The sequence below is a fragment of the Pseudomonas sp. UBA6753 genome, from assembly GCF_002453565.1.
GTDB classification, from domain to species: domain Bacteria; phylum Pseudomonadota; class Gammaproteobacteria; order Pseudomonadales; family Pseudomonadaceae; genus Aquipseudomonas; species Aquipseudomonas putida_Z.
In genome coordinates this window covers 57,485-112,202 of record NZ_DKHD01000045.1, presented here as the reverse complement: position 1 = coordinate 112,202, position 54,718 = coordinate 57,485, and the positions used below count along the sequence as shown (strand labels likewise).

Genomic DNA, 54,718 nt, shown 5'->3' with positions numbered 1-54,718 from the left:
TTGCCGGCGATGAGGCCAGTACAGGCAGCATCAGCCGGGCGGTTGTTACAAGTCGAGCACCAAGCGGGCAGTACGAGCACGCGAGACGCACAGCATAATGCTCCCACAGGGTACGCGGGCCGCTTGCGAATTCAGTTCTCTACGAGAAAAGGGCTGGGCAATCGTTATCGTCTTGCTACAGCATGCTGCACGCACTGCTCGTAATAGGTCTGCTTGATCGCTGCAGGCTTGAGCCGCGAGCGGCTGTTGTAGGTTTGTTCGGTAATGCCGAAGGCGGTCATGCGCATCCACGGTTTGGGGAATTTGCGCGCCTGCAGCTTCTTGCGCGTGGCATACAGGGTTACCCCGGAAAGCTTGGCCTGCTGCGCCTCGGCGGCTATCTGCGCGCCCCAGCCGCAAGTGTGGCGATCGTTCTGGCTCAGCGCCCGTGCCTGGGCGCCGAAAGCGAGCGTGGCCAGCAGGCAGCCGGCCATCGTTGCTAGAAGTACTCGCATGTTGCTGTCCTAAGCATCTGAAGGAAAACGAAGTTTGCCTTCACAAGCAGGCGCTGGGGGCCAGCAATTTGCCGTCAGACCATGGTCGCTCGCAATCGACTGGTGGCGTGCAAACCAGCGAATAAATACCGCACTGCGTGTATGTGATCGTACAACTGCTTGCGCTATGATGAGCGCTGTCTTTCAAGGTGAAATACAGGGCAATGACAGAGCAGCAGGTACAGGCAAAGACCCGGCGCAAGCCGCGCAGTCTGGCCCAGGAACTGGTCACGGTGCTGACCGAGCGCATTCGCAGCGGCCAGCTCAAGCGCGGCGACAAGTTGCCGACCGAATCGCAGATCATGGCCGAAGAGGGTGTCAGCCGCACAGTGGTGCGTGAAGCGATCTCGCGGCTGCAGGCCGCCGGGCAGGTCGAGACCCGCCACGGCATTGGCACCTTCGTGCTGGACGCGCCAGCCACGGGTGGTTTCCGTATCGACCCGGCGACCGTGGTCACCCTGCGCGAAGTATTGGCGGTGCTGGAGTTGCGCATTGCCCTGGAGATCGAATCGGCGGGCCTGGCGGCGCAGCGGCGCAGCGACGAAGAGCTGACCGGCATGCGTGCGGCGCTGGACGAACTCAACGAAGGGGCTGCCCACGCCACGGATGCGGTGTCGGCGGATTTCCAGTTCCACCTGCGCATTGCCCAGGCCAGCGGCAACCACTACTTCGCCGACATCATCAACCACCTGGGCACCAGTATCATCCCGCGTACCCGGTTGAATTCGGCGCGGCTGGCCCACGATGACCAGGCGCACTACATGAGCCGGCTGATGCACGAGCACGAGGCGATCTACGAAGCCATCGCCCGGCGTGATAGCGAAGGGGCGAAGATGGCCATGCGCATGCACCTGAGCAACAGCCGCGAGCGCTTGCGCCAGGCGCATGCAGAGGCCGAGGCGCAGGGGGCCTGAGGCGTTCGTCGCTTGTGCCGGCCTCTTCGCGGGCGCGCCCGCTCCCACAGGGATTACCTTATCTTGAGGGTACAGCGATACTTGTGGGAGCGGGCGCGCCCGCGAAGAGGCCGGTACAGCCAAAAGAAAAGCCCCGCCATGCGCGGGGCTTTCTGGTTTCAAGGGGCGATCAGATCGCGCCCTCACTCCACTGGCCATTCACCAGCCGGCGCAGCCCCAGCGGGTTGCCGTCGCGCAGTGCCTCCGGCAACAGCGCCTGCGGGTAGTTCTGGTAGCACACCGGGCGCAGGAAGCGGTCGATGGCCAGGGTGCCGACCGACGTGCCGCGCGCATCCGACGTGGCCGGGTAAGGCCCGCCGTGCACCATCGCATCACATACCTCGACACCGGTCGGGTAGCCGTTGACCAGGATCCGCCCGACTTTCTCTTCCAGCAGCGGCACCAGCCAGGCGAAGGCCTGCAGGTCTTCCGGCTCGCCAATCAGGGTCGCGGTCAGCTGGCCGCGCAGGCCGAGCAGGGCGGCGCGCAACTGGTCGCTGTCCTGCACTTCCACGGCAACAGTGGTCGGGCCGAACACTTCTTCCTGCAGCAGCGGGTCAGATTCCACCAGCAGGCGGGCATCGGCCTTGAACAGCTGGGCGCGCGCCTGGCTGCCTGCCTGCGCCTGGCCGGCCAGGTGCTCGATACCGGCATGGGCGTGCAGGTGCTCCAGGCCACCGACGTAGCTGCGCAGGCCACCGGCGTTGAGCATGGTCTGGCCGGCCTGCTGGCTCAGGTGCTGACCAAGCTCGGCCAGCAGTTGGCTGTACTGCGGCGACTGCAGGCCGATCACCAGGCCCGGGTTGGTGCAGAACTGGCCTGCGCCCAGGCACACCGAACCGGCCAGTTCTCGGGCGATGGCTTCGCCACGCTTGGCCAGGGCGCCCGGCAGGATGATGACCGGGTTGATGCTGGACATCTCGGCGAACACCGGGATCGGCTGCGGGCGCTCGGCGGCCATGCGGCATAGGGCGTCACCGCCTTTCAGCGAGCCGGTGAAGCCGACGGCCTGGATGGCCGGGTGCTTGACCAGCCACTCGCCGACGCCGCCACCGAACACCATGTTGAACACGCCCTTGGGCATGCCGGTGCGCTCGGCGGCGCGCTGGATGGCGCAGCCGACCAGGTCGGCGGTGGCCATGTGGCCGCTGTGGGCCTTGAACACCACCGGGCAACCGGCGGCCAGGGCCGCAGCGGTATCGCCACCGGCGGTGGAGAAGGCCAGCGGGAAGTTGCTGGCGCCGAACACGGCGACCGGGCCGACGCCGATGCGCATCTGGCGCAGGTCCACGCGTGGCAGGGGCTGGCGCTCGGGCAGGGCCAGGTCGATGCGCGCACCGAGGAAGTCACCACGGCGCAGCACCTGGGCGAACAGGCGCATCTGGCCGCTGGTGCGGCCGCGCTCGCCCTGGATACGGGCGGGGGGCAGGGCGGTTTCACGGCAGACGATGGCGACGAAGGTGTCGTCCAGTTCGTCCAGCTCGGCGGCGATGGCGTCGAGGAATTCGGCGCGCCGTGCCGGGGCCAGCTGGCGGAATTCGGCGAAGGCGGCGGCGGCGGCCTTGGCGGCCTGGTCCACTTCGCTTTCGGTGGCCTGGGCGAAGCTGTAGGGCAGGGCCTCGCCGGTGCTGGCGTCCAGGCTCTGCAGGCGCTGCTGGCCAGCGGCGCTGCGCTGGCCGGCGATGAAGTTGTGGCCGAGGATTTCAGGCATGGGGTGCTCCTGTAGGTTGAGAGAAAATCTGGCAGGTTGTCGCATGACCTGTGGGAGCGGGCGAGCCCGCGAAGCAGGCAACCCGGTGTATGGCACCGGCTGCGCCGGTGTTCGCGGGCGCGCCCGCTCCCACAGGGATCGCGACACTGTCGAGAAGCCGGGTCATCAGGTAATCGGTGCCGGGTTGAACAGGGTGATGTCGTTGTGCAGGCGATGCTGTTCGGCCCAGGTCTGCTTGCGGCCGCTGGCCACGTCCAGGTAGTAGTGGAACAGCTCCCAGCCCAGCTCCTCGATGGTCGAGCGGCCGCTGGCGATGCGCCCGGCGTCGATGTCGATCAGGTCGGGCCAGCGCTGGGCCAGCTCGCTGCGGGTGCATACCTTTACCACTGGCGCCATGGCCAGGCCGTACGGGGTGCCGCGGCCGGTGGTGAACACATGCAGGTTCATGCCGGCAGCCAGTTGCAGGGTGCCGCAGACAAAGTCGCTGGCCGGGGTGGCGCAGAAGATCAGGCCTTTGCGGTTGACCCGCTCGCCCGGGCCGAGCACGCCCTGGATGGCGCCGCTACCGGACTTGACGATCGACCCCAGGGACTTCTCGACGATATTCGACAAGCCACCTTTCTTGTTGCCCGGCGTGGTGTTGGCGCTGCGGTCGGCGGCGCCTTGCTGCAGGTAGCGGTCGTACCAGTCCATTTCGCGCACCAGGGCGTCTGCGACCTCCTGGCTTTCCGCCCGCGAGGTGAGCATGTAGATGGCGTCGCGCACTTCGGTCACTTCCGAGAACAGCACGGTGGCGCCGGCGCGTACCAGCAGGTCGGCAGCGTAGCCCAGCGCCGGGTTGGCGGTGATGCCCGAGAAGGCATCGCTGCCCCCGCACTGCATGCCCAGGATCAGTTCGCTGGCCGGCACGCTTTCGCGACGGCGCTGGTCGAGTTTCTTCAGGCGGGTCTCGGCCAGTTGCATGATCTGTTCGATCATTTCCACAAAGCCCAGGCTGGCGTCCTGCAGGCGGTACAGCCACGGGTCGCTGAGGTCCACCGACGGGTCGTTGTCGTGCATCACCTGGCCGGCCTGCAGCTTTTCGCAGCCCAGGCTGATGACCAGGGCCTCGCCGCCCAGGTTGGGGTTGCGCGCCAGGTTGCGCACCGTGCGGATCGGGATGTAGGCATCGCGCGCGTTGATCGCCACGCCGCAGCCATAGCTGTGGGTGATGGCCATCACGTCATCGACATTGGGGTACTTGGGCAGCAACTCGCTGCGAATGCGCTTGACCGCATGCTCCAGCACGCCGGCCACGCACTGCACGGTGGTGGTGATGCCGAGGATGTTGCGGGTGCCGACGGTGCCGTCGGCGTTGCGGTAGCCTTCGAAGGTGAAGCCTTCGAGCGGCGGCAGCGGCTGCGGGACGGCGTCGCAGCGTGGCAGGCTGTCCAGCTCCGGCGCGGCCGGCATGGCCAGCTGGCTCTCCTGCACCCAGCTGCCCTGGCGCAGGTCTTCCAGCGCGTAGCCGATGATCTGCCCGTAGCGGCGCACCGGCTCGCCCTTGGCGATGGCCACGGTGGCTACCTTGTGGCTCTGTGGCACGCCCTCGACCAGGGTCAGGCCGTCGGCGAAGCGGGCGCCTTCGCCCAGGCCGCCATCATTGACCACCACCACGACATTGTCGTCGTCGTGCAGGCGGACGTAGCGGGGCGAGTCGGAATGTTCGATCAACTGCATGTTCGGGCCCTACTTGTCAGGTTCTCAGGCTTTTGTACATCCGCCCGCGGCGGGGTGGCCGACGCGGGCGTGTTCACTCAGTGGCGCGAGCCGGCCAGTTCGCTGCCGGCCGCTGGCTCGGCGTCAGGCTTTGGGCTTTCACGCAGCTCGATGCGCTTGATCGGGCCGACGATCACCAGGTAGCTGAACACCGCCACCAGGGCGTTGGCGCCGACATACACCAGGGCCCACTTGAACGAGCCAGTGGCGCTGATGATGTAGCCGATCACGATCGGCGTGGTGATCGAGGCGATGTTGCCGAAGGTGTTGAACAGCCCGCCCGACAGCCCGGCGATCTGTTTCGGCGAGGTGTCGGCGACCACCGCCCAGCCCAGCGCGCCGATGCCTTTGCCGAAGAACGCCAGGGTCATGAAACCGACCACCATCCACTCGGCGTCGACGTAGTTGCAGAACACCATGGTGGTCGACAGCAGCAGGCCGCAGACGATCGGCAGCTTGCGCGAGAAGGTCAGCGAGTTGCCGCGGCGCAGCAGCCAGTCGGAGATCACCCCGCCCAGCACACCACCGATGAAGCCGCAGACCGCCGGCAGCGAGGCGATGAAGCCGGCCTTGAGGATGGTCATGCCGCGCTCCTGCACCAGGTACACCGGGAACCAGGTGAGGAAGAAGTAGGTGATGGCGTTGATGCAGTATTGGCCCAGGTACACGCCCAGCAGCATGCGGCTGGTCAGCAGCTGCTTGATGTAGCCCCATTTAGGGCCGTCGTTGCCGCGCTTCTGGTCCATGTCCACCAGGCCGCCGTTCTGCTCGATGTGCTCGAGTTCACCCGGGCTGATGCGTGGGTGTTGGCGCGGGTTGTAGATGGTCTTCAGCCACACCATGGAGAACACGATGCCCAGTGCGCCCATGACCACGAACACGTGCTCCCAGCCGAAGCTGAACACGATCCAGCCCATGATCGGTGCGAACAGTGCGGTGGCGAAGTACTGCGCCGAGTTGAAGATGGCCGAGGCGGTGCCGCGTTCCTGGGTCGGGAACCAGGCCGCGACGATGCGTGCATTGCCCGGGAACGACGGGGCTTCGGCAAAACCGACCAGAAAGCGCAGGGTGAACAGCGTCACCACCGCCCAGGCCACCGGCAGGCCACCGACAAAGCCCTGCAGCAGGGTGAACAGCGACCAGGTGAAGATGCTGAAGGCGTAGACGTTCTTGGAACCGAAGCGGTCGAGCAGCCAGCCACCAGGAATCTGGCCAGCCACGTATGCCCATCCGAAGGCGGAGAAGATGTAGCCGAGGGTCACGGCATCGATGCCGAGGTCTTTCTGCAGGCTGGAGCCCGCGATTGCAATGGTGGCGCGGTCAGCGTAGTTGATCGTGGTCACCAGGAACAGCATGAACAGGATCAGGTAGCGCACATGCGTCTTCTTCGTCGCTTGCATGCTGGTAGTACTCCCACTAGTTATTTTTGTGCGGGCTCACGAATTGTAACCGGAGTGGGGCTGGCCCACTCCGGGCGCGGCATCTGGCAGGCCGCGGGCGGCGCTTATTGCGGGCCCATCTTGTCCATCAGCGCGGCGAGTTTTTCGTACTCGTCGGCGGTGAGGTCGGTAAGCGGAGTACGCACAGGGCCGGCGTCGTAACCGGCGATCCTGGCGCCGGCCTTGACGATGCTCACGGCGTAGCCGGCCTTGCGGTTGCGGATGTCCAGGTACGGCAGGAAGAAGTCGTCGATCAGCTTGGCCACGGTGGCGTGGTCGTCACGGGCGATGGCGTTGTAGAAGTCCATGGCGGTCTTCGGCACGAAGTTGAACACGGCGGAGGAGTACACCGGCACGCCCAGGGCCTTGTAGGCAGCAGCATACACCTCGGCGGTCGGCAGGCCGCCCAGGTAGCTGAAGCGGTCGCCCAGGCGGCGACGGATCGACACCATCAGCTCGATGTCACCCAGGCCGTCCTTGTAGCCGATCAGGTTCGGGCAGCGCTCGGCCAGTTTTTCCAGCAGGTCGGCGTTCAGGCGGCAGACGTTGCGGTTGTAGACGACTACGCCGATGTTTACCGATTTGCACACTGCTTCGACGTGGGCGGCGACGCCTTCCTGGCTGGCTTCGGTCAGGTAGTGCGGCAGCAGCAGCAGGCCCTTGGCACCCAGGCGCTCGGCTTCTTGCGCGTATTCGATGGCCTGGCGGGTGGAGCCTCCGACGCCGGCGAGGATTGGGACCGATGTGGCGCAGGTGTCGACGGCGGTCTTGATCACCTGGCTGTATTCGCTGGCAGCCAGGGAGAAGAACTCACCGGTGCCGCCGGCGGCGAACAGGGCGCTGGCGCCATACGGGGCCAGCCATTCCAGGCGCTTGACGTAGCCAGCCGGGTTGAAGTCGCCCTGGGCGTTGAAGTCGGTGACCGGGAAAGACAGCAGGCCGTGGGAGAGGATGGATTTGAGTTCTTGTGGAGTCATTGTTGTTGGCATCCTGTGGCGCTTGGGTGAAGGGTGTTGTTTTGCGTTGGAGGTAAGTTATCGTACAACTAGTATGATGACTAGTCCCTTTGGGAGATTTTTTTGCGGAGGGGCGGAAGGAATGGTATTGCCTGTGCCGGCCTCTTCGCGGGCATGCCCGCTCCCACAGGGACCGCGGCGCGCTTGTAGGAGCGGGCGCGCCCGCGAAGAGGCCGGCACAGGCGACAACAAGAGATGTATAAGACACAGATGGCAGACTAGCCGCGATCAGTCATCGTATCTCTGAAGGGGCAGGAAAAAACGATCGCGGAGACAGGCACAAGCCCGCCGCCCGTTTCCACGGGAAGTGTTCTGGGACCAGCAGAGGGTGACCGGGGAAAACGGGGGCGGCCTTGCGCCGCCCCGCGATCAAAGCAGAGGAAACTGGGGTCAGGCAGCGTGCTGGCGCTTGATCTGCGCCTTGCGTACCTGGGCCCGGCAAGCGTCGCCGAAAGCCTGGAAGATCTTGATCGAATCCGGGTTCTTCGCCGCTTGCCACTCCGGGTGCCACTGCACGGCGAACAGGAACGGCGAGATGCTTGGGGCATGGATCGCCTCGACCAGGCCGTCTTCGGCGTGGGCGATGGCCTCGATGCCGGCGCCGAGCTTGTGCAGGCCTTGGCCATGCAGCGAGTTGACGCGAATCTCGTCGGTACCCAGGGTGTCGCGCAGCCAGCTGTCCGGCTTGATCTTCACGCCGTGCACCTGGGCGTATTGCACCTCGACCGGGTCTTCCGGGTTTTCCCGGTGGTCGTTGAAGCCAGGCTCGGCGTACACCTTCTGGTAGATGTCGCCACCCAGGGCCACGTTGATTTCCTGCATGCCACGGCAGATGCCGAAGATCGGCAGGCCACGCTTGATCGCGGCCTTGACCAGCGGGATGTCGAACAGGTCGCGGTTCTGGTCTTGGCCTTTGCCGGGGGTCTCGTTTTCCTGGCCGTACAGGGCCGGGTCGATGTTGCTGCCGGCGCCGGTCAGGTACACGCCGTCGGCCATGTCCAGATAGGTCTCGAGGTCTTCGATGCCGCAGCAGGTGGGCACCAGCACCGGGACGCAATCGGAAAACTCGACCAGCGGGGTGATGTATTTGTGGGTCATGACCTGGTAGTCATGGCCTTTGCGCTCTTGGCTGCCCATGGTCATCAGGACGACGGGTTTGCGCAGGGAGGGTTGCTTGTTGCCAATGTTGCTGTTGGACATATGTCACCTTGGGACAGGTTCGGCCTGTCGTTGTTGTGCAGGTGCACGGCGCGGGGCCATGGGTGCAACCTGTAGCCCCGAGCACTGCCGGCTCGTCGGAGGCGACGATTCCGGTCGGGGCTTGTAGATAGCTTGCCAGAGCCGTTCGATATGTCAAACGACGGAGAAGGGCTTGATGGCAGGTAATGCGCCGGTTTTTGGGGGCTGAAACCGATGCGGGCCTGTGGTGGCGTGGGTTTGGCGGGGGTTAAGGTCAATAATATTTAACGATGCAGTTGGGTCTTTGCAGCGGTGCAATGAAGGTGTCGCCTGTTCCGGCCTCTTCGCGGGCATGCCCGCTCCCACAGGTTGATCACAGGTCCCGAAGGCCGAGGTGATCCTGTGGGAGCGGGCGAGCCCGCGAAAAGGCCGGAACAGGTGTCAGTGCAGTATCTGCGCCAGGAACCCCTTGGCCCGCTCGGTACGCGGCTGGTTGAAGAACACCTGCGGCGGGCTGTCTTCGATGATCTGCCCACCCTCGAGGAACAGCACCCGCTCGGCCACCTGGCGGGCAAAGCCCATTTCATGGGTGACGCAAAGCATGGTCATGCCAGTGCCAGCCAGCTGCACCAGCACATCCAGCACCTCGGCGACCATCTCCGGGTCCAGCGCCGAGGTGGGCTCGTCGAATAGCATGATCCGCGGCTTCATGCACAGCGCCCGGGCAATCGCCACGCGCTGCTGCTGGCCGCCGGACAGCTGGCTGGGGTACTTGTGCGCCTGGCTTTCGATGCCGACCTTGCTCAGGTACATGCGCGCCCGCTCCTCGGCGTCCTTGCGCGACAACCCGCGCACGCTGGTGGGGGCCAGCAGGCAGTTGTCGAGCACGCTCATGTGCGGGAACAGGTTGAAGTGCTGGAACACCATGCCGATGTCGCTGCGCACCTGCGCCGCTTCGCGGGTGGTGGCCGCCAGGTCGATGCCATCCACCTTGATGCTGCCCTGCTGGGCCACTTCCAGGCGGTTGATGCAGCGGATCAGGGTCGATTTGCCCGAGCCGGACGGCCCGCACAGCACGATGCGTTCGCCTTCGCGCACCTGCAGGTCGATGTCGCGCAGCACGTGGAACGCGCCGTAGTGCTTGTTCAGGCCTTCGATGCGGATCAGCACCGGGCGTGGGTCGGGTTCGGGTGCAAGGGTGGCAAGGCTCAGTGGTGCGGTCATCTTGTTGTTCTCCCGCAGGGGTTCAGTCGAAACGAGTCGCGCTGTAGGGCGCGGGGTCGGTGAAGGGGCGTTCGCCGGTGACCAGTTCGGCCACCAGCCGGCCGCTGACCGGGCCCAGGGTGAGGCCGTGGTGGGCGTGGCCGAAGTTGAACCACAGCCCCGGGTGGCGCGGCGCCGGGCCGATCACCGGGCGCATGTCGGGCAGGCAGGGGCGGCGGCCCAGCCAGGGGGTGTCGTCCAGGCGCTCGCCAAGGGCCGGGAACAGCTTGCGCGCCAGGGCTTCGCAGCGGCCCAGCTGGATCTGATTGCCCGGCGCGCTGCTGGCGTCGAACTCGATACCGGTGGTCAGGCGCACGCCGCGGGCCATTGGCGCCAGCACGTAGCCGCCCTGGGTGTCGCAGATGGAATGCTCCAGTTGCGCGCCGTCACGGGTGCTGTAGTGCATGTGGTAGCCACGCTTGATCGCCAGCGGGATCTGGTAGCCCAGGCCGCTGAACAGGTCGGCCGACTGCGGGCCGAGGCAGGCCACCACCTCGTTGGCGGTGATCGGGCCGCGGCGGCTGTCGACCCGCCATTGGCCGTCGACCTGGCGCAGGCTGCGCGCATCTCCATGCAGGAACTGCCCGCCGCGCTGCGTGAACAGGGTGGCGTAGCCGCGGGTGAGGGCGCCGGGGTTGTTCACGGTCTTGGGGTCGAGCCAGTGGATGCCGCCAACCACGCTGGCGTCCAGCTGGTGCTCGCGGGCCTGCAACTGCCCGCATTCGAGGATTTCGAACTGCAGGCCATAGCGGCTCAGGCCCTTGGCGTCGGCCTTGGCCTGCTCGAACAGCGCCGGGTCACGGAACACTTCGATCCAGCCTTTGGCCTGCACCAGCCCTTCCAGGCCGGCGGCAGCAATGAGTGCGTCGTGCTCCTCGACGCAGCGCTGCACCAGCGGCAGCATGTCGGCGGCGGCCCCGGCCAGGCGCCCGGGGGCCGACTGGCGCCAGTAGCGCCACAGCCAGGGGGCGGCCTTGGGCAGGTGCAGCAGGCTGTAGCGCACATCGGGCTGGCGATTCAGGCCATAGCGCAGCAGCGCGCCCAGTTGCCGCGGGAAGGCATAGGGGATCACGCTGGAGCGCTCGATCAGCCCGGCATTGCCGTGGCTGGTGCCGCTGCCCGGTTCGTCGCGGTCGATCAGGATCACCTGGCGCCCGCGGGCCTGCAGGTGCAGGGCGGTGCTGACGCCGACGATGCCGGCGCCGAGGACAAGGGTCTGGCAATGCATGGAACGTATCCTTCGGTCAGTTCAGGTGGCGGCCCAGGCGGGCTTCCAGGTGTTTCAGCAGGCGCCGCACCAGTTCGACGATCAGCAGGTAGAGCACGGCGGCCCACAGGTAGATCTGGAAGTCGAAACTGCGCGAGAAGGCCAGTTTGGTCACGCCCATCAGGTCGTAGATGGTCACCAGCGAGGCGATCGCGCTGGCCTTGATCATCAGGATCAATTCGTTGCCCAGCGGGCCTATGGCCACCAGCAGCGACTGCGGCAGGATCACCTTGAAGAAGGTGGTCGAGCGCTTCAGGTTCAGCGCCCGCGCCGCCTCATGCTGGCCGGGGGCGACGGCCATCAGGCTGCCGCGGAAGATTTCGGCCTGGTAGGCCGCGGTGTTCAGGGTGAACGCCAGTAGCGTGCAGAACCACGCCTCGCGGAAGAACCACCACAGGCCTACGTCCTGCCAGAAGCCCTTGAGCGAGCCCAGGCCGTAGTACAGCAGGAACAGCTGGGCCAGCAGCGGCGAGCCGCGGAAGAAGTACACGTAGCCGGCGGCCATGCGCTGCAGCAGCAGGCTGCGCGACATGCGCGCCAGGGCCAGCAACAGGCCGAGCACGGCACCCAGGCTGAAGGAAATCGCCACCAGCTTGGCCGTTACCAGCAGGCCATCGAGGAAGCGCGGGCCGTAGCGGTCCAGCAGGTCGGGGTCGAGGACCAGCGCCAGCAGTTGTTCGAAGCTCATGCGCGTGCTCCTTGCAGGTGGCGGTTGCTGCGCCGTTCGATGAAGGCGAACACGCGCCCGGAAATGGCGGCGAACAGCAGGTAGCCCAGGCAGGCCACGCCATAGAAGAACATCGGCTCCTTGGTCACGCTGACAGCCAGGTTGGTCTGGCGCATCAGGTCGACCAGCGAGATGGTGGATACCAGCGAGGTGTCCTTGAGCAGCGACAGCCAGTTGTTGGACAGGCCGGGCAGGGCGATGCGGGTCAGTTGTGGCAGCAGCACCTTGAAGAAGCCGGTGCGCTTGCTCAGGCCCAGCGCCGAGCAGGCTTCCAGCTGGCCCTTGGGCAGGGTCTTGAAGGCTGCCAGCCAGATCTCGCTGGAGAACGCGGCGAACACCAGGCTGAAGGCGATCATCGCGGCGAGGAAGGTATTGATCAGGAACTCACCCTGGTAGCCCATGGCTGCGAGGATCTTCTGTGCGGCGATCTGGCAGCCGTAATAGATGATCAGCAGCGTCAGCAGTTCGGGCAGGCCACGGAACACGGTGGAGAAGGTGGTGGCCCATGCGCGCGGCAAGCGCTTGCGCGAGCGTGCTGCAAGGGCGACCACCAGGCCCAGCGGCAGGCCGATGGGCAGGCAGGCCAGGGCCAGGGAAACGGTGACCAGCGCGCCGGCCAGCAGCGCCTGGCCCCAGCCTCCACTGGCGAAGGACAGCAAGGACAATTGATCGAGCATGACGAACACCTTGTGTTGACCTTACCGGCCTCATCGCCGGCAAGCCGGCTCCCACAGGTACACCGCTGTTCTTCAGGTCAGTGAGCAACCTGTGGGAGCTGGCTTGCCGGCGATAGGGTCCGGTCAGGCAATGAGGCCTTGAAGGTCAGTTGTAGATATCGAAAGCGAAGTACTTGCTGGCGATCTTCTGGTAGGTGCCGTTGGCGACGATCTGCTGCAGCGCGGTGTTCAGGCGCTGGCGCAGGGCTTCGTCGTCCTTGCGCACGGCAATGGCGGCATCGGCCTTGGTGTCGGCCACGTCACCGAGGATCTTGCAGCAGTCCCCGCCGTTCTTGGTCATCCACTCATGCAGCGGGAATTTGTCGGCAATCACGCCATCCAGGCGGCCCGCGGCCAGGTCGGCGTTGGCTTCGTCCATGGTCGGGTACAGTTTCACGTCGGCACCGGCCTTGGCGTAGACGTCTTCGGCGTAGATGGCCTGGGTGGACGATGACTGGGCGCCAACGGTGTAGCCGTCGAAGTTGGTCTGGGCGTCGCTGATCTTGCTGTCCTTGGCCACGGCAACGGTCAGCGGGGTGCGGTAGTAGTGGTCGGTGAAGGCGATCTTCTTGCGCCGCTCTTCGGTGTTGATCATCGACGCGACCACTGCGTCGTACTTGCGTGCCATCAGCGCCGGGATGATGCCTTCCCAGTCCTGGGCCACCAGCGTGCACTCGACTTTCATCTGCTCGCACAGGGCGTGGGTGATGTCGACGTCGAAGCCGTGCAACTGGTTATTGGCGTCGACATAGTTGAAGGGCGGGTAGGCGCCCTCGGTGGCGAAGCGCAGGGTTTCGGCACTGGCGGCACCCGACAGCAGCAGGGCGCACGCACCCACCAAGGCCATGGTCTTGTTCATCTCGCACCTCATTGCACTCTTGCTATTGTTGTTTTCCCGTCGACCACGAGGTGTAGCCGACGAATTCGTTATGTAGAGCGGCAGTTGCTTCCAAGCGTTTTTCAACATCCGGCCCGAGCTTCTTGCAGACCTCGTTGACCATCAGGTGCACCCACGACAGCATGGTCGAGGTGGACTCCCAGAACAGGTTGAACTCGGTGGGAATGCGGAACACCTCGTCGGCGTTGGCATCGGCCCAGTCACAGAAGGGGTCGGTCACCAGGGTGACCGCAATGCCAGCCTCGCGTGCCTTCTGGCACAACAGCAGGGCATGGCGGGAATAACGGCGGGCTTCGAACACCACCAGGGCGCTGTCTTCGGCGCGGCCCAGCAATACTTCGCCAAAGTGCCCGGCACTCATATCCACCAGCTGCACGCCATCGCGCAGGTACTGCAGCAGGTGGCTCATGCACATGGCGATGCCGCGCTCGGTCTGGAAGCCGGCGATGAACACCCGCTGCTTGCTTGCCAGGCGCTGGGCGACGCTGTGCCAGGCGCTGCTCTGGCGATACTCGTGCACGCGCACCAGGGCAGCGATTTCCAGCTCCAGGCTGCCGGCGTTGTCGCTGGCGTCCTGGTTCTGGCGGTAATCTTGCAGGCGGTCGCCCACCAGCCACGGGCCATCGCCCAGGTCGTTCTGCAGGTCTTGCTTCAACGCCTTGAGATGGGCATAACCCAATGAGCGGCAGAAACGGCCGACGCTGGATTCGCTGACGCCCAGCTTGACGGCAATGCTGGCCGAGGTCTGAAACGGCAGTTCATGCAGGTTGGCGAGCATGTAGCTGGCGATCTTGCGGCCCGAAGCAGCGGCCCCTTCGAGGCTGTTTTCCAGGCGTTGCTTGATCAGTTGGCTCATGCTGCGGCTCCAGGGGTAAGGCTTGCGAAAGAAAATGGCTGTTTTCTGTCATCAAGTCAACATTTGACAGATAGCTGTCACATGCAGGAAAGTTTTTGTCGTTGCAACGCTGTAGCCATTCCAATTCCAACAAGGAGCTTCAGATGTCCGCACCTTCCACCAGCACCGTCGTGCGTGTGCCTTTTACCGAGCTGCAGGGCCTGTTGCAGAGCATCTTCCAGCGCCATGGCTGCAGCGAAAGCGTGGCCCGGGTGCTGGCCCACAACTGCGCCAGCGCCCAGCGCGATGGTGCCCATAGCCATGGGGTGTTCCGCATGCCTGGCTATGTTTCGACATTGGCCAGCGGCTGGGTCGATGGCCAGGCCACGCCGAAGGTCAGCGACGTGGCGCCCGGTTATGTGCGCGTCGATGCCGCAGGCGGCTTCGCCCAGCCGGCGCTGGCGGCGGCCCGTGAACTTCTGGTGGCGAAGGCACGCAACGCTGGCATCGCCGTGCTGGCGATCCACAACTCGCACCACTTCGCCGCGCTGTGGCCGGATGTGGAGCCATTCGCCGACGAAGGCCTGGTAGCGCTGAGCGTGGTCAACAGCATGACCTGCGTCGTGCCGCACGGCGCGCGCAAGCCGCTGTTCGGCACCAACCCCATCGCCTTTGCCGCACCTTGCGCCGAACATGACCCGATCGTCTTCGACATGGCCACCAGCGCCATGGCCCATGGCGACGTGCAGATTGCCGCGCGCGCTGGCCAGCAATTGCCGCAGGGCATGGGGGTGGATGCCAATGGCGAGCCGACCACCGACCCCAAGGCGATTCTGGAAGGCGGCGCCTTGCTGCCATTTGGCGGGCACAAGGGCTCGGCCTTGTCGATGATGGTCGAGTTGCTGGCGGCGGCGCTGACCGGCGGGCATTTCTCCTGGGAGTTCGACTGGTCGGGGCACCCGGGGGCGAAGACGCCGTGGACCGGGCAGCTGATCATCGTCATCGACCCGAACAAGGCCGAGGGCGAGCGGTTTGCCCAGCGCAGCCGCGAACTGGTCGAGCAGATGCAGGCGGCAGGGCTGACGCGCGTGCCGGGCGAGCGGCGTTACCGCGAGCGCGAGGTGGCCGAGGAGGAGGGGGTGGCGGTGACCGAGCAGGAGTTGCAAGGCCTGAAAGAGCTGCTTGGCTGACCCGGCCTCTTCGCGGGCGCGCCCGCTCCCACAGTGGTATCACCGCCCTTGAGACCTGTGCAGTACCTGTGGGAGCGGGCATGCCCGCGAAGAATCCAGCGCCAATCCTCAGCCATGCAATGTTGCATAGACAACCTTGCACAATAGTTGATGTTCCTGAGCCCGCACTCCGGGTATGCTCAGGGCTGCCTTTTCGAACTGTCCTGATCCAAGGAGCTGCACGCTGTGTTCAAACATGTCGATGCCTATGCCGGCGACCCGATCCTCTCGTTGATGGAAACCTTCAAGGCCGACCCGCGCGCCGACAAGGTCAACCTGAGTATCGGCCTGTACTACGATGAGGCCGGCGTGGTGCCGCAACTGGCGGCTGTGGATGCGGTGGAAAAACGCATCGCCGGCCAGGACCACGAAGCCTCGCTGTACCTGCCGATGGAAGGCCTGGCCAGCTACCGCCAGGCGATCCAGGCACTGCTGTTCGGTGCCGATCACCCAGCCGTGACCGGCGGGCGCGTGGCCACCGTGCAGACCGTGGGCGGTTCCGGCGCCCTCAAAGTCGGTGCCGACTTCCTCAAGCGCTACTTCCCGCAGTCCGAAGTCTGGGTCAGCAACCCAACCTGGGACAACCACCGCGCCATCTTCGAAGGCGCCGGCTTCAAGGTGCACACCTACCCGTACTTCGACCAGGCCACCCGTGGCGTGGACTTCGACGGCATGCTGGCCACCCTGCAGACCCTGCCGGCCAACAGCGTGGTGCTGCTGCACCCGTGCTGCCACAACCCCACCGGCGCCGACCTGGAACAGCACCAGTGGCAACAGGTGGTTGAAGTGGTCAAGGCACGCCAGCTGATCCCGTTCCTCGACATCGCCTACCAGGGCTTCGCCGAAGGCCTGGTGGAAGACGCCTACGCCATCCGTGAAATGGCCCGCGCCGGCGTGCCGTGCCTGGTCAGCAACTCGTTCTCGAAGATCTTCTCGCTGTACGGCGAGCGTGTCGGCGGCCTGTCGGTGGTCTGCGACGATGACGCCACTGCCCAGAGCGTGCTCGGCCAGCTCAAGGCTACCGTGCGCCGCAACTACTCCAGCCCGCCCAACTTCGGCGCCCAGCTGGTTGCTGGCGTGCTCAGCGATGCCGCCCTCAATGCCCAGTGGGCCGAGGAAGTCGAAGTGATGCGCAAACGTATCCTCGACATGCGCCAGGCGCTGGTCGATGCCCTGGCCGTGCTGCTGCCAGGCCAGGACTTCCAGTTCTTCCTGCGCCAGCGCGGCATGTTCAGCTACACCGGCTTCAGCGTCGAGCAGGTGCGCCGCCTGCGTGACGAGTTTGGCGTGTACCTGATCGACAGCGGCCGCGTATGCATGTCCGGCCTGCGCCCGGCCAACCTGCAACGGGTTGCCGAAGCCTTCGCCGCCGTCCAGAAGTAACACCGCAAGGGGCCGCTTTGCGGTCCTTTCGCCGGCAAGCCGGCTCCCACAGAGATAGCGCAAGGCTCAAGCACTGCGCGGTCGGTGTGGGAGCCGGCTTGCCGGCGATCAGGCTGCATGCAGCCTCTGGTTGCAATCCGCTTGTAAAGACAAGTGCAACCGCTCCTCGGAAAAGGGCTTCGCAAGTGCAACCTTTCCGTGCACAATCGCGCTCCCTTTTTCGGTTGAGTTGGGCGAAACGTCTATTTCGCCATTCTCAGCCTGTTGCAGTCTTGCGAGTGGAGCTTCACCCGGAATGAATGAGCAGGCCCCAAGCGTTGAACAACGCTTTGCAGAATCGACCCCCGCCACCCTCGGCAGCTGGTCGCGTCACGACACCACCTGGATGCTGGGCCTGTTCGGCACAGCGATCGGCGCCGGAACCCTGTTCCTGCCGATCAACGCCGGCCTTGGCGGCTTCTGGCCGTTGCTGATCCTGGCCATACTGGCCTTCCCGATGACCTATTTCGCTCACCGCGGGCTGACCCGTTTCGTCCTTTCCGGGCGCAATGACGGCGATATCACCGAAGTGGTCAAGGAGCACTTCGGCATTACCGCCGGCGCCTCGATCACCGTGCTGTACTTCTTCGCGATCTTCCCGATCCTGCTTATCTATAGCGTGGCGCTGACCAACACCGTGTCCAGCTTCATGGAGCACCAGCTGCACATGCAGCCGCCGCCACGGGCCATCCTGTCGTTCGTGCTGATCCTCGGCCTGCTGGCCATCGTGCGCTGCGGCGAGCAGGCCACGGTCAAGGTCATGAGCCTGCTGGTCTACCCGTTCATCGTCGCCCTGGCATTGCTGGGCCTGTACCTGGTGCCGCACTGGACCGGTGGCATTCTCGACAGCGCCACCCAGGTGCCACCAGCTTCGGCCTTCCTGCACACCCTGTGGCTGGCGATTCCGGTGATGGTGTTCTCGTTCAACCACTCGCCGATCATCTCCGCCTTTGCCGTCGACCAGAAGCGCCGCTACGGCGAGCATGCCGATGAGCGTAGCGGCCAGATCCTGCGCCGTGCCCACCTGCTGATGGTGGTGATGGTGCTGTTCTTCGTGTTCAGCTGCGTGCTCACCCTGAGCAGCGCCCAGCTGGCCGAGGCCAAGGCGCAGAACCTGTCGATCCTGTCGTACCTGGCCAACCACTTCAGCAACCCGACCATCGCGTTCGCTGCACCGCTGATCGCCTTCGTGGCCATCGCCAAGTCGTTCCTCGGCCACTACATCGGCGCCAGCGAAGGCCTGAAGGGCATCATCACCAAGGCCGGTGCTCGCCCGAGCGCCAAGGCCCTGGACCGCGTGGTCGCCGCGCTGATGCTGGTGGTGTGCTGGATCGTCGCCACCCTCAACCCAAGCATCCTCGGCATGATCGAGTCGCTCGGTGGCCCGATCCTCGCGGTGCTGCTGTTCCTGATGCCGATGTACGCCATTCGCCGCGTGCCATCCATGCGCAAGTACAGCGGTGCTGCCTCCAACGTGTTCGTGGTGGTAGTCGGCCTGGTTGCGCTGACCTCGGTGGTATACGGCCTGCTGGGCTGATTCGCCATCTGCAACAGTAATGCCCGGGTCGCTTGTTGCCACCCGGGCATTTTTTTGTCCACAAGAATTGTCCGGCAACAGAACAATTTCACCTGCCCCCATAGGCACCCGGCCGCCTTCATGCTTAACTCAGTGTCCTTTTCAAACCCCGCATAAGGATTTCGTCATGGCTCAAGTGACTCTCAAAGGCAACCCGGTTCAGGTCAACGGCGAACTGCCGAAAACCGGCGCCCAGGCTCCGGCTTTCTCCCTGGTAGGTGAAGGCCTGGCTGACAAGTCGCTGAAAGACTACGCCGGCAAGCGCAAGGTGCTGAACATCTTCCCGAGCGTCGACACCCCGACCTGCGCTACCTCCGTGCGCAAGTTCAACGCCCAGGCCAACGATGTGGCCAACACTGTGGTGCTGTGCATCTCCGCCGACCTGCCGTTCGCCCAGGCACGCTTCTGCGGCGCCGAAGGCCTGGACAACGTGAAGAACCTGTCGACCCTGCGTGGCCGCGAGTTCCTCGAAAACTACGGCGTGGCCATCGCCGATGGCCCGCTGGCCGGCCTGGCTGCCCGTGCCGTGGTGGTACTGGACGAAAACGACAAGGTGCTGCACAGCGAGCTGGTTGGCGAAATCGCTGATGAGCCGAACTACGATGCAGCGCTGGCTGTGCTGAAGTAAGAGTTGTGTGGGGCAGGGCGGGCTTGCCTGTACCGGCCCCTTCGCGGGCTTGCCCGCTCCCACAGGGATGTCACAGCCTTTGAAACCTGTGCAGTACCTGTGGGAGCGGGCAAGCCCGCGAAGAGGCCGGCACAGGCAACCGAAACCTTTCAGCCCGCCACTGCTCCAAGCAACACCCTGTAAACGGCCCGGAACGCGTTCCGGGCCGTTTTCATTTAAAGTTCAACCCCTTGGCAACGTCAGGCAAAGGTAAACCTCTGGTAAAGGCGCTTTGCTAAAACGATGCCAGTGCTTATCGTTCATCCTCCCCAAGTCGTCATTCCGAACAAGGTTCGTTCAACCCATGCAAGCGTCCAATTCCCGTTCCCCTCGTCGCTGGCTCGTAGGCCTGCTGATCCTGCTGCTGGTGGCTGCACTGGCCTGGTGGCTGTGGCCCGCAGCGGCGCCTGCGCCTAAAGAAGCCGGTGGCGGGCGCGGTGGCAAGGGCATGGGCATGATGGGCGGTCGCCCGGGCTTCGGCGGCTCCAGCGACCCGGTGCCGGTGCGCGTCGAGCCGGTGCGGGTGGGCGACTTCCCGCTGTACTACAAGGCCCTGGGCACCGTCACCGCGACCAACACCGTCAACGTGCGCAGCCGCGTGGCTGGCGAGCTGGTCAAGATCCACTTCAAGGAAGGCCAGCAGGTCAAGGCCGGCGACCTGCTCGCCGAGATCGACCCGCGCCCGTATCGCATCGCCCTGCAACAGGCCGAAGGCACCCTGGCGCAGAACCAGGCGCAGTTGAAGAACGCCCAGGTCGACCTGGCCCGCTATAAAGGCCTGTACGCCGAAGACAGCATCGCCAAGCAAACCCTCGACACCGCCGAAGCGCAGGTGGCGCAGTTCCAGGGGCTGGTGAAGACCAACCAAGCGCAGGTCAACGACGCCCGCCTGAACCTCGATTTCACCCAGATCCGCGCGCCGATCAATGGCCGCGTGGGCCTGCGCCAGCTCGACCTGGGCAACCTGGTGGCGGCCAACGACACCACCGCGCTGGTGGTGATCACCCAGACCGAGCCGATCAGCGTTGCCTTCACCCTGCCGGAAACCGAGCTGAGCACCGTGCTGGAACGCTACCGCAGCGGCGCCAGCCTGCCGGTCGAGGCCTGGGACCGCAGTGACAGCAAGCTGCAGTCCACCGGCGTGCTGGGCAGCATCGACAACCAGATCGACACCACCACCGGCACCCTAAAGTTCAAGGGCCGCTTCGAGAACAAGGACCTTGCCCTGTTCCCCAACCAGTTCGTCAACGTGCGCCTGCTGGCCGACACCCTCAAGCAGGTGACCATGGCCCCGGCGGCGGCCATCCAGTTCGGCAATGACGGCTCCTTCGCCTACGTGGTCAATGACCAGAACACGGTCAACATCCGCAAGCTCAAGGTCGGCGCCAGCGATGGCGAGAACAGCGTCATCCTCGAAGGCCTGAAGGCCGGCGACCGCCTGGTGCTGGAAGGCACCGACCGCCTGCGCGAAGGCACCAAGGTGGAAGTGGTCGAAGACAGCTCGCAGGTGCCGACCACCCCGGGCCAGCACCTGCAAGGCCAGGAAGCCAAGGGTTCGGCAAGCACTGGTGATGTGCAGCCCGGTAAAGCACAGCCTGGTAGCGCAGCAGGCAAGGCGGGCGCATGAACCTCTCGCGTCTGTTCATCCTGCGGCCGGTTGCCACCACGCTGAGCATGCTGGCCATCGTCCTGGCCGGCCTGATCGCCTACAAGTTGCTGCCGGTTTCCGCCTTGCCGCAGGTGGATTACCCGACCATCCGGGTCATGACCCTGTACCCCGGTGCCAGCCCGCAGGTCATGACCAGCGCCGTTACCGCACCGCTGGAACGCCAGTTCGGGCAGATGCCGGGCCTGGAGCAGATGGCGTCGACCAGCTCCGGTGGCGCCTCGGTGCTGACCCTGCGCTTCAACCTCGACATGAACATGGACGTTGCCGAGCAACAGGTGCAGGCCGCGATCAACGCCGCCAGCAACCTGCTGCCCAGCGACCTGCCTGCGCCGCCGGTGTACAACAAGGTCAACCCGGCCGACACCCCGGTGCTGACCCTGGCCATCTCCAGCAAGACCATGCCGCTGCCCAAGCTCAACGACCTGGTCGATACCCGCGTGGCCCAGAAGCTCGCGCAGATCAGCGGTGTGGGCATGGTCAGCATCGCCGGCGGCCAGCGCCAGGCGGTGCGGATCAAGGTCAACGTCGATGCCCTGGCCGCCAACGGCCTGAACCTGGAGGACGTACGCACCCTGATCGGCGCCTCCAACGTCAACCAGCCCAAGGGCAACTTCGACGGCCCGACCCGGGTGTCGATGCTCGATGCCAACGACCAGCTGCGCTCCCCTGAGGAGTACGCAAACCTGATCCTGGCCTACAACAACGGTGCACCATTGCGTCTCAAGGACGTGGCCGAAATCGTCGACGGCGCGGAGAACGAGCGCCTGGCTGCCTGGGCCAATGAAAACCATGCGGTGCTGCTGAACATCCAGCGCCAGCCGGGCGCCAACGTCATCGAAGTGGTCGACCGTATCAAGGCCCTGTTGCCTTCGATCACCGACAACCTGCCGGCCGGCCTGGATGTTTCGGTGCTCACCGACCGCACCCAGACCATCCGCGCCGCGGTCAAGGACGTGCAGCACGAACTGCTGATTGCCATCGCCCTGGTGGTAATGGTCACGTTCGTGTTCCTGCGCCGTTTCAGTGCCACCCTCATTCCGTCGATCGCCGTGCCATTGTCGCTGATCGGCACCTTCGGCGTGATGTACCTGGCCGGCTTCTCGGTCAACAACCTGACGCTGATGGCCCTGACCGTCGCCACCGGTTTCGTGGTCGACGACGCCATCGTCATGCTGGAGAACATCTCCCGGCACATCGAGGAGGGCGAGACGCCCATGCAGGCTGCGCTCAAGGGCGCCCGGCAAATCGGCTTCACCCTGATCTCGCTGACCTTCTCGCTGATTGCTGTACTGATCCCGCTGCTGTTCATGGCCGATGTGGTCGGCCGCCTGTTCCGCGAGTTCGCCATTACCCTGGCGGTGGCCATCCTGATTTCCCTGGTGGTATCGCTGACCCTCACGCCGATGATGTGCGCGCGCCTGCTCAAGCGCGAGCCCAAGGAAGAGGAACAGGGCCGGTTCTACCGCGCCAGTGGCGCCTGGATCGACTGGCTGATCAGGCACTACGGCAGCGCCCTGCAGTGGGTACTCAAGCGCCAGCCGCTGACGCTGCTGGTGGCCGTAGCCAGCCTGGCGCTCACCGTATTCCTGTACATGGTGGTGCCCAAGGGCTTCTTCCCGGTGCAGGACACCGGGGTGATCCAGGGCATTTCCGAAGCGCCGCAGTCCACCTCGTTCGCCGCCATGAGCGAACGCCAGCAAGCCCTGAGCAAGGTGATCCTGCAGGACCCGGCGGTACAGAGCCTGTCGTCCTACATCGGTGTCGATGGCGACAACGCCACGCTCAACAGCGGCCGCCTGCTGATCAACCTCAAGCCTCATGGCGAGCGTGATGTCACTGCCAGCGAAGTGATCAACCGCCTGCAGCCGCAAGTCGACCGGCTGGTGGGCATCCGCCTGTTCATGCAGCCGGTGCAGGACCTGAGCATCGAAGACCGGGTCAGTCGTACCCAGTACCAGTTCAGCCTGTCGTCGCCGGACGCCGACCTGCTGGCGCAGTGGAGCGGCAAGCTGGTGCAGGCGCTGCAGCAGCGCCCGGAACTGGCCGACGTGGCCAGCGACCTGCAGGACAAGGGCCTGCAGGTGTACCTGGTGATCGACCGCGACATGGCCAGCCGCCTGGGCATCAGCGTGTCGCAGATCACCAACGCCCTGTACGACGCCTTCGGCCAGCGCCAGATCTCGACCATCTACACCCAGGCCAGCCAGTACCGCGTGGTGCTGCAGTCGCAGGATGCGGCGGTGATCGGCCCGCAGGCGCTGGAGTCGATCCACGTCAAGGCCACCGATGGCGGCCAGGTGCGCCTGTCGGCGCTGGCGCGCATCGAACAGCGCCAGGCCCAGCTGGCCATTTCCCACATCGGCCAGTTCCCGGCGGTGACCCTGTCGTTCAACCTGGCCCACGGCGCTTCGCTGGGCGAGGCGGTGCAGGTGATCGAGCAGGTGCAAAAGGACATCGGCATGCCGCTGGGCGTGCAAACCCGCTTCCAGGGCGCGGCGGAAGCCTTCCAGGCATCGCTGTCGAGCACCTTGCTGTTGATCCTGGCGGCGGTGGTGACCATGTACATCGTGCTGGGCGTGCTGTACGAGAGCTACATCCACCCAGTGACCATTCTTTCGACCCTGCCGTCGGCAGCGGTCGGCGCCTTGCTGGCCTTGCTCATCAGCGGCAACGACCTGGGCATGATCGCCATCATCGGCATCATCCTGCTGATCGGCATCGTCAAGAAGAACGCGATCATGATGATCGACTTCGCCCTCGAGGCCGAGCGCCAGCAGGGCATGAGCCCGCGCGATGCCATCTACCAGGCGGCGCTGCTGCGCTTCCGGCCGATCCTGATGACCACCCTGGCCGCGCTGTTCGGCGCCGTGCCGCTGATGCTCGCCACCGGTTCCGGCGCCGAGCTGCGCCAGCCGCTGGGCCTGGTGATGGTCGGCGGGTTGCTGGTCAGTCAGGTGCTGACGTTGTTCACCACCCCGGTCATCTACCTGTACTTCGACCGCCTGGCCCGCCGCTGGCGCCCGGCCACTGACGTGAAGCAGGCCGAGGCATGAACCTGTCCGGTCCTTTCATCCGTCGCCCGGTGGCGACCATGCTGTTGAGCCTGGCGATCATGCTTTTGGGCGGGGTCAGCTTCGGCCTGCTGCCGGTGGCGCCGCTGCCACAGATGGACTTCCCGGTGATCGTGGTGTCGGCCAACCTGTCCGGCGCCAGCCCGGAGGTGATGGCCTCCACCGTGGCCACGCCGCTGGAGCGCAAGCTGGGCAGCATTGCCGGCGTGACCACCCTGACCAGCAGCTCCAACCAGGGCTCCACACGGGTGATCATCGGCTTCGAGATGGGCCGCGACATCGACGGTGCGGCGCGCGAGGTGCAGGCGGCGATCAACGCCACCCGCAACCTGCTGCCCAGCGGTATGCGCAGCATGCCCACCTACAAGAAGATCAACCCGTCGCAGGCACCGATCATGGTGCTGTCGCTGACTTCGGACGTGCTGCAGAAGGGCCAGCTGTACGACCTGGCCGACACCATCCTGTCGCAGAGCCTGGCCCAAGTGCCCGGGGTAGGGGAGGTGCAGATCGGCGGCAGTTCGTTGCCGGCGGTGCGCATTGCCGTGGAGCCGCAATTGCTCAACCAGTACGGCCTGTCGCTGGATGAAGTGCGCACTGCCGTGTCCAACGCCAACCAGCGCCGGCCGATGGGCTTTGTCGAGGACGCCGAGCGCAACTGGCAGGTGCGTGCCAACGACCAGCTGGAAAGCGCCAAGGACTACGAGCCCGTGGTGATCCGCCAGCAGAACGGCACCATCCTGCGCCTGTCCGACGTGGCGACCATCACCGACGGTGTCGAGAACCGCTACAACAGCGGCTTCTTCAATGACCAGAGCGCGGTGCTGCTGGTGGTCAACCGCCAGACCGGCGCCAACATCATCGAAACGGTCGACCAGATCAAGGCGCAGCTGCCGGCCCTGCAGTCGCTGCTGCCGGCCAGCGTGCAACTGAACGTGGCCATGGACCGCTCGCCAGTGATCAAGGCAACCCTCAAGGAAGCCGAGCACACCCTGCTGATCGCCGTGGTGCTGGTGATCCTGGTGGTCTACCTGTTCCTCGGCAGCCTGCGGGCCTCGCTGATCCCCAGCCTGGCGGTACCGGTGTCGCTGGTGGGCACCTTCGCGGTCATGTACCTGTGCGGGTTCTCGCTCAACAACCTGTCGCTGATGGCGCTTATTCTTGCCACCGGCCTGGTGGTGGACGACGCCATCGTGGTGCTGGAGAACATCTCCCGGCACATCGAGGACGGCCAGCCGCCGATGAAGGCGGCCTTCCTGGGTGCCAAGGAAGTGGGTTTCACCTTGCTGTCGATGAACGTGTCGCTGGTGGCGGTGTTCGTCTCCATCCTGTTCATGGGCGGCATCGTGCGCAACCTGTTCCAGGAGTTCTCCATCACCCTGGCGGCGGCGATCATCGTGTCGTTGGTGGTGTCGCTGACCCTCACGCCGATGCTGTGCGCCCGCTGGCTCAAGCCCCACCAGGCCGAGCAGAACCGCCTGCAGCGCTGGAGCGAACAGTTGCACCAGCGCATGGTCGATGCCTATGACCGCAGCCTGGGCTGGGCCTTGCGCCACAAGCGCCTGACGCTGATCAGCCTGCTGGCCACCATCGGCATCAACATCGCCCTGTACGTGGTGGTGCCCAAGACGCTGATGCCGCAGCAGGACACCGGCCAGCTGATGGGCTTCATCCGTGGCGACGACGGCCTGTCGTTCAGCGTGATGCAGCCGAAAATGGAAATCTACCGCCGCGCCTTGCTGGCCGACCCGGCGGTGCAGAGCGTTGCCGGCTTCATCGGCGGCAACAGTGGCACCAACAACGCCATGGTGCTGGTGCGCCTGAAACCGATCAACGAGCGCAAGATCGACGCGCAGAAGGTGATCGAGCGCCTGCGCAAGGAAATGCCCAAGGTACCTGGCGGGCGCCTGTTCCTGATGGCCGACCAGGACCTGCAACTGGGCGGCGGGGGCCGCGACCAGACCTCCTCGCAGTACCTGTATTCCCTGCAGAGCGGTGACCTGACGGCGTTGCGCGAATGGTTCCCGAAAGTGGTGGCGGCGCTGCGTGCACTGCCGCAACTGACGGCCATCGACGCCCGCGACGGTGCCGGCACCCAGCAGGTGACCCTGGTGGTCGACCGCGACCAGGCCAAGCGCCTGGGCATCGACATGGACATGGTCACCACGGTGCTGAACAACGCCTACAGCCAGCGCCAGATCTCCACCATCTACGACAGCCTCAACCAGTACCAGGTAGTGCTGGAGATCAACCCGAAGTACGCCTGGGACCCGAGCACCCTCGAGCAGGTACAGGTGATTACCGCCGACGGTGCCCGCGTACCGCTGTCGACCATCGCCCACTACGAGAACAGCCTGGCCAACGACCGGGTCAGCCACGAAGGCCAGTTCGCCGCCGAAAGCATCGCCTTCGACGTCGCCGAAGGCTACAGCCCCGACCAGGCCATGGCGGCGCTGGAGCGTGCGGTGGCCAAGCTGGGCTTGCCCGAGGAAGTGATCGCCAAGCTTGGTGGTACCGCCGATGCCTTCGCCAAGACCCAGGAAGGCCAGCCGCTGATGATCCTTGGCGCGCTGGTGCTGGTCTACCTGGTGCTGGGCATCCTCTACGAAAGCTACATTCACCCGCTGACCATCCTCTCGACACTGCCCTCGGCCGGCGTCGGTGCCTTGCTGGCGCTGTACGTCACCGGCGGCGAGTTCAGCCTGATCTCGCTGCTGGGGCTGTTCCTGCTGATCGGCGTGGTGAAGAAGAACGCCATCCTGATGATCGACCTGGCCTTGCAGCTGGAGCGCCACCAGGGCCTGACACCGGAAGAGTCGATCCGCCGGGCCTGCCTGCTGCGTCTGCGGCCGATCCTGATGACGACCCTGGCGGCCATCCTCGGTGCCTTGCCGCTGCTGCTGAGCCGCGCCGAAGGCGCGGAAATGCGCCAGCCACTGGGCCTGACCATCATTGGCGGCCTGGTGTTCAGCCAGATCCTCACCCTTTACACGACACCGGTGGTCTACCTGTACCTGGACCGCCTGCGTCACCGTTTCAACCGTTGGCGTGGCGTGCGCACCGACGCCGCCCTGGAAACCCCGCTATGACTTTTGCCCAGACCCCACTTCACCGCGCCCTGCAGACGCTGACCCGTGGGCGTGGCTCGCGCCTGCTCGGCGCCGGGTTGTGCGTCGCCTTGCTCAGCGCCTGCACCCTGAGCCCGGACTACCACCGCCCGGAGCTGAGCAGCACGGCGCAGTTCAAGCACGCCGAAGGCTGGACCCAGGCCACGCCGTCCGATGCCATCGCCCGCGGCGCCTGGTGGGAAATCTACGGCGATGCCGGGCTCAATGCGCTGGTCGAAGAGCTCAACCGCAGCAACCAGACCGTGGCGCAATCGGAAGCCCAGTACCGCCAGGCCCAGGCGCTGGTGCGCAGCAGCCGAGCGGCACTGTTCCCCAGCCTGGACCTGAGCGTCAGCAAGAACCGCTCGGCCCAGGGCACCGGCAGCTCCAGTTCGAGCCTGTCCAACAACAGCAGCGGCATTCGCAACACCTACAACGCCCAGCTCGGCGTCAGCTGGGAAATCGACCTGTGGGGCAAGCTGCGCGAAACCCTCAATGCCAACGAAGCCAGTGCCGAAGCCAGCCTGGCCGACCTGGCCTCGATCCGCCTCAGCCAGCAGTCGGAACTGGTGCAGAACTACCTGCAGTTGCGGGTGATCGACGAGCAGAAGCGCCTGTTGGAAGCCACCGTGGCAGCTTATGAGCGTTCCCTGCGAATGAACGAAAACCAGTACCGCGCCGGCGTCGCCGGCCCGGATGCGGTGGCCCAGGCGCGTACCCAGCTCAAGAGCACCCAGGCCGACCTGATCGACCTGATCTGGCAGCGCGCGCAGTTCGAGAACGCCATTGCCGTGTTGCTGGGCAAGGCCCCGGCGGACTTCGCCCTGGCCGACAGCAAGGCCATTCCGGCGCTGCCGCAAATTCCGGTGGCCTTGCCTTCGCAGTTGCTGGAGCGACGCCCGGACATCGCTGCGGCCGAGCGCAACGTGATGGCTGCCAACGCCAACATCGGCGTGTCGCGGGCGGCGTATTTCCCGGACCTGAGCCTGAGCATGAGTGGCGGTTACTCCAGCAGCAGCTTCAGCAACTGGATCGAACTGCCCAACCGCTACTGGTCGGTGGGCCCGCAGCTGGCGCTGACCTTGTTCGACGCCGGCAAGCGCAGTGCCGAGGTGGACCGCACGGTGGCGGTATATGACCAGACCGTGGCGCAGTACCGCCAGACCGTGCTCGACGGCTTCAAGGAAGTGGAAAACCTGCTGGTGCAGTTGAAGGTGTATGGCGATGAGGCGGTGGTGCGCCAGGAGGCACTGGATGCCGCTCGCGAGTCCCTGCGCCTGACCGAGAACCAGTACCGCGCGGGGCTGATCGGCTACCTGGATGTGGTCAACGTGCAGACCACGGCGCTGAGCAACGAGCGCAGTGTGTTGAACCTGCTGCAGGGGCGCCTGGTGGCAAGCGTGCAGCTGGTTGCCGCGCTGGGTGGTGGCTGGGATGCGGAACAGGCGTTTGCCGAGCAGGATTGACTGGGCCTCTAGTACAGCGAATTGCTGTACCGGCCTCATCGCCGGCAAGCCGGCTCCCACAGGTACTGTGCAATCCCTGAGGTCGATGCGGTCAAGGTGGGAGCCGGCTTGCCGGCGATGGGCTGCGCAGCAGCCCCATGCGGGCTTTGGATCCATTCCCATTCGCAAAAACCCCGTGCGTTTCGCCTAAGCTTGAGTACAATCGTCAGCTTTTTCCGGGCCTCCCGTCCCGTCGCTGGAACTCCCAATGCTGACCGGTAGCTACTCCTCTTCGCTGGTGTTGATTTCGCTGTGCGTGGCGATCCTGGCGTCCTATACCGCCCTTGACCTGACCGGCCGCATCGCCACGGCCAAAGGCCGGGCTGCCTGCCTGTGGATGGGGGGTGGCGCGCTGGCCATGGGCATCGGCGTGTGGTCGATGCACTTCATCGGCATGCTCGCCTTCAGCCTGCCCATCGACCTGGGCTACGACCTGGCCCTGACCGCGTTCTCGCTGCTGATTGCCGTGTTGTCCTCGGGCTTTGCCTTGTGGCTGGTCAGCCAGCCGAGCCTGCCGTGGCAGCAGCTGGCGTTTGGTGCGCTGATCATGGGCGCCGGCATCGCCTGCATGCACTACACCGGCATGGCCGCGCTGCGCATGCTGCCGGGCATCGACTATGACCCGACGCTGTTCGGGGCCTCGCTGCTGATTGCCGTGGGCGCCTCGGCAGCGGCCTTGTGGATCGCCTTCCGTTTGCGCGCGCACACCCCTTATGTGCGGCAGATTCGCGGCCTGGCGGCGGTGGTGATGGGCTTTGCCATCGTCGGCATGCATTACACCGGCATGGCTGCGGCGAATTTCCCCGAAGGCAGCTTCTGCGGTGCGCTGGCCGGGGGAGGCCTGCAAGGCGACGGCCTGGTCTACCTGGTTCTGATCACCACCCTGGCGGTACTGGCGGTGGCCTTGCTCACCTCGGTGCTGGATGCCCGCCTGGAGGCACGCACCGCCGAGCTGGCCCGTTCGCTGACCCTGGCCAACCAGGAGCTGACCCAGCTGGCCCTGCACGACACCCTCACCGACCTGCCCAACCGTACTCTGCTGGCCGACCGCATCGAGCAGGCCATCGCCAAGGTAGCGGAGCAGGGCGGCTGCTTCGCCCTGATGTTCATCGACCTGGACGGCTTCAAGCCCGTCAACGATGCCTTTGGCCACCACGTCGGCGACTTGCTGCTCAAGGCCGTAGCGACACGCCTGCGCGGGCACCTGCACAGCCAGGACACGCTTGCGCGCATCGGCGGCGACGAATTCGTGCTGCTGGTGCAGCTGCGCGAGCCGAACGATGCCATGGATGTGGCGGTCAAGCAGGTCAACCTGGTATCTCGGCCGTTCCGCGTGGCCGAGCATGACCTGCAGCTGACGGCGAGCCTGGGCATCGTCCTGTACCCGGGCAATGGCCAGGACCAGCACGAGCTGCTGCGCAATGCCGACGCCGCCATGTACCACGCCAAGAGCTCCGGCAAGAATGGCTACAGCTTCTTCGACGTGTCGATGAACAGCAACGCCCGCCAGCAATTGCAGCTACTGCAGGACCTGCGCCAGGCCCTGGAGCAGCGTCAGTTCCGCCTGCACTACCAGCCCAAGTTCGACGCCCAGAATTGCCAGCCGATCGGTGCCGAGGCCTTGCTGCGCTGGGAGCACCCGCAGCAGGGCCTGTTGCTGCCCGACCGTTTCATCGGCCTGGCGGAAAAGACCGGCCTGATCATTCCCATTGGCGAATGGGTGCTCATCGAGGCCTGCCGGCAGATGCGCCAGTGGCTGGACCAGGGGCACCACGGCTGGCGCATGGCGGTGAACCTGTCTGCCATCCAGTTCTGCCATGCCGGGCTGGTCGAGAGCGTGGCCCGGGCCCTGCAACAGAACAGCCTGCCGGCCAACTGCCTGACCCTGGAAATTACCGAAACCACCGCCATGCACGACGCCGATGCCAGCCTGACGGTGCTGCAGCGGCTGTCCGACATGGGTGTGGACCTGTCCATCGATGACTTTGGCACCGGCTATTCCAGCCTGATGTACCTCAAGCGCCTGCCGGCCAACGAGCTGAAGATCGACCGCGGTTTCGTGCGCGACCTGGAGCAGGACAGCGACGATGCGGCGATCGTTTCGGCAATCGTGGCGCTGGGCCAGGCGCTGGGCCTGCGCATCGTCGCTGAAGGGGTGGAGACTGACAGGCAGCAGGACTTCCTGACCCGCCTGGGCTGCGATTCGCTGCAAGGCTACCTGCTGGGCCAGCCGGTGCCGGCCGAGCAGTTCATGGGCAAGTTGCAGGCCATGCGCCAGGAAAGTACCGCAGTGGGTTAGACCGCGTCGCGCAAGGCGAAGGCGGGCATGAAGGTATCCATCTCCGCCTCGACGGCCTCGATGATGCGCTCTACATCGGCGGCGGCCATGATCGCCGAGCAGGGAATGCCGGCAATCGCCAGCAGGGTTTCGCCGGTGGCGCGGTCGAACAGCCGCGCGACCATGCTGCGCGGCGCATCCATGCTGGCTTCGAAGCCCAGCGGGTGGAAATGCCAGCGCATCACCTGGCAGGCGTTGGGGAACGTCATCTTGTTCATGCCAGCCTCCTTGTCCGTACCTGGACGTGGTGAGCGGGTGGCCACATCGATGCGGCCGCCGGGAAAGTAACCATAGCACCTGCTACGGAGTATTCTCGGCTGCAAATACGACAAATGTGCTAATGCATGACAGCGGTCACATCCTTGTCATGCAGGGCATCTGGCGCAGGGCCGCAAGGCAAACGTTTTCCCGGTATGTTGACGGCAGATAACCCGCCAGGTTCTGCCACTTTGATCGACATCTCCGCACGATGTTTTCGGACGAGCGGTGCAATCAGCCGAGCAGCCCGGCAGCGATGTTGATGGTGAATCCCAGGATCGCCGTGTTGAATACGAACCCCACTAGTGAATGTGCCAGCACTACCCGCCGTAGGCCCCGCCCAGCGACGCCCACGTCTGAGGTTTGTACCGCCACGCTGATGGTGAACGAGAAGTAGTGGAAGTCCCAGTAATCGGGGTTGCGTTCGCCATCGGCGAAGCGCAGCGGCGGTTCGTGGTTTTGTCCGGTATAGAACAGCCGCGCGTAGTGCAGGCTGAAAATGCAGCCGATCAACAGCCAGGAGCCGGCCACGGTCAGGCCGGTGTAGAGGTAGTGCACGACCAGCGCCGTGCCTTGCAGGCCACGGCTGGACACCAGTTGCAGGGTGACGGCGGCGAGGCTGGCGATGGCGGCGATGCACACGGTGAGCAGGACCAGGCCGGCGTTTTCGTCTTCGACGCGGGCGACCTTGCGTACCTTTTCCGCATTGGCGCTCAAGGTCAGGTAGAGCACCAGCAGCAGGTACAGCCATACGCCAAGATTCCAGCCGGCGAGGATGTGCTGCACGCTGTCGCCGGCAGGGATCAGCCAGGCGCCGAGCAGGCCGACCACAGTGGCGATGCTCAGGCGCGGGTGGGTGTGGGTCAGGCGGTGGAAAGCCATGGAACCTCGTTTTCGGGGGTATGGGTACCACTCTAGACGGTCATTACAGAGACGAGGGACATGCTCGGGTCCATTGTGGGAGCGGGCGAGCCCGCGAAGCAGCCACCGCGGTGGCTGGCAAGTACCCTGTGGGAGCGGCTTTAGCCGCGAACACCGGCGCAGCCGGTGCCATGTACCGCGTTGGGTTCTTCGCGGCTAAAGCCGCTCCCACAGGGTATGCGGTGTGCTCACTGATTCTTTGCTGCCGCCCATCGCGCGGCATTGCAACTCTCAGTACACTGCACGCTCCAACACCAACATCCGTTGAACTCGAGGTTTCTGCATGACGCTCAGTCCTTTGGCAGGCAAGCCGGCTCCGGCCAGCGTGCTGGTCGATATTCCCCGGCTGCTCACCGCCTACTACACCGGCCGCCCCGACGCTGCCGTGGCGGCCCAGCGGGTGGCCTTCGGCACCTCGGGGCACCGTGGCACTTCGCTTGAATTGAGCTTCAACGAGTACCACGTCCTGGCCATTACCCAGGCCATCTGCCTGTATCGCCAGGAGAAGGGCATCGATGGCCCGCTGTTCATCGGCGCCGACACCCACGCACTGTCGGCACCGGCTACCGCCAGCGCCCTGGAAGTGCTGGCGGCCAATGGCGTGCAGGTAATGCTGTCCAAGGACGACGAATACACGCCGACACCGGCCGTTTCCCACGCCATCCTCTGCCATAACCGTGGCCGCGAGCAGGGCCTGGCCGACGGCATCGTCATCACCCCATCGCACAACCCGCCGCAGAGTGGTGGCTTCAAGTACAACCCGCCCAATGGCGGCCCGGCCGACAGCGACGTGACCAAGTGGATCGAGGCCAAGGCCAACGAACTGCTGGCCGCTGACCTGGCGGGCGTCAAGCGTATGGACCACGCCCAGGCGTTGCAGGCATCCACTACCCAGCGCCACGACTACGTGAGCAACTACGTGGCCGACCTGGAAAACGTCATCGACTTCGACGTCATCCGCAGCGCCAAGCTGCGCCTGGGCGTCGACCCGCTGGGCGGGGCGGGGGTGCGCTACTGGTCGGCGATCGCCGAGCATTACCAGCTGGACCTGGAGGTGGTGAACACCGAGGTCGACCCGACCTTCCGCTTCATGACCGTCGACTGGGACGGCCAGATCCGCATGGACCCATCCTCGCCCTATGCCATGCAGGGCCTGATCGGCCTGCGCGAACGCTTCGACGTGGCCTTCGCCTGCGACCCGGACCACGACCGCCATGGCATCGTCACCCCCGATGGCCTGCTGCAGCCGAACAACTACCTGGCCGTGGCCATCGACTACCTGTACCGCCACCGCCCGCAATGGCGCAGCGATGCCGCCGTCGGCAAGACCGTGGTCTCCAGCGGCCTGATCGACCGCGTCACCCAGCGCCTGGGCCGTGAGCTGTACGAAGTGCCGGTGGGCTTCAAGTTCTTCGCCCAGGGCCTGTTTGACGGCACGTTGGGCTTTGGTGGCGAGGAGAGTGCGGGGGCTTCGTTCCTGCGCCGCGATGGCTCGGTCTGGGCCACCGACAAGGACGGGCTGATCCCGGCCTTGCTGGCTGCCGAGATGACTGCCCGCACCGGGCGCAACCCGAGCCAGGCCTACGCCGACCTGACCGAGGCGCTGGGCAAGCCGTTCGCCACCCGTGTCGAAGCCAAGGCCGATGCCCGGCAAAAGGCTTTGTTGAGCAAGCTGGCGCCGGAGCAGGTGAAGTCGACCGAGCTGGCGGGTGAGCGGATCGTGCAGATCCTCAGCCATGCACCGGGCAACGGCCAGGCGATCGGTGGGCTGAAGGTGATGACCGCCAATGGCTGGTTCGCCGCGCGCCCTTCGGGCACCGAGGACATCTACAAGATCTACGCCGAAAGCTTCATCGACGAGGCGCACCTGCAGCGTCTGGTGCAGGAAGCGCAAGTGCTGGTGGATGCGGCGATTGCCTGACTGGTAACAAACCGCTTGGTTCTGTGGTGTGCTGTAAATTAGAATTAATCTTATTTACGCCACCGCAGGGCCTTCCCCATGATCGACGCCGCGCCGCCACCGGAGCATAGCCTGCCTGCCCTGTACCGGGAACATCGTGGCTGGCTGGAAACCTGGCTGCGGCGGCGCATGGGCAATGCCTGGGATGCCGCCGACCTCAGCCAGGATACCTTCCTGCGTATCCTGGCCAGCGCCCAGCCGCTGGCAGACATTCGCGAACCGCGTGCCTACCTGCTGACCGTGGGCAAGCGCCTGCTGAGCAACTTCCACCAACGGCGCAGCCTGGAACAAGCCTACCTCGATGCACTGGCCCGGTTGCCAGAGCAGCATGTGCCCTCGCCAGAGCAGCGTTGGCTGCTGCTGGAAACCCTGCAAGCCCTCGACGAGTTGCTCGACGGCCTCAAGGCGCCGGTACGCAAGGCCTTTCTCTGGAGCCAGCTGGAGGGCCTGGGCTATGCCGAGATCGGCAAGCGCCTGGGCGTTTGCGAGCGCTCGGTCAAACGCTACATGGCGCAGGCCTACGAGCATTGCCTGCTGGCCGAACTGTAATGACCAGCCATGCCCCCGAAACCCGCGAGGCACTGCAGGCCGCCGCGCGCTGGCTGGCGCTGGTGGACTCTGGCACTGCCAGCGAGGGTGACCTGCAGCGCCTGGAACAATGGCGCACCAGCAGCACCTTGCACGAACACGCCTGGCAAAAGGCACTGCTGTTGCGCCAGCGCTTTTCCGCGCTACCCGGCGCATTGGCCATGGCCACCCTGGACCGCCCGGATAGCGGCCGCCGGGCGCTGCTCAAGCAGGCCCTGGGCGTGGCGGCATTGTTGCCGGCGGCCTGGCTGGCAAGCCGCGAACTGCCGCTGGAGGCCTGGACCGCCGACATGCACACCGCGGTCGGGGAGCGCCGGCAAGTGCTGCTGAGCGATGGCACTTTCGTGCAGTTGAACACCGACAGTGCAGTGGATATCGACCTGGGCGCGCGTCGCCTGACATTGCTGCGTGGCGAAGTGGCAGTCAGGTTGCCCGGCAATCTGAGCCTGACGTTGCAGGTGCCCTATGGCCAGGTCGCGCTGGATGCCGGCGAGGTGTGCCTGCGCCTGGTCGATCAGGCTTGCCGGGTATCGGTGCTCAAGGGCACGGCCAACCTGCAGCCGCGGCAAGGCCCTGCACTGTTGCTGCAGGCCGGGCAGCAGGCCAGCCTGCAAGTGGCCGGGGTTGGCCCTGTCACCGGCCTGGACGCCTGGCCGCTGGGCTGGCGCGAAGGCGTGCTGCGCCTGGAGGGCCGTCCCTTGGGTGAACTGCTTCACGAGCTGCGCAGGTACCGCCCCGGCGTGCTGCGCTGGGCGCCCGAACTGGAGGCCCTGCGCGTGACCGGTACCTTCCGCCTCGACGACACCGACCGAGTGCTGGCCTTGCTCGCCGCCAGCCTGCCGTTGCAGGTGCACACGCGCACGCGTTACTGGGTGAGCCTGGCCGCGCGAGAAAATCGCGCATGAGGCTGTCCCCTTTTTTCCGCTCACCGGTCATTACCGGTAGGAGCAAATAAAGGGGAGCCTTGTTCAATGCCTGTTGTCATGTCCTGCCGCCTGCGCCCACTGGCGCGTGCGGCACATCCGTTGTTCGCCATGAGCCTGTTGTTGTGTGCACCGGCCTGGGCCGATGAACCCGCCCGGCGCAGCTATCAGGTGCCGGCCGCCAGCCTGGGTGCGGCACTTACTCAGTTTGCCGACCAGGCCGGGGTCAGCCTGTCGTTGGACCCGGCGCTGGTCAACGGCCGGCAGAGCAATGGCCTGTCCGGCAGCTACAGTGTCGACGAAGGCTTCACCCAGCTGCTGCGCGGCAGCGGCCTGCAGTTGCTGCCGGTGGGCGAGGGTGCTTTCACGTTGATGCCGGCCCCCCAGGCGAATGGTGCGCTGGAAATCGCCCCGACCAGCATCGTCGGCGGCCTGGCCGCAGGCAACGAAACGCAACCATACGCCGGTGGCCAGGTAGCACGTCAGGGTTCACAGGGCCTGCTCGGCACGCGCGACTTCATGGAAACCCCGTTCAGCATCACCAGCTACACCAGCGAACTGGTGAAGAACCAGCAGGCGCGAACCTTGGGCGAGCTGATCGCCAGCGACCCATCGGTGTGCGCCACCAACCCGGCGGGTGGGCGCTTCGAGCAGTTCACCATTCGCGGCTTCAGCCTGTTCAACAGCGATGTGGCCTACAACGGCCTGTACGGCATCCTGCCGACCTACTCGATCGACATGGAAATGGCCGACCGGGTCGACATCATCAAAGGCCCCAGCCAGCTGATCAACGGCATTTCGCCGCGAGGCAGTGTCGGCGGCGGCATCAATGTGCAGCCCAAGCGGGCCGGCGACCAGCCGCTCACCGAGTTTACCGGCAGTTATGCTTCGGCGGGCCAGGCAGGCGGTGCAGTGGATGTTGGCCGGCGCTTTGGCGAAGGCCAGCAGTTCGGCGTGCGTTTCAATGGCGTGAAACAGGCGGGCGACACCGAATGGGACCACCAGCGTGTCGAGCGCGAAATGGCGGTGCTGGGCCTGGACTTTCGTGGCGAGCGCCTGCGGCTTTCGGCAGACCTCGGCCATACCGAGCGCGACACCGATGCACCGCAGGAGCGGGTGCTGGTTGGTGCCAACGCCAAGGTGCCGGATGCCAACGACGTACGCCACAACTACGCCCAGGCCTGGAGCGAGGCGCGCACCAACGACACCTTCGGTGCGCTGCATGCCGAGTACGATATCAGCGAGTCGCTGCTGGCCTATGGCGCGGTCGGTGCGCGCAAGAGCAACCATGACTTCCTGCGCCACAACGTGTCCATCAGCAACGATGCCGGCGACTTCACCGTGCAGCCGCGCGACTTCACCCGGGATGAAACCGTGCGTACCGCCATGGCCGGCGTGCGCAACTGGTTCCATACCGGGCCGGTCAGCCACGAACTGAACCTGGCCGCCACCTACTTCTACATGGACTTCACCAACGGCGGCGCCCGCTATGCCTCGGCGCCCAGTAACCTCTACCACCCGGTGGCCACGCCGACACCGGGCACGCCAACCCGCATCGACCCTCAGGTGTACACGGAAAACCGCTTTTCCGGCGTGGCCCTGGCCGACACCCTGGGCTTCTTCGACGACCGCCTGCTGCTGACCCTGGGCGCGCGCTGGCAGCGGGTGCAGGTGGATGACTGGAGCGACGGTATCAAGGGGGATACCGCCTACGATGAAGAGAAGGTGTCGCCTTCGGGCGGCGTCCTGCTCAAGGTTACCGACCAGCTGTCGTTGTATGCCAACTACATGGAGGGCCTGAGCCAGGGCAAGATCGCGCCGTCGACATCGGTCAACGAAGACCAGATCTTCCCGCCGTTCACCAGCCGCCAGGTCGAGGTGGGGGCCAAGTACGACCTGGGCCAGGTCGCCTTTACCGCCAGTGCCTTCCGCATCCGCCAGCCCGCCTACGAAACCAACCCCACGTCGCGGGTGTTCGGCCCCAATGGCAAGCGCGACAACCGCGGTATCGAACTGAGCGTGTTCGGCGAGCCCGTGCAAGGCGTGCGTGTGCTGGGCGGGGTGATGTACATCGACAGCGAACTGACCGACACCATCGGTGGCGCCTACGATGGCAACCGCGCGCCGGCCACGCCCGAGTACAACGTCAACCTCGGCGCCGAATGGGACGTGCCTGGGGTGAACGGCCTGACCCTGACGGCGCGGGGCATCCACTCGAGCTCGCAGTACCTGGACCAGAACAATAGCAAGCAGATCGAGGGTTGGGAGCGTTACGACCTGGGGGCGCGTTATGCGTTCAAGGTGGATTCCGCCCAGGTGACCTTGCGTGCCAGTGTCGAGAACGTGCTGGACGACCGCTACTGGAGTTCGGCCGGGGCCTCGGATGACAGCGAGCCGGGGCTGACGCTGTCTACGCCGCGTACCTACCTGCTGTCGGCGACAGTGGGTTTCTAGCAGGTTCGATATGTGTGGGCCTGATGCCCTGATGCCTGTCAGATCAAGCAATCGGGGGCCGCCTTGCGGCCCATCGCCGGCAAGCCGGGCTCCCACAGGGATTTCGCAAGCCTTGAGGTCTGCGCCGTACCTGTGGGAGCCCGGCTTGCCGGCGATGGGCTGCGCAGCAGCCCCAAGAACACTGACTGACCAATATCAGGGCAAGCCCGCTCCCGGTGATCCCGCTAGGCTTGGTCAGGCACCACGGCGATCACATCGATCTCCATCAGCCACTCGGCCTGGGCCAACCCGGCCACCACCAGCCCGGTGGAAATCGGGAACACGCCCTTGAGCCACTTGCCTACCTCCTTGTACACCGGCTCGCGGAAGCGCGGGTCGGTGATGTAGGTGGTGGTCTTGACGATGTGCGACAGGTCCGAGCCGGCTTCTTCGAGCAGTTGCTTGACGTTCTTCATCGCCTGCTCGGCCTGCGCCCGTGGGTCACCCAGGCCCACCAGGTTGCCTTCGAAGTCGGTGCCGACCTGGCCGCGCACGTAGATGGTGTTGCCGGCGCGTACCGCCTGGCACAGGTCGTTGTCCAAGGTCTGGTTGGGGTAGGTGACCTTGGTGTTGAACATGCGGATGCGAGTATGGGTAGGCATCAGTGGGCTCCGAGGGTGCTGACGTTGCTGATCTTGGGTTGTTGCTGCTCATCCGCTGCGCGTTGTTCGCGGTCGCGGTAGGCGGTATAGGTGCGTTGCGTGGCGATGTGGCCGGCGACGTGCTTGGCGTCGTGCCACACGCCCCAGATGAACGACGAGCCACGGCGCGACAGCCACGGCAGGCCAAGGAAGTACACACCCGGCTCGCGGGCCACGCCGCGTTGGTGCTGGGGCTTGCCGTTGGCGTCGAAGGTGTCTACCTGCAGCCAGCTGAAGTCGACACCGTAACCGGTGGCCCAGATGATGCTGGTGACGCCGGCCTTGGCCAGGTCCAGTTGCTGCAGCGGGTTGCGCATGCACTCCGGGTCGGCCAGGCGTTTGCGGGCTTCGGGCTCTTCCGGCAGGTCCAGGCCGTTGCGTTCGATGTAGGCATCGGCGGCATCCAGCAGGGCCAGGTAGTTTTCGTCGCCGCGGTTGATGTTCTCGACCAGGTTGTCCTGGAAGCGCGCCACGCCGTTCTCGAACGACTGGGTCAGGCCGACCAGGGTCATGCCCTGGTGGGCGAGGGCGCGGAAGTCCACGGTGTGGCCGCCACGGGCGCCACTGACGGCAATGGTCACGTGCTCGCGGCCAGGCTTGGCGATTTCCGCATCCCACTCACCCAGCACGCCCAGCCACCAGCAGAAGTCGCGGTTGCGGTAAGCGCGTGGCGGGCGATCGTGGGCGCCGACCGAGAGGTACACCTGGCGCCCGGCACGCATCAGTTCTTCGGCGATCTGCACGCCGGAAGATCCGGCGCCGACCACCAGCACAGCGCCTTCTGGCAACTGCTCGGGGTTGTAATAGGCAGCGGAGTGGATCTGGTGCAGGTTGCTGTCTTTCGGCGCGATGGCCGGGATCACCGGTTTCTGGAACGGGCCGGTGGCGGCGACCACGCGGTTGGCGCGAATCACGCCTTCATTGGTTTCGATGGTAAAACCGGGGCGGTCGCTGTTGCGCAGCACTTTCTTCACTTCGATGCCGGTGCGTACGGGCAGGTTGTACTTGCGTACGTACTGCTCGAAGTAGTCGGCCACCTGGTCCTTGCCGGCGAAGGCGTCGGCGTCGAGGTTGAATTCCAGCCCCGGGAAGCGGTCGTGCCAGACCGGGCCGTTGGCTACCAGCGAGTCCCAGCGGCCGGTGCGCCAGGCCTCGGCGATACGCTTGCGCTCCAGCACCAGGTGCGGCACGCCAAGCTTGCTCAGGTGTTCGCTCATGGCCACGCCGGCCTGGCCGGCGCCGACGACGAGGGTGTCGATTTCGAGGTTGTTCAGTGTCATGTCCGAGCCCTTGTTCAGGCGGTTTTTGTCAGGTCGGTTTGGAGGACCGCCGTTGCCTGGGGCCAGACTAGGGATGCCGTGGAAATGGCGAAAATAGTATTTAGCTGGGGCTTGCCCATAAAACGGCGAAGGCCTTGATTCCTGCCGCCTGCAGCGGTTCCCGCAGCAGCTTTGCCGGGGTTTTTCCGGAACGTTTCGTGGTCATAGTTTTTTCCTCTGCAAACCCTCGGAAAAAGGTCGTTTCGCCGGCCGAAAGGTTCCACCCAGAATGCCGTGTATCGCACAGCACAACAGGAACCATGACATGACTTTTTCCATCATCGGTCGTTGCCAGGAAACCGGCCAGGTCGGTATCGCCATCAGCTCTTCGAGCATCGCCGTGGGCGCCCGCTGCCCGTGGGTACGTGCCGGTGTGGGTGCGGTCGCCACCCAGAACATCACCTTGCCGGCGCTGGGCCCGCAGATTCTCGATGCCCTGGAACAGGGCCAGTTGCCGCCTGCCGCTGCGCTGGACCGGGTGCTGAGCGCCAATGGCTGGAGCGAGTACCGCCAGCTCACGGTGATCGACAGCCATGGCCAGGTGGCGCTGTTCACTGGCAAGGAAGCCCTGGGCACACACCACGCCGTGGCCGGTGAGCAATGTGCGGCGGCAGGCAACCTGTTGGCCTCGACCCAGGTGATCGAGGCGATGGTGCAGGCCTTTGAACAAGCCGGCGGGCATCTGGCCGACCGCCTGCTGGCGGCCATGCACGCGGCGATGGCCGCAGGCGGCGAGGCGGGGCCTGTGCACTCGGCGGCGTTGAAAATTGCCGGCGAGCTGACCTGGCCGCTGGTGGACCTGCGCGTGGACTGGGCCGAGGCCGACCCGATCGGCGTGCTCGATGGCCTGTGGCAGGCGTATCGGCCGCAGATGCAGGACTACGTCACCCGCGCCCTCAACCCGACTGCCGCGCCAAGCTACGGGGTGCCGGGCGATGAGTGAATTTGCCAGTCGCGCGCTGCTGGCCAGGCTGATCGGCTTTGCCACCGTCAGCCGGGATTCCAACCTCGAACTGATCAGCTTCATCCGCGACTACCTGGCCGAGCTGGGGGTGGAAAGCGAACTGTTCCATAACCCGGAAGGCACCAAGGCCAACCTGTTCGCCACCATCGGCCCCCGGGACGTTGGCGGCGTGGTGCTGTCCGGGCATACCGATGTGGTGCCGGTGGACGGCCAGGCCTGGACAGTCGAGCCGTTTGCCCTGAGTGAGCGCGACGGGCGGCTGTATGGGCGCGGCACGGCCGACATGAAGGGCTTCATCGCTTCGGTGCTGGCGGCTGTACCGGCGTTTCTCGCCCAGCCGTTGCGCATGCCGGTGCACCTGGCGTTCTCCTACGACGAGGAAGTCGGCTGCCTGGGGGTGCGCTCGATGCTGGCCGCGCTGGAGCAGCGCCCGCACAAGCCACGGCTGTGCCTGATTGGCGAACCCACCGAACTCAAGCCGGTGCTGGGGCACAAGGGCAAGCTGGCGATGCGTTGCCAGGTACATGGCGCGGCCTGCCACTCGGCGTACGCGCCGTATGGGGTGAATGCCATCGAGTATGCGGCGAAGCTGATCGGCAAGCTGGGTGATATCGGTGATGCCCTGGCGTTGCCGGAGCATCACGACGAGCGCTTCGACCCACCGTTCTCCACTGTGCAGACGGGTGTGATCAAAGGGGGCAGGGCGCTGAACATCGTGCCGGCGGAATGCGAATTCGATTTCGAAGTGCGGGCCTTGCCGGGGTTCGAGGCGCAGACAGTGGCCGACCAGTTGCAAACCTATGCCGAGGCCGAATTGCTGCCTCGCATGCGCAAGGTCAATGCGGCCAGCGCCATTCACCTGCAGCCGTTGAGTGCGTATCCGGGGCTGGCCACGCCAGCGGATAGCGAGGCGGCTGGCCTGGTGGCGTTGCTCAGTGGTTCGGATGAGTTCGGTACGGTGGCGTTTGGTACCGAAGGTGGGCTGTTCGACCAGGCGGGCATCCCGACTGTGGTGTGTGGGCCTGGGAGCATGGACCAGGGGCACAAGCCGGATGAGTTCGTCAGTGTCGAGCAGTTGCGGGGGTGTGATGCCATGTTGCTGAGGCTGGTGGATTACCTCAGGCAGGGTTGATTGCGCTGGCCTCTTCGCGGGTAAACCCGCTCCCACAGGATCTCGTCAGTCTCAAGGGCTGTGCAGTACCTGTGGGAGCGGGCGTGCCCGCGAAGGGCTGCAAAGCAGCCCCAATCAAGGTTTCAGAAGGTAGCCTTGACCTGCAGGCCAACCACCAGCGCGTTGTCGATGTCCTTCCCGGAGAACGCGCCCGGCTCGATGATGTACTGCACATCCGGGCGCAGGTTCAGCCACGGGGTGGCCTGGTAGCCATAGCTCAGCTCGACCAGCTGCTCGGCGCTGTCGATATCGGGGAACTGCTGCCCGGCATCGAACGCGGCATCTTCCAGCACGTCGCGGCTACGCGGGTTGGGCACGGCACGGCCATAGCCCAGCGCCACGGTATCCTTCGGGCGGCCTGCGAACGGCTTGTACAGCACCACGCCGGCGCCATACCACTTGGTGAACGGCGAGGCGGCCTTGCTCGACGCCGAGTACTGGCCGAAGGCATGCAGGCTGCGGCCCGGCAAGCTCTGGTCGTTCCACACGGCCTGGTCGACCAGCAGATAGTGGCCGCCGCGGCAGGACACTTCCTCGTCGCTGCCGATGCGCTTCACATCGGAGCTGTCGTAGTAGTAGCCCAGTTTGTACTCGCCAGGCAGCTCGCCCTGCAGCTTGTACACCAGCTCTACCGGTACCACGGTGCCGGTGGTGTGCTTGGGGCCCAGGTGCCAGGCGCGGCTGGAGTTGCCGTTGCTTTCCGGGTCGACGTTGAACGCCGCCACACGCAGCTGCCAGGACGGCGACAGGTCGTACTTCACCCGCACGCCCAGGTGGGCATTGGGGTAATTGGTCCAGCCACTGCCGCCAGACATGTTCAGCGGGTGGCCGCAGAAGCCGGCGTTCATGAAGTTGCACAGGATGCCACTGTCCAGGCCGCCGAGGTCGTTGCCCATGGCCATGTAGCCGAGCTTGACGTTGAGTGCCGGGGTGAACAGGGTGCGCTCGTAGCTCAGCTCGGTCAGGCGGGTGTACAGGCCGCCGAAGTTTTCCTGGATCGGCAGGCGGTTGCCCACCAGGTCTTCCGAGGCGCTGTTGCCGCGGCGGTCGTTGATGGTCAGCTGGACCTTGCCACCGTTGTCCAGGCCATACAGTTTCGACAGGTCGAACTGCACGCCCAGTTTCAGGTTTTGCGAGTAGCGCGCCGAGCGGTGCAGGCCACCGTGGGCGTTGTAGGCGGTTTCGCCGCTGTAGTCGCCGGTGAACTTGACGCCGTCTTCTTCCAGTTGGTGACGCAGGCCGCCCCAGTCACCGGTCAGGGTGCTGCGGGTCATCAGGTCGCCGTCAGCCAGGGCGGTGCTGCTGGCCAGGGCCAGCAGCAGGGTGGGGGTGATGCGAATTGCGGATGGCATTGCTGAATCTCGTATTCTTTTCTGGGGCCAGTTCGCGGGCAAGCCCGCTCCCACAGGATGATCACTGCCCAAGCGGACGGTGCAGTCCCTGTGGGAGCGGGCGTGCCCGCGAAGAAGGCGACGCGGTCTTACGGCAAGGCGTAAGAAATCACGTAGTCGCCACGGTCAGTCGACTGGCGCGCGCCGCCAGCCGTGATCACCACGTACTGCTTGCCGGTCTTCGGCGAGACGTAGGTCATCGGGCCGCCCTGGCTGCCCACTGGCAGGCGAGCCTTCCAGATTTCGTTGCCGTTGCTGCTGTCGTAGGCGCGCAGGTAGAAGTCCTGAGTGCCGGCGATGAACACCAGGCCACCCTGGGTCGACAGGGTGCCGCCCAGGGTCGGCAGGCCGATCTTGATCGGCAGGTGCATGCGGATGCCGAGCGGGCCGGTATCCTCGACGGTACCCACCGGTACCTGCCACGCCACCTGGCGGGTCTTCATGTCGATGGCGGTCAGGGTGCCGAATGGCGGCGCCTGGCACGGGATGCCGGCCACCGACAGGAAGCGGTTCTTGTTCACTGCATACGGGGTGCCCTTGAGCGGTACTGCGCCCATGCCGGTGTTCAGCGCTTCGCCACCGGAAGCGGCGCCGCCCTTGTTCTGCGACGGGATCATCTGGATCCACAGGCCCAGGCGCATGTCGTTGACGAAGATGAAGCCATGTACCGGGTCGGTGGAAATGCTGCCCCAGTTCATGCCACCCAGCGAACCCGGGAAGCTCAGCGACAGGTCGGTGCCCGGCGCGGTGTACAGGCCGTCGTAGCGCATTTTCTTGAAGTCGATGCGGCACAGCAGCTGGTCGTACGGGGTTGCGCCCCACATGTCCGATTCGGTCAGGGTCTGCGCGCCGATCTGCGGCATGCCCACCGACTTCGGCTGGGTTGGCGAGTACGGCTCGTTGGGGATGTTGCTTGGCTTGACCGGTACTTCGTCGACCTGGGTCAGCGGCTTGCCGGTGGCGCGGTCGAGCACGTAGATCTGCCCGGCCTTGGTGCCGATTACCACTGCAGGTACCGACTGGCCGTCGTCCTTGGTGAAATCGATCAGGCTCGGCTGCATCGGCAGGTCGAAGTCCCACAGGTCGTTGTGCACGGTCTGGAACACCCACTTCTGGTTGCCGGTGGTGGCGTCCAGGGCCAGTACCGAAGCGCCATAGGTGTGGTCCAGCTTGCTGCGTTCGACACCGTAAATGTCGGTGGACGACGAGCCCATCGGCAGGAACACGGTATTCATCGCCGGGTCGTAGGACATCGGGGCCCAGCTGTTGGGGGTGCTGCGCACATAGGTGCTGTCGCCCTGCGGCGCCTGGCGATCTTCCGGGTTGCCGGGGTCGAAGGCCCAGCGCATTTCACCCGTGATCACGTCGAAACCACGGATCACGCCGCCTGGCATGTCGGTCTGGACGTTGTCGGCGACGCGGCCGCCGACCACCACGGTGGTACCGGCCATCAGTGGGGCCGAGGACAGCTGGTAGTAGGAGTCCGGCACATCGCCCAGGCCGGCCTTGAGGTCGACCTGGCCGTTGTTGCCGAAGCCCTGGCAGAACTCGCCGGTGTCGGCGTCGACGGCAATCAGGCGGCCATCGATGGTGTTGGTCAGCAGGCGACGCTGGCAGTTGGCACCGGCCGGTACGCTGGCCGCGGTGATTGGCGAGCTGTTCGGCTGGGTCGGCTGGGCGATGGCGGCAGTGGCGTCGAAGTAGGCCATGCCACGGCAACGCTGCCAGACCTTGGACTGGGCGTTGATCGCGTTCTTCCACAGCTCTTTGCCGGTGTCGGCATCAAGGGCGATCAGGTTGTTGTGCGGGGTGCAGATGAACACCTTGTTGCCGACCTGCAGCGGGGTCAGCTGGTCTTCTGCACCGTTGCCGTCGCTGAGCGCCACGTCACCGGTGTGGTAGGTCCAGGCCACTTTCAGCTTGTTGACGTTGTCGCGGTTGATCTGGTCCAGCGCGGCGAAGCGGCTGCCACCTTCGGTGTTGCCGTAGTGGGCCCAGTCCTTCTGCGCCTTGTCGGCCTCGACCGGGGTCATGCCCGGGCCTTTGCCGGTGGGGGCGACGCTTGGGTGGGCGACGAACATGTTGCCGGCGGCGATCACCAGCAGCACGGCCATCACCCCGGCAACGCCATAGGCACCGCGGCCGGCGCTGGTGCCATTGGCACGGGCCAGCAGCGGGTAGACCAGCGCCACCACCATGCCGATTGCGCCGAACATGAACAGGCGCGAGAACAGCGGCCAGAACACCAGGCCAGCGTCGATCAGCGCCCAGATGGCAGTGCCGACCAGGAACGCCGCGTACAGCCAGGCGCCAGCCGGTTTGCGGCGAGCGATGAGGACGCCGGCGATGGCCATGGCCAGGCCGCCGACCAGGAAGTACCAGGAACCGCCCAGGCCGGCCAGCTTGACGCCGCCCGCAGCCAGGAGGAGGCCGAGCAGGGCGATGATCACGCCCAGGCCGACCAGGATGATGTTTGTGGCGCCAGAGGCGCGCGGTGTTTCTTTCATGCCAGGGATCTCAGCAGGTGGAATGCGCGCAGTGTAATCTCTTAGCTTGCTAATTAACAAGTTGGTACATAATTTTGTGGGGCGGATTGTCGCAGGGCTGAACTCTGCAAGGTGTGGCTAAAAGTCTAGATCATGCGCTTAAAATTGCAGTAAACAGGGTGTTCATGTCGGCTGGGTAACCCGCGTTCGCTTTTCGATTACCGGATTCACGCCGGCCACGGAGTGCCGCTGCTGTAGAACACCGCGAGCCAGATGGTGGCGGTGCCGGGGGCGGTCCATTCCACGCGGTGGCGGTAATGCGGCGGGATATCCAGGCAATCGCCCGGCGCCAGCAGGCGGGTGTGGCTCTCGTGCTCGAAGCGCAGGCCGGCGGCGCCACTGAGCAGCACGATCCATTCGCCTTCGGCCTGGTCGTACCAGAAACCGGGCGGGCTGGCCTGGCCGCTGGAGACGATACGTTCCACGCGCACGCCCGGGCGGCTGAGCAGTTGGTCGACCCATTCGGCGCTGGTCGGGTCGCAAGGGGGCAGGGCGGTCAGCAGGTTGGTCGGGATCATGGAAAACCTCGTCTGGAAGGGGGTGGTTCCACTATGGACCCAATTGCCGTGCGCCGCGCTTCTTGACCGGCCCGGCTGTTTGTAAGACCTTTCCGGGATTTGGAAGACGGGCAACAAATGGACAAACTCCTGGCGATGAAGATGTTCGTGGCCACCGTCGATGCCCAGGGCTTTTCTGCCGCCGCACGCCGGCTCGGGCTGGCGACATCGTCGGTGACGCGCCTGGTCGATGCCCTGGAAGCGGCGTTGGGCACCACCTTGCTCAATCGCTCCACCCGCCAGGTCAGCCTGACCGAGGCCGGCGCCCGTTATTACGAGCGCGCGCGGGGTATTTTCGAGGCCCTGGACGAGGCCGATGCCAGTGTCGCCGATCGGGGCGAGGAGCCTGTCGGTGTGCTGCGCCTGTGCTTGCCGGTGGAGTTCGGCAGGCGGGTCATCGCCCCGCACCTGGGGCCGTTTTTGGCGCAACATCCGGCTCTGGAGCTGGACATCGACCTCAGCGACCGCCTGGATGACCTGCTTGACGGGCGCTATGACCTGTCGATCCGCCTGGGCGACCCCTCGCCCAATGACGAGCTGGTATGCCGCCAGCTGGGTCGCTTCCAGCGTTGGCTGGTGGCCAGCCCGGGCTACCTGGCCGGGCATGACGCGCTGGAACATCCGCGGCAGCTGCTCGAGCACGCCTGCCTGCGCTTTCGCTACGGGCAGAAAGGCCGCCCCTGGCGCCTGTCCCGTGGGCAGGACAGTCTGGAACTGGATGTGAGCGGGCCGTTGCGCAGTGCCAATGCCGACATGTTGCGCGAAACCGCACTGGCGGGCAGCGGTATCGCGCTGTTGGCCGACTGGCTGGTACGTGAGGATGTGGCGGCCGGGCGACTGCAACGGCTGTTCCCCGATTGGCAGGCCAGCCCCGGCGCGGCCAATGACAGCATCAACGCCCTGTACCTGCCCAACCATCGTGGTTCGCGGCGGGTGAATGCCTTTATCGACTTTTGCGAAAACTTGCTGCAGCGCAGCACCTAGTGTTGCGCAGTGCGCAAAGCCCTGTTGCGCCAGCGCTGGATTCTCGCCAGGAGTGCGTCTGGGTAAGGTGGCCGGCATATTCCAGCCATTGTCGAGGACACTCGCATGAATCCCTCCCTTGCCGCCGTGCAGCCTGCAGTCACCGGCCTCAGCCGGGCCCTGGTCGCCCTGCTGGCGTTCTGCTGCGGCGCGATCGTCGCCAATATCTACTATGCCCAACCCATCGTCGGCCTGATCGCCCCGGACCTGGGGCTGTCCACCGAGCATGCCAGCCTGATCGTTTCGCTCACGCAGCTGGGCTATGCGTTGGGCCTGCTGTTGCTGGTACCGCTGGCCGACCTGCTGGAAAACCGCCGCTTGATGGTGGCTACCGCCGTGCTGGCCTGCGTCAGCCTGCTGCTGGCGGGCACCAGCAGCAGCGGCCAGGGCCAGCTGTTCCTCGGCTATGCACTGCTGATCGGTTTCAGTTCCGTGGCGGTGCAGATGCTCATCCCGCTGGCGGCGCACCTGGCGCCGGAGCAGCAGCGTGGGCGGGTGGTCGGCAACATCATGGGTGGCCTGCTGCTGGGTATCCTGCTGGCGCGGCCGTTGTCCAGCCTGGTGGCCGACTACTTCGGCTGGCGTGCGGTGTTCATTGGCGCTGCCGGGGTGATGCTGGCGATCATCCTGCTGCTGGCCCTGACCTTGCCGCGGCGGGTGCCCGAGCACAAGGCCAGCTATGCCGGGCTGATGCTGTCGCTGCTTACGCTGCTGCGCCGTTATCCCTTGCTGCGCCAGCGCTCGCTGTACCAGGCGTTGATGTTCGCGGCGTTCAGCCTTTACTGGACGGCGGCGCCGATGGCCTTGGCAACCGAGCATGGCCTGTCACAGAGCCAGATCGCGGTATTCGCCCTGGTGGGCGCGGTGGGCGCCGTTGCCGCACCCATGGCCGGCCGCCTGGCCGATGCCGGGCATGCCCGGGCCGGTTCACTGTTGGCGTTGTTGCTGGCGCCGGCGGCACTGTTGCTGGGGCTGACCGTGCCGGGCTACAGCGTGATCGGCCTGGGCCTGACCGGCGTGCTGCTGGATTTTGCGGTGCAGATGAACATGGTCATCGGCCAGCGTGAAGTGTACGCGCTGGACCCGGCCAGCCGCGGGCGGCTGAACGCGGTGTACATGACCAGCATCTTCCTCGGTGGGGCGCTGGGTTCGGCGGTGGCCAGTGCGGTGTTCAGCCAGTTTGGCTGGCAGGGCGTGGCGCTGGTGGGGGCGGGGTTGCCGGGTGTGGCCTTGCTCATCTTCCTGGCCAAAGCGCGCCGGGGTTGAATGCTAGCGCGGTCACCTGTGGGAGCGGCCTTGTGTCGCGAAAGTGCCGCAAAGCGGCCCCGGCAATTCTGAAGTGATGCGTAGATCGTGGGGGCGCTTCGCACCCCTTTCGCGACGCAAGGCCGCTCCCACAAAAAGAACGGCACACGCCTGTATCAGACGCTACCGCCCAAGCGGCAACGCCACACCAATCAAGGCAAACAGGCTGCCGCAGCAGCGATTGAAGCCCTTGCCGCCCTTGGCCAGCCATGGCCGGATGCGAAACGCCAGGCGTGCCAACAGGTATTCGACCAAGAACTCGACGCTGGCAAAGGTTGCTGCCATCACCACGAACTGCAGCAGCAACCCACGCTGCGGGTCGATGAACTGCGGCAGGAAAGCGCTGTAGAACAGCAGCACCTTGGGGTTGGCCATGGCCGACAGCAGGCCCTGGCGGAACAGGCCGGCATTGCCCAGACGCGCGCTTTGCGCGGTCAGTTCCAGGTGCAGGCCCGGGCTGCGCCACAGCTGGATACCCAGCCAGATCAGATAGGCGCCACCCATCCACTTGAGCACGCTCAGCACCGAGGCCGAGGCCTGCAGCAATGCGCTGAGGCCGAACATGGCCAAGGCGATCAGGGCGCTGAAGCCAAACACCCCGCCGACGATGGTGAACAACGTCCGGCGTGCGCCATACAGGGCGCCGTGGGTCAGGGCCAGCAGGCTGTTGGGGCCCGGGGTCAGCGACAGGCCGATGCTGGCCAGCAGGTAGATGAGCCAGGTGTCGAGTGCCATGGTGGGAAATGCCTTGTTGATGTGGAGGGCGTCAGTCTATGGCGCCGACCTTGGCCGGCAAGGGTATGATCCGGACATTGAATGGTCGTTTCTGGACGCGATGCCAATGCTGCCCGATATCCGCTTGCTGATCTTGCCGTTACCGGATTTTGCCCTGCTGCCGTTCGGCGCCTTTCTCGACAAGTTGCGTTTCAGCGCCGACGACGAGGACTACAGCCAGCAGCGCTACTGCAGCTGGACCGTGGCAGGGCTGACCCTCGACCCGGTGCCGTCGAGCAGCGGCGCGGTGGTGCAGGTCGAGGCCGTCGCTGGCCAGCTCGAGCTGGCCAGTTTCGACTACCTGGTGGTGTTCGGCGGGCGTAACGCCATGGCCACTGCCGCGCTGGCGCCTCGCTACCGGGCCTTGCTCAGGCAGGCCGGCAAGGCTGGCGTCAAGCTGGTGGGGGTCGACAACGGTGCTTTCCTGTTGGCCGCCTGCGGGTTGCTGCAGGGGCACAAGGTAGTGGTGCACTGGCGCCACGAAGCCGAATTTCGTGCGGCCTTCCCGCATTTGCAGGTGCTGAGTGAGCAGCTGTATTGCATCGACGGTAGCCGCATCACCTGCGCCGGCGGCACCGCGGCCATCGACCTGGCCGTCGCCCTGTTGTCACGCGCCTGCGGGCGGGCCCGGGCGCTCAAGGGCCTGGCCGACATGCTGGTGGATGAAACCCGCGATAGCCGCCATGCCTTGCGCTCGCTGGAGCTGGGGGCGGGGCAGGGGCGGCAGGTACAGCGCGCGCAGGCGTTGATGCGTCATCACCTGGGTACGCCGTTGACCGCGGAGCAGCTGGCGGCGGAGCTGGGCATCAGCCGGCGCCAGCTGGACAGGCAGTTTCACGCCAGCCATGGCATGAGCACCAAGGCCTGGTGGCTGGAGATGCGCCTGCAACAGGCGCGCTGGCGCTTGCTCAATTCCAGCCACAGCCTGGCGCAGATTGCCGATGAAGTGGGCCTGGGCGATGCCAGTTACCTGGGCAAGTGCGTGCGGCGACGGTTTGGTTGCACGGCCCTTGAACTGCGCGCAGGCACGAATCCGCTCTGAAACCGCGCGCGGTTTCCTGTGGGAGCGGGCGTGCCCGCGAAGAATCCAACGCGGTGCATGGCACCGGCTACGCCGGTGTTCGCGGGCATGCCCGCTCCCACAGGGTCCCTGCTATTTCAATAAGTCCTGTGAGAGCCGGCCTACTGCGGCGTCCCGAACAACCCTGTCCAGTAGATCCCCGCATCACTCTTCGGGTCCACTGCATACGCAGCGCCCAGCTCGCGGAAGTCCGGGTTCATCAGCGTCGCGCAATGCCCGGGGCTATCCAGCCAGCCATCGACCACCTTGCGCGCGGTATCCCGCCCGGCGGCGATGTTTTCGCCGATCTGCTGGTACAGGTAGCCGGCCAGCTCTGCCCGGTCACCGGGGGTGCGGCCATCCTTGTCGATGTGGTCGAAGAAGTTCTGGTTGGCCATGGCCCGGGTGTGGTTGGCGGCAACCCCGGCCAGCACCGTGCTCCAGCTCAGCGCGGGGGCGGCGGCGAAGGGCTGGCCACCGCATTGGCGCGGCACCTTGCGCGCGGCGTTGATCTCCTGCAGCACCTTCTGCCCCTCGGCCTGCCAGTCGCCCAGGCGGCCACTGAGCAGCGGCCGGGCCAGCACGATGCGCCAGTCGCGACCTTCCTGGCTGACGCCGATATCGACGAACTGCGGGTCGAGCACCACCTGGCAGAAGCTCTCTTCGATGGCGTGCATGGCAGCGCGCGCATCACGCGGCCCCGACAGGCTGATGGCCTGCACATTGACCATCGGGTAGGCGGCGCGGGTCATGGCCTGCTGCAGGTCGCGGGTACCCTCTGGCGACAGCGCCAGGCGGGTATCGCTGTTGAGCGGCGGCAGCTCCAACGACGCTTCGCCACCGCAGGGCTGGGCCTTGCTGCGGTAGACATTGATCGAATCGATCAGTTGCGCCTCTTCGCCGGTGGCAGCCAGTGCCCCGGCCGAAACGACCAGGCCCAGCGACAAGGCGGCAACGGATGACAGGACGCGCATGTGGATCTCCCTATGACTGGCAGCGTCGTGGTTTGCGCTGCTCATCCTACACAAGCCCGGGGCTTTTGGCCCGGGATCGTGCAAAGCAATGAAAACGCCGGCATTCGTTGCTGGCAGCAAAAGAGGGAGTAGACCACTGATGATCGGAAAAGTGCGAACAGTTGGTAATCATTCTTATCGAACCACAGCGGTCAGCCCGTTGGCCGGCGCCCGGCGGGTATCAGCGCGCCACCGCCTGGTTCGGTTTGTAGAACAGAAAATGCCGGGTCTGCGCCGTCCGGCGGTAGGCTTTGGCCCAGTCCGGGCGCACATTGCGGTCATGGAAGTACAAGGCACCCCCGGTGCGGTCTTTCAACTGCTGGTTGAGCGCCTTGCGCGCAATCTCCTTGGCAATGCCGTAGCGTTGCGCTTCTTCGACCCGGTCCGGGCGCCCGTCGCACCACCAGGAGAACTGGCAGGCCTTGCTTTCCACACCCTGCTTGACCACGCCGCAGATGGTATCCGGGAAGCCATCGTGGCCCAGGCGGTTGAGCACGACGTTGGCCACGGCGGCCATGTCTTCGGCGTCCGCACCCTTGGCCTCCCAGTAGATGGTGCGGGCCAGGCAGGTGATGCTGTCATCCAGCGGCGCCTGGCCGGCCGGGTCCACTGCCTGTGCTTCGCCCGGTGTGAGGGTTTCGGCCTTTTTCGGGGGTGGTGTGTCATTCACCACTTTTTCCTCGAGCACCTCGGCCTTGTCCTCGGCGACGGCAGCCTTGGCCGGGTCGGCCGCGTGCAAGGGGCCTGCGAGCAGGGCCGAAACCAGGCCGATCACCATCCACGAAAGGCGCATGATGCAAGCTCCCGAACTGTGGGCTGGTTCACAGTCTAGCCAAGCGCGAGCATCAGCACCAAAGGCAGGGTGGCGGCGGCCAACACGGTCTGCAGGGCGATGATGGTGGCCATCAGCGGTGCGTTACCGCCCATTTGCCGGGCCATCACATAGGAGGATGACGCGGTCGGCAGTGCCTGGAACAGCACCGCCACCACCGCTGCCTGGCCACCCAGGCCAAGCAGGCGGCACAAGCCCCAGGTGGTCAGCGGCATGACCAGGAACTTGAATGCCGACGCCGCCATCAGCGGGCGTACCTGCTGGCCCAGGCGGGCACCACCCAGGGCTGCGCCGACGCACAGCAGGCCCAGCGGCAGGGCGGCCTGGCCCAGGGCCTTGACCGTGGGTTCGATACCCGCTGGCAGGCCCAGCCCACTGGCGCGCAGCAGCAACCCGCCGGCGCAACCGACGATCAAGGGGTTGGCAAAGATGGCCCGCAGCACCGTGGCCGGTGAGCTATGGCGGGCGCTGAAGCGGGCGAACACCAGCACGCAAAGCAGGTTCACCAGTGGCACGATGGCGGCGTTGGCCACCGCCGCCAGGGCGATGCCGGCGCTGCCGTAGATACCCGCTGCAAGGGTGGCGCCGATGTAGTTGTTGAAGCGGATACCGCCCTGGAACACCGAGGTGAAGTCGGCACCGTCGTGGTTGATTGCGCCTTGGTACAGCACCAGCAGCACGGCCCCTGCAAGGGTCGAGAGCATCAGCACGCCGACCATGCCCAGTACCGGTACGCCATCGAGGTTGGCGGTGGCCAGGCCATGGAGGAACAGCGACGGCAGCAGTACGTAATAGCTCAGGCGCTCGGCGCCGGGCCAGAAGGTATCGGCGAGGAAGCCGCGCAGGCGCAGGAAAGTGCCCAGGGCAATCAGCAGGATGATCGGCAGCAGCGTAGTCAGCAGCAGGTGGAGCATGATCGACGTTCCGTGGTCGGGTATGGGGCACAGACTACTGGTGCGGATCGATCTGTAAAAACGTTGTTTTCTGCAGTGACCGTTGAGAAAAAATGCATGTTGCTGGCGGTGGTCTCTGTGGGAGCGGGCATGCCCGCGAACACCGGCGCAGCCGGTGCCATCCACCGCGTTGAATTCTTCGCGGGCACGCCCGCTCCCACAGAGACCCTGCCAATACAACCAGTCATGTGCAGTCACAAGAAAGTCGAGCCGTGCTGTTCACGCCTCCAGCGCAGTCTTCAGCACCGCACTCAAATGCCGCCGCTGGCTTTTCTCATGCTCCAGCAACACCACCCGCCGGGTCAGCTGCGGGTCGCCAAACGGCAGGCAGGTGGCCGGTGGCAAGCGTTGTAGGTCGTCATCGGCCATGGGGATAATTGCCACGCCCAGGCCCATCACCGCCATGCGCGCCAGCGCTTCCTGGCTGTCCAGCTCCATCTGCTCGCTCACCTGCAGATGCTGGCGGCGCAGCTCCTGCTCGATCTGCCGCCCGGCCCAGGCACGCTTGTCGAAGCGCAGGAACGGCTGGCTGGCCAGCAACTGCGGCACGCTTAACCCTGCCAGGTCGGGGCTGGCGATGGCCCAGAAGCGGTCTTCGAACAACGGCGTGAAGTCCAGGTTTTGCGGGTAGGGGCTGACCGGCTCGGTGGTGATCGCCGCATCGAGTTCGCCGTCTTCCACCCGCCGTGCCAGTTCGGCCGACATGCCGGAGGCCACGCTGACATGCAGCTGCGGATGGTGCGCCTTGATCCACACCAGCGCCTTGGGCAGGCGCCGCGCCAGCACCGTGTGGATCGCCCCCAGGCGCAGGCGGCCGCGCAGGCTCGGGCCGCTGGCCAGGGCGTCGGCCAGTTCGTCATAGCTAGCCAGGATGGTCTCGGCGCGGGCCACCGCCAACTGGCCGGCTTCGGTCAGCGACACCTGCCTGCGGCTGCGGTCGAACAAGGTCACCTGCAGTTCGTCTTCGAGGGTCTTGATGTGCAGGCTTACCGCCGAAGGGGTGAGGCTGAGCAGGTCGGCGGCACGCGCGAAGGTGCCGTGGCGGGCGATGGTCACCAGGGTGCGCAAGGCTTTGAGGGACATGCGGGTGAGGTCCGGTTTCAAGCTGACAGAGCTGCATTGTCAGGCCAGGCCCTATCGCCGGCAAGCC

General features: G+C 65.4%; 43 protein-coding genes. 19 read left to right on the top strand and 24 right to left on the bottom strand.

The features are described from left to right. Nucleotides 1-164: 164 nt before the first annotated feature. Entirely contained in the window at nt 165-494 is a 330-nt protein-coding gene (locus tag B2790_RS17850; protein WP_023660807.1) for a hypothetical protein, read from the bottom strand. A gap of 203 nt (nt 495-697) precedes the next feature. On the opposite strand from B2790_RS17850, the gene B2790_RS17845 reads away from it, so the two are divergent. Then, on the top strand, nt 698-1,447 hold the full coding sequence (locus tag B2790_RS17845; RefSeq protein ID WP_013972994.1) for a FadR/GntR family transcriptional regulator: 750 nt from the start codon (nt 698-700) through the stop codon (nt 1,445-1,447). Between the two features lie 169 nt (nt 1,448-1,616). Here B2790_RS17845 and B2790_RS17840 read toward each other — a convergent pair whose 3' ends face one another. From B2790_RS17840 to B2790_RS17790, 11 genes are all read right to left on the bottom strand, one after another. After that, nucleotides 1,617-3,197 (bottom strand): aldehyde dehydrogenase (NADP(+)), encoded by a 1,581-nt coding sequence (locus tag B2790_RS17840; RefSeq protein ID WP_286919370.1) that lies wholly within the window; start codon nt 3,195-3,197, stop codon nt 1,617-1,619. Between the two features lie 165 nt (nt 3,198-3,362). Beyond that, the gene (garD, locus tag B2790_RS17835; RefSeq protein WP_286919369.1) at nt 3,363-4,916 is read right to left on the bottom strand and encodes a galactarate dehydratase; all 1,554 of its coding nucleotides are present in this window, start codon (nt 4,914-4,916) and stop codon (nt 3,363-3,365) included. Between the two features lie 77 nt (nt 4,917-4,993). Next, nucleotides 4,994-6,355, bottom strand: a complete 1,362-nt coding sequence (locus tag B2790_RS17830) for an MFS transporter (protein WP_015270698.1) — start codon at nt 6,353-6,355, stop codon at nt 4,994-4,996. A gap of 104 nt (nt 6,356-6,459) precedes the next feature. Then, the gene (gene kdgD, locus B2790_RS17825) at nt 6,460-7,371 is read right to left on the bottom strand and encodes a 5-dehydro-4-deoxyglucarate dehydratase (RefSeq protein ID WP_286919368.1); all 912 of its coding nucleotides are present in this window, start codon (nt 7,369-7,371) and stop codon (nt 6,460-6,462) included. A gap of 429 nt (nt 7,372-7,800) precedes the next feature. Further along, a complete protein-coding gene (locus tag B2790_RS17820) occupies nt 7,801-8,610 on the bottom strand; it encodes a gamma-glutamyl-gamma-aminobutyrate hydrolase family protein (RefSeq protein ID WP_015270696.1) in 810 nt (269 codons plus the stop codon). A 420-nt stretch (nt 8,611-9,030) separates the two neighbouring features. After that, nucleotides 9,031-9,813 (bottom strand): amino acid ABC transporter ATP-binding protein, encoded by a 783-nt coding sequence (locus tag B2790_RS17815; RefSeq protein ID WP_013972988.1) that lies wholly within the window; start codon nt 9,811-9,813, stop codon nt 9,031-9,033. 22 nt (nt 9,814-9,835) lie between these two features. Next, entirely contained in the window at nt 9,836-11,080 is a 1,245-nt protein-coding gene (locus tag B2790_RS17810; protein WP_025338832.1) for an NAD(P)/FAD-dependent oxidoreductase, read from the bottom strand. A gap of 16 nt (nt 11,081-11,096) precedes the next feature. Continuing rightward, the gene (locus B2790_RS17805; RefSeq protein WP_025338833.1) at nt 11,097-11,807 is read right to left on the bottom strand and encodes an ABC transporter permease; all 711 of its coding nucleotides are present in this window, start codon (nt 11,805-11,807) and stop codon (nt 11,097-11,099) included. Next, the gene (locus B2790_RS17800; RefSeq protein ID WP_004376260.1) at nt 11,804-12,523 is read right to left on the bottom strand and encodes an ABC transporter permease; all 720 of its coding nucleotides are present in this window, start codon (nt 12,521-12,523) and stop codon (nt 11,804-11,806) included. Before B2790_RS17800 ends, B2790_RS17805 begins: the two co-directional genes overlap by 4 nt. A gap of 145 nt (nt 12,524-12,668) precedes the next feature. After that, complete coding sequence (locus tag B2790_RS17795; protein ID WP_286919366.1) at nt 12,669-13,421, bottom strand: transporter substrate-binding domain-containing protein; 753 nt, start codon at nt 13,419-13,421, stop codon at nt 12,669-12,671. 22 nt (nt 13,422-13,443) lie between these two features. After that, nucleotides 13,444-14,316 carry a MurR/RpiR family transcriptional regulator gene (locus tag B2790_RS17790; protein ID WP_085705216.1) on the bottom strand — a complete coding sequence of 291 codons (873 nt, stop codon included), beginning with the start codon at nt 14,314-14,316 and terminating at the stop codon, nt 13,444-13,446. Nucleotides 14,317-14,459: 143 nt separating this feature from the next. Between B2790_RS17790 and B2790_RS17785 the strand changes: the two genes are divergently transcribed. The 9 genes from B2790_RS17785 to B2790_RS17745 all read left to right on the top strand — a co-directional run bounded on the left by B2790_RS17785 (nt 14,460) and on the right by B2790_RS17745 (nt 30,837). Beyond that, the gene (locus B2790_RS17785) at nt 14,460-15,485 is read left to right on the top strand and encodes an Ldh family oxidoreductase (RefSeq protein ID WP_286919364.1); all 1,026 of its coding nucleotides are present in this window, start codon (nt 14,460-14,462) and stop codon (nt 15,483-15,485) included. Between the two features lie 225 nt (nt 15,486-15,710). Beyond that, nucleotides 15,711-16,907, top strand: coding sequence for an aromatic amino acid transaminase (locus B2790_RS17780; protein WP_063915003.1), 1,197 nt, complete (start codon nt 15,711-15,713; stop codon nt 16,905-16,907). A gap of 295 nt (nt 16,908-17,202) precedes the next feature. Beyond that, on the top strand, nt 17,203-18,483 hold the full coding sequence (locus tag B2790_RS17775) for a serine/threonine transporter (RefSeq protein ID WP_025338838.1): 1,281 nt from the start codon (nt 17,203-17,205) through the stop codon (nt 18,481-18,483). Between the two features lie 166 nt (nt 18,484-18,649). Next, nucleotides 18,650-19,150, top strand: a complete 501-nt coding sequence (gene tpx / locus B2790_RS17770; RefSeq protein WP_025338839.1) for a thiol peroxidase — start codon at nt 18,650-18,652, stop codon at nt 19,148-19,150. A gap of 343 nt (nt 19,151-19,493) precedes the next feature. Beyond that, nucleotides 19,494-20,816 (top strand): MdtA/MuxA family multidrug efflux RND transporter periplasmic adaptor subunit, encoded by a 1,323-nt coding sequence (locus B2790_RS17765; RefSeq protein WP_286919363.1) that lies wholly within the window; start codon nt 19,494-19,496, stop codon nt 20,814-20,816. Beyond that, complete coding sequence (locus B2790_RS17760; protein WP_286919362.1) at nt 20,813-23,911, top strand: MdtB/MuxB family multidrug efflux RND transporter permease subunit; 3,099 nt, start codon at nt 20,813-20,815, stop codon at nt 23,909-23,911. Before B2790_RS17765 ends, B2790_RS17760 begins: the two co-directional genes overlap by 4 nt. Further along, nucleotides 23,908-27,015: an efflux RND transporter permease subunit gene (locus B2790_RS17755; protein ID WP_286919361.1), complete on the top strand. Its 3,108-nt coding sequence runs from the start codon at nt 23,908-23,910 to the stop codon at nt 27,013-27,015. Before B2790_RS17760 ends, B2790_RS17755 begins: the two co-directional genes overlap by 4 nt. Then, nucleotides 27,012-28,499: an efflux transporter outer membrane subunit gene (locus B2790_RS17750; RefSeq protein ID WP_286101751.1), complete on the top strand. Its 1,488-nt coding sequence runs from the start codon at nt 27,012-27,014 to the stop codon at nt 28,497-28,499. Before B2790_RS17755 ends, B2790_RS17750 begins: the two co-directional genes overlap by 4 nt. A 247-nt stretch (nt 28,500-28,746) precedes the next feature. After that, a complete protein-coding gene (locus B2790_RS17745; protein ID WP_286919360.1) occupies nt 28,747-30,837 on the top strand; it encodes a putative bifunctional diguanylate cyclase/phosphodiesterase in 2,091 nt (696 codons plus the stop codon). On the opposite strand, the gene B2790_RS17740 is transcribed toward B2790_RS17745, so the two are convergent. Then, the gene (locus B2790_RS17740) at nt 30,834-31,094 is read right to left on the bottom strand and encodes a DUF1652 domain-containing protein (protein WP_046615421.1); all 261 of its coding nucleotides are present in this window, start codon (nt 31,092-31,094) and stop codon (nt 30,834-30,836) included. The genes B2790_RS17745 and B2790_RS17740 overlap by 4 nt on opposite strands. A gap of 274 nt (nt 31,095-31,368) precedes the next feature. Next, nucleotides 31,369-32,016: a DUF1345 domain-containing protein gene (locus tag B2790_RS17735; protein WP_286919359.1), complete on the bottom strand. Its 648-nt coding sequence runs from the start codon at nt 32,014-32,016 to the stop codon at nt 31,369-31,371. Nucleotides 32,017-32,338: 322 nt separating this feature from the next. Between B2790_RS17735 and pgm the strand changes: the two genes are divergently transcribed. The 4 genes from pgm to B2790_RS17715 all read left to right on the top strand — a co-directional run bounded on the left by pgm (nt 32,339) and on the right by B2790_RS17715 (nt 37,980). Continuing rightward, a complete protein-coding gene (pgm, locus tag B2790_RS17730) occupies nt 32,339-33,976 on the top strand; it encodes a phosphoglucomutase (alpha-D-glucose-1,6-bisphosphate-dependent) (RefSeq protein WP_286919358.1) in 1,638 nt (545 codons plus the stop codon). Between the two features lie 78 nt (nt 33,977-34,054). Beyond that, a complete protein-coding gene (locus B2790_RS17725) occupies nt 34,055-34,564 on the top strand; it encodes a sigma-70 family RNA polymerase sigma factor (RefSeq protein WP_286919357.1) in 510 nt (169 codons plus the stop codon). Further along, nucleotides 34,564-35,508 carry a FecR domain-containing protein gene (locus B2790_RS17720; RefSeq protein WP_286919356.1) on the top strand — a complete coding sequence of 315 codons (945 nt, stop codon included), beginning with the start codon at nt 34,564-34,566 and terminating at the stop codon, nt 35,506-35,508. Before B2790_RS17725 ends, B2790_RS17720 begins: the two co-directional genes overlap by 1 nt. Nucleotides 35,509-35,574: 66 nt before the next feature. Next, complete coding sequence (locus tag B2790_RS17715) at nt 35,575-37,980, top strand: TonB-dependent receptor (RefSeq protein WP_286919355.1); 2,406 nt, start codon at nt 35,575-35,577, stop codon at nt 37,978-37,980. Between the two features lie 224 nt (nt 37,981-38,204). On the opposite strand, the gene B2790_RS17710 is transcribed toward B2790_RS17715, so the two are convergent. Both B2790_RS17710 and B2790_RS17705 read right to left on the bottom strand, forming a co-directional pair. After that, the gene (locus B2790_RS17710) at nt 38,205-38,621 is read right to left on the bottom strand and encodes a RidA family protein (protein WP_286919354.1); all 417 of its coding nucleotides are present in this window, start codon (nt 38,619-38,621) and stop codon (nt 38,205-38,207) included. Then, entirely contained in the window at nt 38,621-39,940 is a 1,320-nt protein-coding gene (locus tag B2790_RS17705; protein WP_025338852.1) for a flavin-containing monooxygenase, read from the bottom strand. The genes B2790_RS17710 and B2790_RS17705 overlap by 1 nt, the downstream gene beginning before the upstream one ends. Nucleotides 39,941-40,244: 304 nt before the next feature. On the opposite strand from B2790_RS17705, the gene B2790_RS17700 reads away from it, so the two are divergent. Beyond that, nucleotides 40,245-40,922: a DUF1028 domain-containing protein gene (locus tag B2790_RS17700; protein WP_013972966.1), complete on the top strand. Its 678-nt coding sequence runs from the start codon at nt 40,245-40,247 to the stop codon at nt 40,920-40,922. Then, nucleotides 40,915-42,075, top strand: coding sequence for an acetylornithine deacetylase (gene argE / locus B2790_RS17695; protein WP_286919353.1), 1,161 nt, complete (start codon nt 40,915-40,917; stop codon nt 42,073-42,075). Before B2790_RS17700 ends, argE begins: the two co-directional genes overlap by 8 nt. Before the next feature lie 122 nt (nt 42,076-42,197). On the opposite strand, the gene B2790_RS17690 is transcribed toward argE, so the two are convergent. The 3 genes from B2790_RS17690 to B2790_RS17680 all read right to left on the bottom strand — a co-directional run bounded on the left by B2790_RS17690 (nt 42,198) and on the right by B2790_RS17680 (nt 46,569). After that, nucleotides 42,198-43,466: a carbohydrate porin gene (locus B2790_RS17690; RefSeq protein WP_286919352.1), complete on the bottom strand. Its 1,269-nt coding sequence runs from the start codon at nt 43,464-43,466 to the stop codon at nt 42,198-42,200. 128 nt (nt 43,467-43,594) lie between these two features. Beyond that, entirely contained in the window at nt 43,595-46,012 is a 2,418-nt protein-coding gene (locus B2790_RS17685) for a glucose/quinate/shikimate family membrane-bound PQQ-dependent dehydrogenase (RefSeq protein ID WP_286919351.1), read from the bottom strand. A gap of 206 nt (nt 46,013-46,218) precedes the next feature. Then, a complete protein-coding gene (locus tag B2790_RS17680; protein ID WP_046615410.1) occupies nt 46,219-46,569 on the bottom strand; it encodes a cupin in 351 nt (116 codons plus the stop codon). A gap of 117 nt (nt 46,570-46,686) precedes the next feature. On the opposite strand from B2790_RS17680, the gene B2790_RS17675 reads away from it, so the two are divergent. Then, nucleotides 46,687-47,592, top strand: coding sequence for a LysR family transcriptional regulator (locus B2790_RS17675; protein ID WP_286919350.1), 906 nt, complete (start codon nt 46,687-46,689; stop codon nt 47,590-47,592). 105 nt (nt 47,593-47,697) lie between these two features. After that, nucleotides 47,698-48,897: an MFS transporter gene (locus B2790_RS17670; RefSeq protein ID WP_286919349.1), complete on the top strand. Its 1,200-nt coding sequence runs from the start codon at nt 47,698-47,700 to the stop codon at nt 48,895-48,897. Nucleotides 48,898-49,059: 162 nt separating this feature from the next. Here B2790_RS17670 and B2790_RS17665 read toward each other — a convergent pair whose 3' ends face one another. Then, nucleotides 49,060-49,671 (bottom strand): LysE family translocator, encoded by a 612-nt coding sequence (locus B2790_RS17665; RefSeq protein ID WP_286919348.1) that lies wholly within the window; start codon nt 49,669-49,671, stop codon nt 49,060-49,062. Between the two features lie 106 nt (nt 49,672-49,777). On the opposite strand from B2790_RS17665, the gene B2790_RS17660 reads away from it, so the two are divergent. Next, nucleotides 49,778-50,752, top strand: coding sequence for a GlxA family transcriptional regulator (locus B2790_RS17660; RefSeq protein WP_286919347.1), 975 nt, complete (start codon nt 49,778-49,780; stop codon nt 50,750-50,752). A gap of 140 nt (nt 50,753-50,892) precedes the next feature. On the opposite strand, the gene B2790_RS17655 is transcribed toward B2790_RS17660, so the two are convergent. The 4 genes from B2790_RS17655 to B2790_RS17640 form a co-directional block, all read right to left on the bottom strand. After that, nucleotides 50,893-51,744: a CAP domain-containing protein gene (locus B2790_RS17655; protein WP_025338862.1), complete on the bottom strand. Its 852-nt coding sequence runs from the start codon at nt 51,742-51,744 to the stop codon at nt 50,893-50,895. 220 nt (nt 51,745-51,964) lie between these two features. Then, the gene (locus B2790_RS17650; protein ID WP_286919346.1) at nt 51,965-52,576 is read right to left on the bottom strand and encodes a cell wall hydrolase; all 612 of its coding nucleotides are present in this window, start codon (nt 52,574-52,576) and stop codon (nt 51,965-51,967) included. 35 nt (nt 52,577-52,611) lie between these two features. Next, complete coding sequence (locus tag B2790_RS17645; RefSeq protein ID WP_085591487.1) at nt 52,612-53,529, bottom strand: AEC family transporter; 918 nt, start codon at nt 53,527-53,529, stop codon at nt 52,612-52,614. Between the two features lie 258 nt (nt 53,530-53,787). Next, on the bottom strand, nt 53,788-54,651 hold the full coding sequence (locus tag B2790_RS17640; RefSeq protein WP_025338865.1) for a LysR family transcriptional regulator: 864 nt from the start codon (nt 54,649-54,651) through the stop codon (nt 53,788-53,790). Nucleotides 54,652-54,718 lie beyond the last annotated feature (67 nt).

Excerpts from the sequence above, each read along its gene's own strand:
- tpx (WP_025338839.1), top strand. The coding sequence starts at position 18,650 with ATGGCTCAAGTGACTCTCAAAGGCAACCCGGTTCAGGTCAACGGCGAA.
- B2790_RS17755 (WP_286919361.1), top strand. The coding sequence starts at position 23,908 with ATGAACCTGTCCGGTCCTTTCATCCGTCGCCCGGTGGCGACCATGCTG.
- B2790_RS17805 (WP_025338833.1), bottom strand. The coding sequence starts at position 11,807 with ATGAGCTTCGAACAACTGCTGGCGCTGGTCCTCGACCCCGACCTGCTG.
- B2790_RS17725 (WP_286919357.1), top strand. The coding sequence starts at position 34,055 with ATGATCGACGCCGCGCCGCCACCGGAGCATAGCCTGCCTGCCCTGTAC.
- B2790_RS17710 (WP_286919354.1), bottom strand. The coding sequence starts at position 38,621 with ATGCCTACCCATACTCGCATCCGCATGTTCAACACCAAGGTCACCTAC.
- B2790_RS17675 (WP_286919350.1), top strand. The coding sequence starts at position 46,687 with ATGGACAAACTCCTGGCGATGAAGATGTTCGTGGCCACCGTCGATGCC.
- B2790_RS17840 (WP_286919370.1), bottom strand. The coding sequence starts at position 3,197 with ATGCCTGAAATCCTCGGCCACAACTTCATCGCCGGCCAGCGCAGCGCC.
- B2790_RS17820 (WP_015270696.1), bottom strand. The coding sequence starts at position 8,610 with ATGTCCAACAGCAACATTGGCAACAAGCAACCCTCCCTGCGCAAACCC.
- B2790_RS17660 (WP_286919347.1), top strand. The coding sequence starts at position 49,778 with ATGCTGCCCGATATCCGCTTGCTGATCTTGCCGTTACCGGATTTTGCC.
- B2790_RS17800 (WP_004376260.1), bottom strand. The coding sequence starts at position 12,523 with ATGCTCGATCAATTGTCCTTGCTGTCCTTCGCCAGTGGAGGCTGGGGC.
- B2790_RS17790 (WP_085705216.1), bottom strand. The coding sequence starts at position 14,316 with ATGAGCCAACTGATCAAGCAACGCCTGGAAAACAGCCTCGAAGGGGCC.
- B2790_RS17830 (WP_015270698.1), bottom strand. The coding sequence starts at position 6,355 with ATGCAAGCGACGAAGAAGACGCATGTGCGCTACCTGATCCTGTTCATG.
- B2790_RS17645 (WP_085591487.1), bottom strand. The coding sequence starts at position 53,529 with ATGCTCCACCTGCTGCTGACTACGCTGCTGCCGATCATCCTGCTGATT.
- B2790_RS17765 (WP_286919363.1), top strand. The coding sequence starts at position 19,494 with ATGCAAGCGTCCAATTCCCGTTCCCCTCGTCGCTGGCTCGTAGGCCTG.
- argE (WP_286919353.1), top strand. The coding sequence starts at position 40,915 with ATGAGTGAATTTGCCAGTCGCGCGCTGCTGGCCAGGCTGATCGGCTTT.
- B2790_RS17720 (WP_286919356.1), top strand. The coding sequence starts at position 34,564 with ATGACCAGCCATGCCCCCGAAACCCGCGAGGCACTGCAGGCCGCCGCG.
- B2790_RS17665 (WP_286919348.1), bottom strand. The coding sequence starts at position 49,671 with ATGGCACTCGACACCTGGCTCATCTACCTGCTGGCCAGCATCGGCCTG.
- pgm (WP_286919358.1), top strand. The coding sequence starts at position 32,339 with ATGACGCTCAGTCCTTTGGCAGGCAAGCCGGCTCCGGCCAGCGTGCTG.
- B2790_RS17655 (WP_025338862.1), bottom strand. The coding sequence starts at position 51,744 with ATGCGCGTCCTGTCATCCGTTGCCGCCTTGTCGCTGGGCCTGGTCGTT.
- B2790_RS17815 (WP_013972988.1), bottom strand. The coding sequence starts at position 9,813 with ATGACCGCACCACTGAGCCTTGCCACCCTTGCACCCGAACCCGACCCA.
- B2790_RS17845 (WP_013972994.1), top strand. The coding sequence starts at position 698 with ATGACAGAGCAGCAGGTACAGGCAAAGACCCGGCGCAAGCCGCGCAGT.
- B2790_RS17715 (WP_286919355.1), top strand. The coding sequence starts at position 35,575 with ATGCCTGTTGTCATGTCCTGCCGCCTGCGCCCACTGGCGCGTGCGGCA.
- B2790_RS17700 (WP_013972966.1), top strand. The coding sequence starts at position 40,245 with ATGACTTTTTCCATCATCGGTCGTTGCCAGGAAACCGGCCAGGTCGGT.
- B2790_RS17745 (WP_286919360.1), top strand. The coding sequence starts at position 28,747 with ATGCTGACCGGTAGCTACTCCTCTTCGCTGGTGTTGATTTCGCTGTGC.
- B2790_RS17650 (WP_286919346.1), bottom strand. The coding sequence starts at position 52,576 with ATGCGCCTTTCGTGGATGGTGATCGGCCTGGTTTCGGCCCTGCTCGCA.
- B2790_RS17775 (WP_025338838.1), top strand. The coding sequence starts at position 17,203 with ATGAATGAGCAGGCCCCAAGCGTTGAACAACGCTTTGCAGAATCGACC.
- B2790_RS17680 (WP_046615410.1), bottom strand. The coding sequence starts at position 46,569 with ATGATCCCGACCAACCTGCTGACCGCCCTGCCCCCTTGCGACCCGACC.
- B2790_RS17705 (WP_025338852.1), bottom strand. The coding sequence starts at position 39,940 with ATGACACTGAACAACCTCGAAATCGACACCCTCGTCGTCGGCGCCGGC.
- B2790_RS17670 (WP_286919349.1), top strand. The coding sequence starts at position 47,698 with ATGAATCCCTCCCTTGCCGCCGTGCAGCCTGCAGTCACCGGCCTCAGC.
- B2790_RS17690 (WP_286919352.1), bottom strand. The coding sequence starts at position 43,466 with ATGCCATCCGCAATTCGCATCACCCCCACCCTGCTGCTGGCCCTGGCC.
- B2790_RS17850 (WP_023660807.1), bottom strand. The coding sequence starts at position 494 with ATGCGAGTACTTCTAGCAACGATGGCCGGCTGCCTGCTGGCCACGCTC.
- B2790_RS17785 (WP_286919364.1), top strand. The coding sequence starts at position 14,460 with ATGTCCGCACCTTCCACCAGCACCGTCGTGCGTGTGCCTTTTACCGAG.
- B2790_RS17640 (WP_025338865.1), bottom strand. The coding sequence starts at position 54,651 with ATGTCCCTCAAAGCCTTGCGCACCCTGGTGACCATCGCCCGCCACGGC.
- B2790_RS17795 (WP_286919366.1), bottom strand. The coding sequence starts at position 13,421 with ATGAACAAGACCATGGCCTTGGTGGGTGCGTGCGCCCTGCTGCTGTCG.
- B2790_RS17760 (WP_286919362.1), top strand. The coding sequence starts at position 20,813 with ATGAACCTCTCGCGTCTGTTCATCCTGCGGCCGGTTGCCACCACGCTG.
- B2790_RS17735 (WP_286919359.1), bottom strand. The coding sequence starts at position 32,016 with ATGGCTTTCCACCGCCTGACCCACACCCACCCGCGCCTGAGCATCGCC.
- garD (WP_286919369.1), bottom strand. The coding sequence starts at position 4,916 with ATGCAGTTGATCGAACATTCCGACTCGCCCCGCTACGTCCGCCTGCAC.
- B2790_RS17810 (WP_025338832.1), bottom strand. The coding sequence starts at position 11,080 with ATGCATTGCCAGACCCTTGTCCTCGGCGCCGGCATCGTCGGCGTCAGC.
- B2790_RS17750 (WP_286101751.1), top strand. The coding sequence starts at position 27,012 with ATGACTTTTGCCCAGACCCCACTTCACCGCGCCCTGCAGACGCTGACC.
- kdgD (WP_286919368.1), bottom strand. The coding sequence starts at position 7,371 with ATGACTCCACAAGAACTCAAATCCATCCTCTCCCACGGCCTGCTGTCT.
- B2790_RS17685 (WP_286919351.1), bottom strand. The coding sequence starts at position 46,012 with ATGAAAGAAACACCGCGCGCCTCTGGCGCCACAAACATCATCCTGGTC.
- B2790_RS17740 (WP_046615421.1), bottom strand. The coding sequence starts at position 31,094 with ATGAACAAGATGACGTTCCCCAACGCCTGCCAGGTGATGCGCTGGCAT.